Here is a 56,377-nt window from a genome sequence, read left to right as displayed (position 1 = left end):
CGCCGCCAGCGTTCGTCCTGAGCCAGGATCAAACTCTCCAAAAAGGTTTGACTTGCTCATTTAGAAACTGACGAGAATTTGTTCAATTCTCTATTATGCTCCATCACCCAACAAACCAAAGGCTTGTACATGATGATTTCGCAATGGATTTTACAAGTAAAATCCTTACTCACTCGTTGTTCAGTTTTCAAAGATCAATCGTTTTTTGTTTGTCATCCGCATCTCAGCGGCGACTTTTATAATATATCATACTAGCTTGCTGTTGGTCAAGAAGTTTTTTTGATTTTTTTCAATCAATCTTCTGCCTAACCGGTCAATCTTTTACACCCCAAATCAAACGGGCGAACATTAATGTATCATAGATTATAAGCATGCGTCAACTACCCTAATAAAGTTATTTTTAAACCGACCAAGAGAGCTACGCCAGGCAGACCCAATACCATTACAGTTCCAATGGTCATTGGATTCAGGGGAATGTAAGTCTCCGCCGCTAAACCAGTGAAATTCACAATATAAATCGCCACCGCAGAGAGAGCAAGATGAGCGCCAAATACAGTTAACCAACCCAGCCCGAGTTTCTTTCTGAAGATGATATAGATGAGCAATAATAGCGATATGCTTAGAACCCCTAGAACAACCAGTTTCATAGATACTCCTCCTTCATATGGTATAAGAACCGCAACAGCGGCCTCTTTTAGCCATTCTCTCTCTTCTGCTCGATATACTGCATCTGCGCCCCATCCAGGTTGAGCTGCTTGGCCTGTTTGAGATTCATCTGGTATTTACGTTCCGCTGCCTCCAGCATGTAGATGGCATAATCAATCTGATCCTGACCCGTAGCCTCTTGAAATAGCAGATGAGCACGTTCCCACTCCATCTGGGATCTCCGAACATCCATGAATACATGCCACATCCGCTCTTGATCCTCAATCGTGATGTAGGTTTCTTCCTCTCGCTTCTTCGACTGCTTCCACCATATCTTCATTCTGCTCACTCTCCTATGAATATGAATGTTTGGCACTGCCATTATGACCGTCTGTAACATTCATATCGAGAGGAGGACAAACTTAGAACCAAAACAAATCTTCCCTACTCTACTTTCTGCACAGCAAAAAGACAAAGAAAAAACGAGCCATCAGAATACCTTCTAATGCTCGTTCGTGTTCAGGGATTTAAGACCACCTATCCCTATACCATTATTCTTTTGAAAAAAACACTGCTGCAGCAACGCCTAATGTCCCTCCCTAATGTAAGCAAGGATTCATTTAAATTAAGCTGCGCAGGGATGGTGAGAACATATTAGTTCAATTCACGCCGTCCTTCGAGCGCCTTGGACAAGGTTACTTCATCCGCATACTCCAAGTCGCCGCCCACAGGAAGTCCATGAGCAATTCGGGTCACTTTAATATCAAATGGACGGACAAGCCGCGATATGTACATCGCCGTCGCCTCACCTTCAATATTCGCATTCGTGGCCAAAATCAATTCTTTCACTCTCTCGTCGCTAAGGCGCGTAAGCAGCTCCTTGAGACGAATTTCGTCCGGTCCAATACCCTCCATGGGAGATATCGCTCCATGAAGAACGTGATAGTAGCCGTCAAATTCCTTCGTACGCTCCATCGCCACGAGATCTTTTGCATCCTGTACTACGCAGATGGTGGAGGGATCCCGGGTCTTGTCCTGGCATACCCGGCACGGATCCGTATCGGTGATATTGCAGCAGACAGAGCAGTAATGCAGATTCCTTTTGACGCTGACTAACGCTTTGGCAAAATCAATAACATCATCTTCCTTCATGTTCAGAACATGAAAAGCCAGGCGGGCGGCCGTTTTCGGCCCCACACCCGGCAGTCGCGTAAAGGCGTCAATGAGCTTCGCGATCGGTTCAGGATAGTACAAATGTAACTACTCCTTCTAGGTTAGATTAGAACAAGCCCGGGATTTTCATGCCGCCTGTAAATTTGCCCATATCGGCATTTGCGATTTCTTCTGCCTTGGCAAGTGCGTCATTAACCGCTGTGAGCACCAAGTCCTGCAGCATTTCCACGTCATCCGGATCAACTGCCTCCGGCTTGATGTTGATGGACAGAATTTGCTTGTGCCCACTCACTTCTACGGTAACCACGCCTCCGCCGGAAGTGCCTTCAACGGTTTTGGTAGCCAGCTCTTCCTGAGCTTTCAGCATTTGCTCCTGCATCTTTTTCACTTGCTTCATCATTTGGTTCATATTATTCATGTTTCATCTCTCCTTATAATAGGGTGCACGCAGTCACGTGCTAGTCTTTTATGACAACGAGGTCTTCCCCAAATAACTGGATCGCCTCATCAATCCATGGTTTTTCTCCACCGGCTTCAGCATCAGCCACCTCGTGCTCCAGCTTAAGCTCTTCTGCCTGAGGCTTGCCTGCTCCTTCAACCGCGTCGCTCCAGTCACGAAGCATCATCGTCACCAGATGATACGGCTTGCCGAGCGTAGAATCAAGCACCCCTTCAATCACCTGCTTATTGGCAGGTTTCTCGGTCGTTTCGCGGTGGATGTTGTTTTTGAAAGCGACAAGCACCTTGTCCTCCCATACGGACACCGGCTCTCCATCCATCAGCCACGCGTGGACCGTAACCTTCTCCTCTTTTACATTCTGGAGTATTTGAGCCCACTGCCGCTGAACTGCGGTGTACTCTTCCCCGGTTCGGGAAGCTACATACTGATCCATATGCTGCGGAATCTTGGCTGATGATGCTGCTTTCGGCGCTGGTGTACGGGTAGACTTGGCAGCTTCCCGTTGGTTCGACGCTGGAACACCGTTCTGCATCAGGCGTTCCAGCTTCTTCTCGAGCGCGGCTACATGCTGCTTCAACTGAGCCAGCTCCCCGGCGTCGACTGTACCATGGGCACTTGTTGCCCCACCCGCGGATTGAGGAATACCGGAAAGCTTAAGCAGGGCTACCTCAAACAAGGTTTGCGGCTGCGAGGCGTACTTCATCTCACTCTGATAGCGGCTCAGCGTATCAATCATCTGAAATAATTCATCGCGGCTGAAGGCATTGGCCATTTCCTGAAATTCTGCCGGATTCAGAACCCGGTCGGTCAGTTTGTCGGCATCGGGCACCATCTTGATCATAAGCAAATCACGGAAATAATACAGGAGATTCTCCATGCACTTGTCGGCACTTTTTCCCTCCTGCATAAACTGCTCCACGATTTGCAGCACGAGCCCGGCATCCCCCTGTTTCACGGCGCTGGCAAGACGCCCAAACTGCTCCGAGGCAATACCACCCGTCATGTCCATGACCTGTTGATAAGACACCGTGCCACCGGTAAACGAAGCGATCTGATCCAGAATACTCAGTGCATCACGCATACCGCCATCCGATAGACGGGCAATATACTGCAGCGCTTCATGATCTGCCGTAATTCCCTCTTCCCCGCAAATCTGCTGCAATCGACCGGTTTGCTCATCAAGGGAGACCCTCCGAAAATCAAACCGCTGACAGCGTGAAATAATCGTTGCAGGAAGTCTATGGGGCTCTGTTGTCGCTAGTATAAACATCACGTGTGCCGGCGGCTCCTCCAGCGTTTTCAATAAGGCATTGAATGCTTCCGTCGTCAACATGTGCACTTCATCGATAATATAAACTTTACGCCGGACCTCGGTCGGTGCGTATTTGACCTTCTCCCGCAAATCACGGATCTCCTCGACACCGCGGTTGGATGCAGCGTCGATCTCCTGAACATCCATAACAGCTCCGGACGTTATCCGCCGGCAGGCTTCGCATTCGTTGCAGGGTTCCTCAGCCGGACCATGCTCGCAGTTCACGGCTTTGGCCAAAATTTTAGCGGCACTGGTCTTGCCCGTACCCCGTGGACCGCTGAACAGGTAGGCATGGGAAACCCGCTGCTCGCGAATGGCATTCTGCAGGGTCTGGATAATATGCTGCTGGCCCACCATGTCACCGAATGACTGCGGTCGCCAAGCACGATATAACGCGATATGTTCCACTGTGCTTTACCCTCTTTCAACTTCCACTTCACGAAGATTAATAACTAATCGGTATAGACTGCAGCCCCATCTCCGTGTGCGTTGCTCTTACTTTCATGGTCAATCTCAACCTGAAAAAGCGTGAGTTAACGGTTATATTATACTACATTCTATACTACTTTCCCCTGCCTTAGCAAAACGTTTACTTGGAAATCTTTATCCAAGTTAGCATGAAGGATTTCCCTCGATATCAGGCAGCCTCGACAAAAAACACCCTTGCCAATGGCAAAGGTGTTATGTGCAGTTATGTATACCGTGCACCTGTTATTGATAATTGCGATCCGAGCGGCAATCCTGAACAACAACTCGGGCTAGGCACCCCTCCGGCACAAAAGCGATCTTGCTTATGGCTGCTTCCTTCCGGACCTGACCAGGTTCACAAGTGCTCATTGCGGAGGACCCAACCGTCAACATTGAGTGCAGGGACCAGCCTCACATCGACAATACCTCTAACAGGAATTCAACCTCGCTACAGCGGATTGCGAGTTACAGGGCACCGCTACCTCCCCGTCTAGCACGGCGAACTTTAGTATATCGCATGGCTATCAAAAAAGCAACCGACGGAAGAAGTTACAAGGCATATCACGCCTATAGACAGACAAAAACCCTTCGGCCATAGGGGCGAAGGGTTTGTTTATTAGATACCGTATTTCTTTTTGAATCTATCAACACGACCGCCAGCATCCAGGAATTTCTGTTTACCTGTGAAGAACGGATGACAGTTCGAGCAAATCTCTACACGAAGATCTGGTTTTACAGAACCTGTTTCAAACGTATTACCGCAAGCACAAGTAACTGTAGTAACGTGATATTTCGGTTGAATATCTTGTTTCATTGTAGCTTTCACCTCTTTCCGCCCTGAGCCTCATGCGGACCCAGAGTTATATGGACACATAAACCGAGTATATCACGAGCATATTGATTGCGCAATAGCCCATACACAAAACATCAGACAAGTTCACAAATGGAATTTCACCCTGTTTTTAGCAGATAAACAACGGGCCATATACCGGTTAAATCAGAGACGTTCTCTTCTTCGGTCTTGCCTGTCCGGCAGGAGGTACATGAGTGTAGGATCCAATGACCACATCAGGTAATTCCTCTTGCATAATCTCAATGGCCTGCTTCATCCCGAGAATCTCGCCTTGTGCAGGCGGAATGAGCTGGAGATAGCTTTCAGGGTCGATATTAAGATTACGAAGCTGGATTAATTTAAGCCCAGTACGCCGGGCAAACTCAATCATGGCTTCCAGCTCTTCCTCGCGATCGGTTACGCCGGGGAAGATCAGATAGTTGATGGAAGTATACACGCCTTGGTCGGTTGCATAGCGAAGGGACTTCTCCACATTAGCGAGCGTATATCCTCTTGGTTTGTAGTATGCGTTATAATGGCCATCCAATGCACTGATGGTACTCACTCGCATCAAGTCAAGGCCCGCATCCACGATGCCGCGGATAAAATCGGTCAAACCCGCATTGGTATTAATATTGATATATCCCATATCCGTCTGTGACCGAACTTCTCTCATCGCTTCGATAATGATCTTCGCTTGTGTGGAAGGCTCACCCTCACAACCTTGGCCAAAGCTGATGATGGACTCCGGTGTTTTCAGATGTTCCAGCATCACCTGCACCAGCTCATCTACCCTCGGGCGGAAATTCATCCGGGTCTGAGGGGCGACAAAGCCGCTGTCATCCGGCTGTTCCGAGATACACCCGAAACAGCCTGCATTACAGGAATAGGATACGGGAACCGCACCCTCCCAGCGATTCAGGAACGTGTTCGATGCCGTGAGGCATTCGTATCCCAATGCACAGTTGGACAGATGCTCATAGAGCCGGTTCTCCGGATATTTCTCCTTCAGAGCCTTAACCCCAAGCTCAAGATCATTCAAATCGCAATTCATTGGATTCCACTTCTCAGGGTCATCGGACAAGCGCGCAGTTGTGTAGAATGCGCCATCCTTCCACACGACAGCCGAATAACCGAAGAGCGGCAGCTTGTATTCCTTGTCTGACTTCACATAGCCTGGCAAGCACAATCGGGTATAGCCTTGCGGCAAAAGCGCTCCGACAGCTGTATACCCGTCTTCAAGCGGCATCATTTCACCGGTCTCAGGATCCATCCCGATGGCTCGGGTACTCGGAAGGCCGACCAGCGTAGCCCCATCTGGCAGAGGTATCAATTCATCATCCAATATTTCAACGATCATATCCCCACTGCGGGCAAGCCCGTACAGCTCAGAATGGTCGTATACGTTCCCTTGTTCATCTGCATAAACCAAATACATGTTGATCTCCTATTCTCCGGTTGTTCAGGGCTTTACGTCTGAGGTGCCGTCGCTGCAGATGCACGCGATGGACGTCTGGCCGACTGGCCCTGAGTCCCGGTTCCGCTGCTGCTGTTGGCATTAACATCAAATGAAGCCAAGAATTCCGCATTGTTCTTGCTGTCGCGCATTTTTTTGAGGAACCCTTCCACAAAGTCAGCGGAATCGTTCATATTTTTACGGATTGCCCAAATGGTGTCCAGTTCATCCTTGTTCAGCAGCACCTCTTCACGCCGTGTACCCGAGCGACGAATGTCGATTGCCGGGAAAATACGACGTTCCGCGAAACGGCGGTCCAAATGCAGCTCCATATTGCCTGTTCCTTTAAATTCCTCATAAATGATATCATCCATCCGGGACCCGGTTTCAACCAAGGCAGTAGCGAGTATGGTCAGACTTCCGCCTTCTTCCACGTTACGCGCAGACCCGAAGAAACGCTTCGGACGATGGAATGCCGCAGGATCAATACCGCCGCTCAGCGTTCTGCCGGAAGGAGGAATGACCAGGTTGTATGCACGGGCAAGACGGGTAATGCTGTCCAGCAAAATAACAACGTCCTTCTTATGCTCCACCAGCCGCAATGCACGCGACAATACCAGTTCCGCAACCTTGATATGGTTCTCCGGAAGCTCGTCGAACGTTGAAGCAACCACCTCGCCCTTTACGGAACGCTGCATATCCGTTACTTCTTCTGGCCGTTCATCGATGAGTAAAACAAACAGTTCAATCTCTGGATTGTTGGTTGAGATGCTGTTGGCGATTTCTTTCAAGAGGAGCGTTTTCCCTGCTTTTGGCGGCGCCACGATCAAACCGCGTTGTCCTAAACCTACAGGTGCAAGCAAATCCATAATTCGGGTTGACAACTGATTAGGGGATGTTTCAAGAACAAGCTTTTCTTGCGGATAAAGAGGAGTCAAGGCTGGGAAGTGCAAGCGTTCCGCTGCAACGGCTGGATTCTCTCCATTTACGGCGTTAACCTGCAGCAGTCCGAAGTAACGTTCGTTCTCTTTAGGTGTTCGGCATTTGCCTGAGACCAAATCTCCGGTCCGTAAATCAAATTTGCGAATTTGGGATGCCGAGATGTATATGTCCTCCGTGCTTGGCAAATAGTTAATCGGTCTAAGGAAGCCGTATCCTTCCGGCAAAATCTCAAGTACGCCCTCCATAAACATCAAGCCGCTCTGTTCCGCCTGGGCTCGGAGAATCGCAAATATCAGTTCTTTTTTCTTCAACTGGCCATAATAAGGAATCTGATATTTCTTGGCCAGCTTATACAGATCCGTCAGCTTCATGCCTTCCAAATCGGATATTTGTAAATCCATTCAATAACCACCTATTCAATTATTTGTTTCTGTCGCAGCAGAACCTGCTGTCATGTAGTCTATTATTCTATGAGAGCTTTACTAGGAGCATTACCCAAATCAGAGGGAGATATGCAGTTCGGTCCACATATTTCCCTCATTTTGGAAAAAATCACTCTTCCTCGGTCTCACGCCATACGTCAGCACCCAGCATTCGCAGATTGGATACCAGATGATCATAACCGCGATCAATGAATTCCACGCCACTGACTTCGGTTACCCCTTCGGGTACGGTTAGACCCGCAATGACTAATGCGGCACCTGCGCGAAGGTCCGTCGCCTTGACTTTGGCTGCGTTCAGCGGCCCGCCTTCAATAATGGCTGAGCGTCCCTCCACACGGATTCTGGCCCCCATGCGAACTAACTCTGGTACATGTTTAAACCGGTTGCTATATACAAAATCACTGAGGACACTGACGCCTTCTGCTTGGGTGAGCAGGCTGGTCATCGGTGATTGCAAATCCGTTGCAAATCCAGGATATATAAGAGCCTTCACGTCGGCATGCTGATACCGGTCCTTACCGGTAACGCGAATGCTTTCGTCCAGTTCTTCGATGCCAACGCCCATCTCGATCAGCTTGGCCGTAAGGGCTTCAAGATGCTTCGGAATGACGTTGTCGATCAGAACATCACCGCGTGTAGCTGCAGCAGCAATCATATATGTACCGGCCTGAATCCGGTCTGGAATAATGGAATGACGGCAGCCATGCATCTCGGTTACGCCCTCAATCCGGATGGTCTCCGTCCCGGCGCCCTTGATGACAGCTCCCATGGAATTTAATAGTGTAGCAACATCTATAATTTCAGGCTCTTTCGCCGCATTTTCGATAATTGTGGAGCCTTTGGCCTTGGCAGCCGCCAGCATAATGTTAATGGTTGCACCAACACTGCTTACATCCAGATATATCTTAGCGCCCCGCAGCTCTTTGGCGTGCAGATGAATCGAACCGTGTTCATTGGTCACGGTCGCACCCAGGGCTTCAAAGCCCTTAATGTGCTGGTCAATGGGACGAGGTTCAAAATTACAGCCGCCCGGCAGTCCGATCACGGCTTCTTTAAATCTTCCAAGCATGGCGCCCATCATATAGTAGGACGCGCGCAGTTTCTTCACGGGTCCGTTAGGCATCGGAATAGATTTGATATCAGAAGGGTCAATTCTCATCTGATTGCCTTCCCATGAAACTTGACCGCCTAACTCTTCCAGTATCTCAGCATAAACAGCTACATCGCTGAGAAGCGGCAAATTATCAAGTACGACTTCCGATTCCGCCAGGATTGCGGCGGGAATTAACGCAATTGCACTGTTCTTGGCACCACTGATTGTTACAGTACCTCGCAGTGGGCGTCCACCGCTGATCATCAATTTTTCCATAAGCTTTCGGGTCCCCCTACATCACTTCGCAGCCGGAAATGGTTCTGATAGCCGTCATTATAGTAAATGAAATGGAAAAACACCGGCTATGCGGTGTGCTTTCCATTTCATTGTATGCAGCATAAGACAGCCTAAATATCTCAGGTGATTCCAATCGTCCTGTTATGGCCCCTAGGGCTACAAGCGACTCGAATAACTATGAATTAAGCTTGATTGTTGGAACCAAACTCACGGATTTTGCCAACAACGGTTTCTTTGATCGCTTCACGACCTGGTTTCAGGAATGTACGAGGATCGTAAGCTTCTGGTTTAGCAGCAAGCACTTCACGAACAACTTTGGAGAACGAGATTTGGTTCTCGGTGTTCACATTAATTTTGGAAGTACCCAGAGAGATGGCTTTCTTGATATCATGAGTCGGAATCCCCGTACCACCATGAAGCACCAATGGAAGCTTCACTGCATTACGGATTTCTTCCATCTCTTTGAAACCAAGGTTTGGCTCGCCTTTGTAAGGACCGTGAACAGAACCAAGCGCAGGTGCCAGTGTATCGATGCCTGTCTCATTCACGATGCGTACACAGTCGTCCAGCTTCGCGTACATTACGTCACCGATTACGTCATCTTCTTGTCCGCCGACCATGCCTACTTCAGCCTCAACGGAAACACCTTTGGAATGAGCGTATTCAACCACTTGCTTCGTTGTTTCGATATTCGTGTCAATCGGGCTGTGGGAATCATCGATCATAACCGAAGTGAATCCTGCGTCGATTGCTTCTTTACACTTCTCAACACTTGAACCGTGGTCAAGGTGAATGGCAACAGGAACTGTTACTTTCAGATCCTCCATCAGACCTTTTACCATGTGTACAACGGTGCTGAATCCACCCATATAACGAGCTGCGCCTTCAGAAACACCCAGAATGACTGGAGATTTCTCTTGCTCAGCTGCTTCAAGAATTGCATATGTCCACTCCAGGTTATTGATGTTGTATTGACCAACAGCATATTTACCTTCAAGTGCTTTGTTCAGCATGTCTGTCATTGATACTAATGGCATGGTTTCATCCTCCTAAAGATGCTTAGTTTGTCTATGGTTTTTAGCCGATATAACATACGGCCTTATTATACCACATCGCGTCATAAATACTAAACAAGCATTTCCTAAAATGCTGCGACGGACCTCACATTCTGGCAAAAAAAAGAATTCCGCCCTTTGAGCAGAATTCATAGTTCAACCGATATTGTTGGCGGTCCCTTTTAACTGCATATTGACGGCTTGCCGCATCTCATCAATATCAAAAGGTTTGGTGAAATGCATCAGTGCGCCAAGATCGGTTGCTTCCTTGATCATGTCGAGTTCCCCGTAAGCTGTCATCATGATCACCTTGATGTCCGGATTCATCTGTTTAATATGCTTCAAAATCTCAAGCCCGTCCATTCCAGGAATTTTCATATCCAGCAGCACCAGATCCGGCGTGTGCAGCTTTACAATTTCAAGCGCTGCCTTTCCGTTCGCCGCTTGAAACGTCTCGTACCCTTCACTGCTGAACACTTCCACAAGCAGGATGCGGATACCGTTCTGGTCATCCACAATCAACACTTTGTGTTTGCTTTGTTTGCTCATCCTTCCAACCTCCCAATACTTAAATCGTGCAATGAGTATATGCAAACTCGAAAGTTCCTAACTTTCCCATAAACCGACCATTATTTGTATTCGCCTGTAGATGTCGAATTCCTTCCTATCTCGAAAAAAGTACGAAAAAAAGATAAATGGATAGCTGTAAACAAAGTCGACAGCAAGGATGTTTACTTCGAACCCTGTCCAAAAACTTTACAAACGCGCCGAAAACATAAAATAAAGTCAAAAAAGAGCCTCTTCAAAAGAGGCTCTTCCCATATTATGCTTTGTGCTGAATCGAAGCTTTTACAAATTCACGGAACAGCGGCTGCGGACGGTTTGGACGGGAAGTGAACTCCGGATGGAATTGCACAGCAAGGAACCATGGATGTCCTGGCAGTTCCACAATTTCAACCAAGCGTCCATCCGGAGATGTACCGGAAATACGCAAGCCTGCTTTCTCGATATCTTCACGGTATTGGTTGTTGAATTCATACCGGTGGCGATGTCTTTCATAAACCAGCTCATCCTGATAGCAGGACTCCGCAAGTGATCCCGGAACCAGCTTGCATGGATACAATCCAAGACGCATCGTACCGCCGAGATCCTCAATGTCTTTCTGCTCCGGCAGAAGATCGATGACCGGATATTCAGTAGCCGGATCGATCTCAGAGCTGTTCGCACCACTCAGTCCCAGAATGGAGCGGGCATATTCGATAACCGACACCTGCATGCCAAGGCAGATACCGAAGAATGGAATATTGCGCTCGCGAGCATAACGAATTGCACTGATCTTACCCTCGATACCCCGGTCACCAAATCCGCCCGGTACGAGGATGCCGCCTATGCCATTCAGCATATCTTCGACGTTGTCTGCCGTAATTTCTTCGGCATTTACCCAGCGGACCTTCACTTCGGCATTCGCATCAAATCCGGCGTGGGATAATGACTCAACAACACTAAGGTACGCATCATGGAGCGCGACATATTTACCAACAATTGCGATCTCAACAGTCTTCTCCAGCTTGGATACGCGTTCTACGAGATCTTCCCACTCGCTCATATCCGGTGCCGGTGTCGTTAATTTCAAATGATTGACTACAATTTCATCAAGACCTTCATCACGCAAATTCAGCGGTACCTCATACAGTGAGGACGCATCGCGGCATTCTACGACCGCGTTAGGATCGATGTCGCAGAAGAGCGCGATTTTCGCTTTCATCTCGGTTGAAAGCTCATGTTCTGTACGGCAGACAATGACATTTGGCTGAATGCCGATACTGCGAAGTTCTTTTACACTGTGCTGGGTCGGCTTCGTTTTCACTTCACCAGCTGCCTTAATATATGGAATGAGGGTTACATGAATATACATGACGTTCTCACGGCCAACGTCGCTCTTGATTTGACGGATGGCCTCAAGGAAAGGAAGGCTTTCGATATCACCAACCGTGCCGCCGATTTCGGTAATGACTACATCCGAACCCGCTTCACGGCCTGCACGGAATACGCGCTCTTTAATTTCATTCGTAATATGAGGGATAACCTGCACGGTGCCGCCCAAATATTCTCCCCGACGCTCCTTGCTGATGACAGATGAGTATACTTTACCTGTTGTCACATTGCTGTTCTTCGATAGGTTAATATCGATGAAGCGCTCATAGTGTCCCAGGTCCAGGTCGGTTTCCGCACCATCGTCAGTAACGAACACTTCGCCATGCTGGTATGGACTCATGGTGCCCGGATCTATATTAATGTACGGATCGAATTTCTGAATCGTTACCTTGAGCCCTCTGTTCTTAAGCAATCTACCGAGCGAAGCGGCGGTAATTCCCTTACCAAGAGATGACACGACTCCGCCTGTTACAAAAATATACTTTGTCACTGTTAAAAACCCTCCTATATAATCTCCATAACTTCAGGCGACATATGATGTTTATCCTAACCCGTTTTCCCCTGATTCATCAGAGGGACCAACAAAAAGCATGGCTCGCTTCCAAAAATGGTGAGCGAGCTGACCTCCGACCTATTACAAACCGCATATACTTGACGCTTCAATGATCCTCGTATAGAGCTGCCTGCACGGCATCATACCGGCGCCGAGCGATTCCGAAATCTCATCACATCTCATCCAAGCACCTAAATCTTAATCGGCACGAAGCTTGGCAAGAGACATCCGCCAAGGCGGATTATTCACTGCAGAGATCAGTACTTCCCTACAAGCAGGATACTTTCTAGCCCACAAGAAAAACGCCTATCGACATACTCCATAGAAGACAGACCCAATTTTTTATGGTAAGTTTTCTTGCGATTTCAGGTCCAGAAGCTAGCGTCGTCTGCACTTTCTAATACCTTAAAAACAAAAAAAGTGACCCCGAATAAATAACGGGGCACTTTTATATTAAACATATTTAATCCACAATCATAAGCCCAAGCAATAGTTTACTCTGTGCCTTATCTGCTTGTCAAGAGAAGAACAAAGCTCAAAATTCCCCAATCACCTGACACCGTAAAACAAAGTCATAAACAAAGCAGACGGGCCCATAAGCCGCTGCTGAGAGACGGATTAATCCTTATCCTTTTCCTCAAATTCTTCCTCTTCCAGATCCTCTTCTTCCTCGGATTCTGAATCTTCATCCTCCAATTCGTCATCATCCAGAACAACGTCTTCATCTACTTCATCTTCGGCATCGTCATCATCCGAGAAGAGATCATCGTGATCATCATCGTCATCGTCGATGCTGTCAAAATCATCCTCGGTTTCGTCGGCACTGTAAGTTTCCTCTTCATCCGTGAAGTCGTCATCATCGTCGTCTTCATCATTAATGATCCGCGGACGCTTCGCGTTCGCAATCGGATCTTCGGACTTCTCAAGCGGGTACCAACGCTTCAGTCCCCACAGATTCGTTCCTACACATGCGAAACGTCCGTCTATATTGATCTCGGTATATAACTGGGCAATCGTTTCGTTAATTTCCTTTTCCGTAAAGCCGCGAAGCTTGGCCACCTCATTCATAAGGTCACGGTAATAATACGGCGTGTTCGCCGCCTTCAGAACCATAAAAGCCAGGTCAACCATTGGGATTTCCTGAATCTTCTCCGGATCGATCTTTAAATTGAGCGGATTACTCACTAACGCACACTTCCTCTCACACAAATCTTCACGTTATACCCTCAACATATCCATTATCAAAACTAAGTAAAACCTATTTGGAAATAAAAATCAAGTTTTTATGCGCCACGGCCCGTCCGATACCAAAAAGGAAAAAGACGGAGACTCTTCCTCTCCGTCTTCTGACTGTACCCGCCCCAAGGATCGACTCCTTACGGGATAGATAAGAGAACCTTGATATTCTCTCCATGTATCTTATGTTCGCCCTTCTGCTTTGACACGCGAATCAGGGCCTATTTCCCGGAAAAAGGGCAACATCCCATTCGGGCTCTCACCCCGACTCATACAATACTGAAGCAACGGTTCATCGAGAAGGGAGATTGCCACACATGGATTACACCCGGATCATGCAATCACTACTGACAGAGACGAACCCTATGCGGAACGTCCGGGACAAGAACCGGCGGCTCCTCACGTTTCATGACCCTCAGCTGTACCAGGAATGCATCAGCGAATGGAATCGGCTCGCGGGGAAAGCGCGTTTCCCGGAATCGATCAGCTACTCGCCGCTTACCCACACCATCATCGCTCCGGCTCCCCAGACAGCGAAGTTTGAAGCGGAGTTTCGACATGAGCTGATGGTCGAGGAGGATGAACAGGTTCATATCCAGGCCATACAGGGAACAATTGGAACGTTAACCGGGATCCCATGGGGTATCAAGCAAATCAAAGCACCTCATGCCTGGTCTATCTCGACAGGACACCGCATGAAGATTGCCGTTATTGACACAGGTGTGGATTTTTCTCATCCGGATCTGAAATACTCGCTGACCAGGGGGATCAATCTGGTTCATCGAAACATGCCGCCGTACGATGACAATGGGCACGGAACGCATATTTCGGGCACGATCGCTGCCGCGAACAGCACGCAAGGCATGATCGGCGTTGCCCCCCGATCTGTGGTATATCCTGTTAAGGCCTTTGATCATAACGGGTCCGCCTTCGTATCGGATATTATTCTGGCAATCGATTGGTGCGTACGCGCCGAGATCGATATCATCAATATGAGTTTCGGTATGCAGACCCGAAGCCGCGCACTGCTGGATATCGTAGGCAAGGCCAACCAAGCAGGCGTCATTATTGTTGCATCCTCCGGCAATGACGGCAAACGCCGTACAGCTGACTATCCCGCCCGCTATCCCCAAACCATATCTGTCGGAGCTACCGATCGCCACCGAAAAATTCCAGCCTTCAGCAATCGCGGGCAATTTGTAGATATTTATGCACCTGGAGACAAAATCGTGTCGGCCTGGCTGCAGGGAAAATACCACGAGATGAGCGGTACCTCCATGGCCACTTCTCATGTCAGCGGAACCATCGCCCTGCTGCTTGCGCAAAAGCCTGATCTGAAAACGGCAACCATCAAAGCCCTGCTGCGGCGTACCTCCTCTCCACTCAAGCTCAAAAAAGGATACAGCGTCTCCGACGGAGAGGTTAATGCTTTCAAATTTTTGCGCGAGGGCATGAAATTATAATCTTGCACTTAAGAATGGACCACAAAAATGAAATTCGCTTACAAAAAAACAGCCGCCTTCCCCCACGGAAAGACGGCTGTTGTCACCTATATCAAGGAAAGTTGAACCAAAACTCCATTACATACGTTCTGGCGCCGATACGCCCATCAGGCGAAGCACGTTAGCGATTACGGTACGAACAGCTCCAAGGAGAGCAAGACGTGCCTGTGTCTGATCCGCATCCTCTGTAATAACACGCTCGGCTCTATAGTAGCTGTGGAACGAAGAAGCCAGCTCATATACATAACGGATGAGTCTGTGCGGAGCATAGTTATCCGCAGCAAGCGACACTTCCTGCGGGAGTTCCCCGATTTTGCGCAAAATGTCGTATTCATGCTCGGCGGTGAGCACGCTCAGGTTCACTTCAGCTAGCGGCAGCAGGTTGATCCCTTGCTCCTCGGCTTGGCGGAATACGCTGCAAATACGTGCGTGTGCGTATTGTACATAGAACACCGGGTTTTCATTGGACGTAGAAACTGCCAAATCCATATCGAAATCCAGATGGGAATCCATGCTGCGCATCGTGAAGAAGTAACGAATCGCGTCCACACCTACTTCATCCATCAGGTCTTCCATCGTTACCGCTTTGCCGGTACGCTTGGACATCTTCACTTTCTCGCCATCCTGGAACAAGCTGACCATCTGGGCGATCAATACAATCAGTTTGTCCGGATCATTGCCAAGCGCCTCCATGGCAGCCTTCATACGCGGGACATAACCGTGGTGGTCCGCTCCCCAAATATTGAGGATCTTGTCGTATCCGCGCTCGTATTTGTTGCGGTGGTAGGCAATATCCGGTGTCAGGTAAGTATAGGTTCCGTCATTCTTAACGAGGACGCGGTCCTTATCATCCCCATAGTCGGTTGTACGAAGCCAGGTTGCTCCATCCTTCTCGTAGGCCTCGCCTTTTGATCTCAGCTCTTCCAGAGACTTCTCGACAAGACCGTCCTCGTACAGGGACGTTTCGCTAAACCATTCGTCAAAATGAACGCGGAATCGATTCAAATCGCGTTTGATTTTGCCCAGTTCCTTCTCGAGCCCGAACTCACGGAAAAAGGCTGTTCTCTCTCCAGGGCTCATGGACAACAAGGAATCGCCTTTCTCAGCCACAAGCTCTTTGGCAAAACCTTTGATATCTTCGCCATGGTAGCCGTCTTCCGGCATTTCGGCATCCTGACCCAGCTCTTGCAAATACCGAGCTTCCAGGGATTTAATCAGGTTCACGACCTGATTGCCTGCATCATTAATGTAATACTCGCGCGTTACTTCGTATCCTGCATAGTCGAGCACATTGCAGAGCGCATCGCCTACGGCTGCGCCGCGGGCATGGCCCAGGTGCAGGCTTCCTGTCGGATTGGCACTGACAAACTCCATCTGAACCTTCTGTCCCTCGCCGATGGTAATCCGTCCGTAGTTGTCACCCTGCTCTTGAACCAAAGCTACGATGGGATAGAGGTAACCCTTGTCCAGGGTAAAATTAATAAAACCCGGTCCGGCAATCTCCGCTTTCTCAATGGAAGCTTTCGTCGTGTCCAAATGCTCCAGAATAGCCTCGGCAATTTGCCGGGGATTCTTCTTGGCGATACGCGTCAGCTGCATCGCAGCATTCGTTGCCAAATCACCGTGCGATTTATCCTTCGGCACTTCCAGCGTAATGGCCGGCAGCTCCTCACGGGAAACCAGCCCTGCAGCCACGGCAGCGTCCGCTACCGCTTCGGAAACCAGCCCGTTAATGTGATCTAATGGATTCATAGTCATGATTCTTGTGCCTCCTGAATAGTCAAACTAATAGAAAAGTGTCCCGAAAACTCGCCCGACACATATAAATCATACGCCCAAGCCGCGCGTCCGGACATGCCCTCAAGCGCCAGCTCCAGACGCTGGGTATGCGTAGACAGATTAAATGAAGTGAACGGAGAGCGGTAGTAACCCGGTAACCGCTGACCCAGCTGAAACGACTGCTCGGATTCCACCTCGCCGTGCCGAATCAGCTTAAGCCCGTCCTCCGTCAGCTTGAGCATCGCCCGGGTTTCCCCTTGATGCGGCCCGAGTGCGGGTTCTGTATAACGAACATACAGAGCACTCCCTTTGATAAAAGCCTCTGCGGGCAGCTCCTGTACCGTATTCTCCCCTTCGTGAAGGCTGTGAAGACGGATGCTCACTTGTTTTCGGTCGTTCATGTACGTTCCTCTTTTCCTTACCTATTGTATTACTATATCCAGTATGGCCTTGCAATTCAAATGAGGATTTTAGCAAAAGTCAAATATATGAGCCTCTATCTCCAATTTCCCTGCCCATCACTCGGGCCATTCACTGGAATTCAACACGTCAATTCCACTAGTGCTTCGATAACAGAATAGGCCTGATTCATGAAGAATCAGGCACTCCCTATCGACTTGGTTTACAGCGGCAGCAGCGCTACCCTCTCCTGTGCTTCCAGCTTGGCAATCATGTCGTTCCATGCCTGTGGCTTCTCAGGCAGGACGGCATAATATCGCTTCAGGAAGTTCACAATCAGATCTGCAGGCAGTTCATCCACAGTGTCATCACCCGGCATAAAGCAGAAATCGAGCCCGCTCACCGCTTCGCCATCGTTGTTCCAGGATGGATGGACATACGTGAGATCCGTGCGTTTATAGCCAAGATGCGACAGCACCTCACGACGAACAAACGGATCCATCGGCTTCACCCCGCCAAATGCATAGTCCAGCACCTGGTAGGGATCGTAAATCTCGGCAAACATGCCGAACAGCTCTTTACCGTTCGCTGCTGCCAGTTGGTTCAGATCCTTCAGGCGATGCAGCGCCAGAAATCGGCCGATGCCAAGCCCTTCGCGTCCGATGATGGTGAAATCAGTCATCGCCACATTCCAGTCCTCGTAATAACGATACTCCGTCGTACCGACCACCTCTTCTTCATGCAGGGCAACAAATACCCGAATACCCGGATCTTCCAGCGGTTCCTTCCATAGACTGAACTCCAGCACTTCTTCCGGAGGAAAGACTTCCTTCATCAGATTGTGCATTTTGCGAAACAAGGGATCGTTAATACTCGTTATGCGAATATATTCCACTTCGTAAAACCTCCTTATATATGAAGTTGTTTATTTAACGTTCGGGAGAATGATGGTGCAATTGACACGTCATCATCCTCTAAACGGGTTCTTCCATTCCATCAGAGCACCGTAATTGCAGGACTCCGCATCCTCCAGATATTCGGCAGCCACTCCGATAGGCGTTCTGCCGCAGCGCAGCAGGAACGTAATCACCGGATCTTTCAGATCCCCCTGGACTACCGCGTCCAGATACTCCGCAGCTGACATCTCATCGGCATGACGATGATATCCCGGCATCCGTCCACCGCCAAGCAGCCGGTCCAGTCCCTGTTCGACCGTCACATGATACAGCGACTGGATCAGCCACTTGCCGAGGCCAAGCTTACGAAAGCGTGGCCTGACGCAAATATCGGCGATGTAAAGCGTATTTCCCTCCGGCTTATGCGTCCGAATATATCCGTTATCCGTTGTGTCCGCCCAAGAATGAGCGGGCTGCAGCGGATCGTAATCCACGATGAGCGAAGTGATCGACCCGGCGAGCACGCCGTCTACTTCAACACATAGTGCACCTTCTGGAAACAAAGTGACATGCTGCATTAGCTGTTCCTTGTTCCACCATTGCTCCGGCGGATACGGGGGCGGGAACGTCTCGGATTGGATGACGATCAGCTCGTCAAAGTCTGCTTCCGTGTAGCTTCGAACGACAACCGGCACCGGCCGGTTGTCGTCAAATACATAAAACCGTTGCTGAAACCGGGCCATTTCCTCTGCACCGCCTCTGTCCTATTTTTCAAGCTATGAGAAACCGGGCTTCACTCCCAATCCGGATACAGATCGGTTCGGCGGTCACGCCAAGTCGTTACAGAGCCTTTCTCCCGCACTTGATACAGTAAATCCAGATCGAGATCCGCGGTAATGAGCATATCATGGTTCAGCTCGCCCTCAGCCAGCAGACCTTGGGGCGGGAACGGAATGTCGTTCGGCGTAATGATAGCCGCCTGTCCGAAGTTCGCGCGCATCAGATCCACGGTGGGCAGCGAGCCTACCGTACCGGTCAGCACCACGTAGACTTGATTCTCAATGGCGCGAGCATGGCTCGTGTACCGCACACGATGGAACCCATGTCGGTCATCCGTGCAGGATGGACAGAAAATGACGTCAGCCCCTTTGGCCTTGGCCATCCGTACAATCTCAGGGAATTCAATGTCATAACAGGTCAGCATCGCAATGGTGCCTTTGTCTGTCTCAAACACTTCAAGCCCCTCGCCTGCCCCCATATTCCATCCGGAGATCTCCGAAGGCGTAATATGGATCTTGGCCTGCTCCGCGATGCGGCCGTCCGGATAAAACAGATGCGCCACATTGTACAGTTTCCCTTCACGACGAATGACGTGGGTTCCCCCAATGATATGAATGTTATATTGCTTCGCAAAGCCTTGGAACAGCTCACGGTATCGGTCTGTGAAATCCGGAAGATCATGGATCGTTAATGCTTTGCCCTGATCGTCCCCGATGGACATCAGCTGTGTTGTAAAAAATTCCGGAAACAGCACAAAATCGGCTTCAAATTCCTCCGCCGTCCGAATGTAATGCTCCGACTGATGGGCAAAATCGTCAAAGGATTGAATGGTGTGCAGATGATATTGCACGGCAGAAACGCGAAATTTCATGCTTTTCCTCCTTATAAATGGTTAGATGCCTTCATTATATCGGATTCCGGGCTCCGAGAACATGAGAACATCAAGTCGGCCCCTTCTGGAAACCCTAGTTATGACGGGAACGTCCGAAAACACGCCGAAACGGTTATCCAAGGCGTCACCTGTATCAAATAAAGTTTGATTTTATGAAAAAATACGCGTCATTCATACCCACACTTAACAATTGTCCTGTATACTGTCGTATGTAAGCCCTTGGTCACACTATGAATCTCAGCCCTTACAAGCATACACGGCAGTCATGACTGGCCCTATGGCAAGCTGCCAGCTTACAAAATTATAATGTGAGGTGTTCTGTTCACAATGATTACTCGTTCGATGGATTGGCTTCAGCAACATGACCACCTTATCTTCCGCTGGTTAAACCGCAAGATCAGCAACAAAACGGTGGATTCGATGCTCGCGCTGGTCACCCATATGGGGGGTGCTATCTTTACCATTGTGCTAACACTTTCGATAGCGTTTTTTGCACCGGAGCCGTGGAATACGATGGGATGGCAGAGCTTTATTGCACTGTCCCTCAGCTTTCTGGTTACGGCCCTCATCAAAAGAAAGATGCGGCGCATCAGGCCTTACCTGGCTTTAGAGCAAGTACGGTTTGAGAAAAAACCGATGAAGGATCATTCGTTTCCTTCGGGACACTCCACGGCCATATTTTCTATTGTTACCCCTTTTCTATTCATAACACCGTGGCTGTCATTACTCTTGATCCTGCTGGCGCTTACGGTCAGCCTGTCACGCATTTATCTCGGCTTTCATTATCCTTCGGATTGCCTTGCCGGCTGTTTTGTCGGAACCACTTCGGCTCTGCTCATCGTACTCAGTTAAAAGAAACCATGCATTCCCAACTGGCCACTGCGGCGGCCCATGATGGGAGGCGTGGTTTTTTTATGTTGTCCATAGGCAGTACCCGTTATCAAGTAAGCATTCCTCGTCCCCATCATTCTAAGACTCCAAGGCAGAACTTATCGCTCGCTTCCCATGCGCTTTCACTACAAATCCTTAGAAACTCTAAAATAAATTGAACCATTCCAGCTGGTAAATCGTACTAACTAATACATCATAATAAGGAGGTATTTATTCATTGAAGAAAAGACTATCACGGATGCTCGTTACCCTATTCGCCGTCACACTGGTTCTTCCAGCCGGGGTCATGGCAGCAGATAACAGCCAGGTTACCGCCGCTGTCCAGGGCCTGGAGAAAACCGCCGCAGAAAAAGCCAAGCTGCTCACAGAGACTTATGGAACCACAAGCGTCCAATATGCCCTTATCGATAACGGCAATATTACCGTGTCCGGGCAAGCAGGCGTGAACGATATCGAAGGAAAGATTCCGCTGACCCAGGATACGATGTATGGCATCGGCTCCACGAGTAAAATGTTTACCGCCGCTTCGGTGATGAAATTGGTGGATGACGGGAAAATCAATCTGGATACGCCTCTCGTTCAGTACATACCCGAATTCACAATGAAAGACGAGCGCTACAAAAAAATTACGCCGCGCATGCTGCTTAACCATTCCTCCGGACTGCAGGGCTCGAGCCTGAACAATGCATTTCTGTTCGAGGATAACGATGCTCATGCGCATGACACATTATTGAAGCAATTGTCCACCCAAAACCTGAAAGCAGATCCGGGCGCATACTCCGTTTATTGTAATGACGGTTTTACGCTGGCTGAAATTCTGGTGGAAAAAATCAGCGGCAAAAGCTTTACCTCATTCATTCACGAAAATTTCACCGAGCCTTTGGATTTGGATCATACCAAGACATCCCAGGATGAATTGAATTTGAAGCAAATGGCTGGACTTTATTATCCTACTCATCAGGGACAGCTTCCTAACGAAACAATTAACGTCATCGGTACCGGCGGCATCTATTCCACGGCTGAGGATCTCGTTCAATTCGCACAGATCTTCACGGGCGAAGCGGAAGGCATTCTCACCGACAAGTCCATCAAGGCCATGGAACAAGAAGAGTATAGAAAAGGCCTGTGGCCGGCCGACGCCGACAATTCGTTTGATTACGGACTGGGCTGGGACAGCGTCAGACTGTTCCCGTTCAACCAATATGATATGAAAGCCGTGACCAAAGGTGGAGACACCATTCTCTATCACGCCTCTCTCGTTGTCCTTCCAGAGCAAAACATGGCTGCTGCTGTGTTATCCTCGGGTGGTTCCAGCTCCACAAACCAACTGATGGCGAGCGAAATGTTGCTGCACGCACTGAAGGAGAAGGGCACCATTAAGGAATTCAAGCCGGAAAAATCATTCGGCAAACCCGTCAAGGCGGATATGCCTGACGACATCACCAAATACGCCGGGTACTATGGCGTGACTAATCAACAGATGAAAGCCGACATCAAGGATGGCGAACTGTCGATCTCCGTACCTATGGTTCCGGATTATCCGGCAGAGAAATATGTGTACACTGCGGATGGAACATTTGTCAGCGCGGATGGCAGTACGAAGGTCAGCTTCGTAACCGAGAAAAATGACGGGATCTACTTATGGGTAAGGCAATATGTATCCATTCCTGGACTCGGACAGCTTGCCATCTCGCAGTATTCCGCCGAGAAGATGGAAGCGAACCCGCTGTCCAAGGAAACCGCTGCCGCTTGGGCTAAGCGGGAAGGTCAAACCTTCTATCCGTTAAATGAGAAATTCACGTCGCTGATGTACTTCATTATGAAGCCGTCCGTAGAGATCAGCAGCAAGAGTGGTTTGGAAGGTTATATGATCGATAAGAAAATCATCGACCCGGATACCGCAGTAAGCGAGCATCGAGTTCCGGCTATTGGAAGCCGGGATACGTCTGAATTCCGTTTCTATAAGGAAAAAGGCGTGGAGTATCTCGAAGCTGCCGGATCGCTCTTTGTGAGCGAGAAAGACGTTAAGCCCCTTTACAAAGGAAAAAAATCAACCGTTACCCTGCAAGCCGATGGATATGCCAAATGGTACACCGTCTCTGATGCCGTTGCAGGCAAAACGATGACAGTGACGCTGCAGGCACAAGGCGCATTCGCCGTATATGACGAGCAAGGTGCCGTTGTGAACTACACCGTTGCCAGCGGTTCTAACGAAGTGAAGCTCCCTGCCAATGGAACCGTCGTATTTGCCGGTGCCCCGGGCTCGGCGTTCGGTATCACCCTGAAATAAACACAAAAGCAAGCAACCCGATCAGCCGATAGGCTTACATAGGGTTGCTTGCTTTTTTACTGCCATGGGGCGCAGTGAACCTCACAGCCTGTCCATTATCTTTCAGTAAAGACAGCGAGATTGTGAAGCGAAGAATTTAGGCCCTCTTCGTGATCCTCCTGCCGTATGCCCTCAGGAACGTTCTCGCAAACAATCGTCACATCCGTGCCTTCCGCGAGTGCGGTCAACGTCCATGTCATAGTCATCGATCCCCCGTAAGCGGGGTCATCCGACTCGAATTCAAAACACTGCACGATTTTCTGGTTTGGCACCAGCGCCAGGAAGGTACCTTGGACGATATCCGCGCCTTCCGATGATTTGCCAAGGTTCACGCGGTCCGATCCGATATAGTTGAGTATCATTCGATAACTCCCGCCTTCACGTGCATCAAAGCTGTCGATCTGACCTGACATCCCCTCCGGCGGAAGCCACGTTACCCAAGCCCTGGGGTCTGTGAATGCCTGATAAATGGCTTCGGACGATGCCTTAATCAACCTTGAAGCAGAATCCGTTCTCTTCTTGATAGACGAATCGGTCATGAGGTTAACCTCCTTATTAGCGTCTTCACATCTCATCTCCATTAAGTTTATAACATCTGACCCCGGTCCATTTCTTCTCATTTGCTTAATGTGCGGCATACTCCCACACGAAAAAGCAAGCCGAACCCCGATAGCCGCAGGCTTAGATAGGGAGGCTTGCTTTTTCTCCAGCCGAGGGGCGAAGCCTCGGCTGCTCACACACAGGGCTGGCCCACCAGGCGTCCCCGCAGGGGTGCCTTCCGAGGGGGCCACGCCCATACGAAAAAGCAAGCCGAACCCGATAGCCATAGGCTTAGATAGGGGAGGCTTGCTTTTTCTCTTCCAGCCGAGGGGCGAAGCCTCGGCTGCTCACACACAGGGCTGGCCCACCAGGCGTCCCCGCAGGGGTGCCTTCCGAGGGGGCCACGCCCGTACGAAAAAGCAAGCCGAACCCCGATAGCCGTAGGCTTAGATAGGGGAGGCTTGCTTTTTCTTCTCCAGCCGAGGGGCGAAGCCTCGGCCACCAACGGGCGCTGTTAAGGCCACGAGGGCGTCCCCGCTAGGGGAGCCCGAGATTGGCCGGGCCCAAGCTCGAGCCCCTCTCAGATCCTCACATCAGCACCGAACACCAAAGTTCCGGGTGTCCAGAGGGCAGCGCCCTTGGGGCCCTCCCTGGCAGGGAGGGTTTGGGTGGGTGGAATCCCCCCCTACTTAACAAACCCCAGCAGCATCTCACGGATCAGCTTCGCAGCTACGATCTGGGTCTGCTCGGACGGATCATAGATGGGTGCCACTTCCACGAGATCGCAGCCGACAACGTTCACGCCGGAGTTTGCAATCAGATGCACGGCTTCCAGCAGCTCTTTCGATGTGATGCCGCCCGCCTCTGCCGTTCCGGTGCCCGGTGCGGCCGATGGATCCAGCACATCGATATCGATGGTCACGTAGACCGGACGGTTGCCCATGGAAGGCAAAGCTTCCTTAAGGGGCGCAGCCACCTCGAACGGGTAGAAGTTGATGTTCTCGCGTCCGTATTGGAACTCCTCACGGGAGCCGGAACGGATGCCGAACTGATAGATGTTCTTGCCGCCCATGATGCCTGCCGCCTTGCGGACCGGTGTGGAGTGGGACAACGGCTCTCCCTCATAATGCTCACGAAGGTCGGCATGCGCATCGATATGAATCAGAATGAGATCAGGGTACTTCTCGTACACCTTCTGAATGATCGGCCAAGATACGAGATGCTCCCCGCCGAGTCCGATCGGGAACTTCCCGTCATCCAGCAGTTTGCCTACATAGTCGCCAATCACTTCAAGGCTGCGGCCTGCGTTGCCGAAAGGCAGCATCAGGTCGCCTGCATCGAAATAGGTCATATCTTCAATGCTTTTATCCAAGTAAGGGCTGTATTCCTCCAGACCAACGGACGCCTGGCGAATACGGGCAGGACCAAAACGGGAGCCGGGACGGTAGCTAACCGTAAAATCCATCGGCATACCGTAAATAACGGCCTTGGACCCTTCATAATCCTCGGAGCTCAGAATAAACACGTTGCCGGAGTAACCTTGATCCAGTTTCATCAGTTTATACGGCCTCCTTATTTCACCAAGTCTTCAACGAATTTCGGCAGCACGAATGCGGCTTTGTGCAGACGAGGGGAATAGTATTTCGTATCCATCTCATCAATGGTGGACTCGTCCACTTCAAGCGGATCGTACGTTTTGCTGCCCATCGTAAAGGTCCACAGACCGCTCGGATAGGTTGGAATGTTCGCTCCATACACGCGCACGATCGGGAAGATTTCCTTCACGTCTCGGTTAACCTGCTGAATCAGGTCCGCCTTGAACCAAGGGTTGTCCGTTTGCGCTACGAAAATACCGTCTTCCTTCAGCGCCTCGTAGATTCCTTGATAGAATCCGCGCTCAAACAACGGAGCAGCCGGGCCCACAGGCTCTGTGGAATCTACCATAATAACGTCATATTCGTTCTTATGCTCAATAATGTGCATATATCCATCGTTAACCAGCACTTCAACCTTCGGATCGTCCAGCTTGCCGGCAATCTCGGGGAGGTACTGCTTCGAGTATTCAATGACTTTTCCATCGATTTCAACAAGTACAGCTTTCTCTACGCCCGGGTGCTTGATCACTTCGCGAATGACACCGCCGTCTCCGCCGCCGACAACAAGAACCTTCTTCGGATTTGGATGCGTGTTCAGTGCGGGGTGAGCGACCATCTCATGATAGACGAATTCGTCCTTGATCGTAGTCATGACCATGCCGTCCAGGACGAGCATGCGTCCAAATTCCTCGGTATCGATCATATCCAGTTGTTGAAACTCCGTCTTCTCATGTACAAACGTTTCCCGTATTTTCGCCGTAATGCCGAAAGTCGGCGTTTGTTTCTCCGTGTACCATAATTCCATCGTCTCTACCTTCTTTCCGCTAGAATAATGTTCAGCCGTCCAGATCCAAGCCGTAAAACTTTATTCGGGGCAGATGCCTTTTGCTTACAGTTTCACACTCTTTCTATTGTACCAAACAAATTAGATTATATTAAATCAAGCCCAAATTGCAACCAAAAGTTCCTGCGCATTAAAATCAAGACCATATCCTGGTCGTGTCATATGAATATCCTGCCCTTTCCAGCCCCATACTGTATAGAAAAGGAAGACGGCCAAGGAGAATGTAAACTCATCTTTTCAACCTTGGCATCCTCTGCTCTCAAACCTTACAAAAAGGACTGGAAGGAGACCCCCCATGCCGGGACAAAAAAAATCACCCAAGCGCAAACGTCGTTTCGTCCGGCTTGCTACATTTCTGTTTGTGCTCCTTGGCCTATCCATCATCGCCGGCGGCATTCTGCTCGCCTATTTATTTATAACGCCGCTGCCCGTCGCGGAAACATCCCGCTACTCGCGTCTGCTCGACAGTCAGGGAGATTTGATCGCCACCTTCTCTACTACGGGACACACATCCGAGCAGGTAAACCTGGCTGATATATCTCCCCTTCTGGTCCAGGCAACTTTGGCGGTAGAGGACCGGAAGTTCTACGATCATCCGGGGTTTGATGTAAAAGGCATGGCCAGGGCCGTCCTGGTGAACCTGCAGCATATGGATCGCAAACAGGGAGCAAGCACATTAACCCAACAGCTCGCACGAAACTTATACCTATCTCATGAGAAAACGTGGACACGCAAACTCAAGGAGGCCAAATTCACCGCCCAGCTTGAGATGAAATATACCAAAGATCAGATACTCGAAATGTACCTGAACGAGATTTATTACGGCCACGGTGCTTATGGGATCGAGTCGGCGTCACAGCTGTACTTTGGCAAATCTGCAAAAAAACTGACCTTGGCCGAAAGCGCCCTGCTTGCCGGTATTCCAAAAGGGCCAACGTATTACTCACCCTACAATCATATGGACAATGCAGTCAAAAGACAGCATATCGTCCTGAACGCCATGGCGGAGACCGGATTTATTACGGAGACCGAAGCCGATAAAGCAGCCACAGCCAAGCTCGCCTTGCTGCCCCAGGACCGACAGGAGAACAAGGTGATTGCTTCCTACTTTCGCGACTACGTCCACGGTCTTGTCACCAAGCAGCTCAACATGACGGAGAAGCAGCTCGAACAAGGCGGTCTTAACATTTATACGACCCTGGATCCTCAGGCACAAAAGGCTGCGGAAGAGGCCGTAGCGGAGGGCATGGACAGCAAGAGCGAGCTGGAGACGGCACTCGTATCCATCGACCCGCGGACCGGCCATATCAAAGCCATGGTTGGCGGCAAGAACTATCGCGAGAATCAATACAACCATGCGCTGGCTAAAACAAGGCAGCCTGGATCGGCTTTTAAGCCCATCATGTATTTAACCGCCATTGCATCCAAAGAGATGACAAGCACCAGCGTGTTTAACAGCCAGCCGACCCTATTTCATTATGATAACAATCGAAAAACCTACCAGCCCAGCAACTTTGGCGATAAGTATCTAGGGGAAATTCCGATGCGGGAAGCCATCGCCGCTTCGGACAATATATATGCTGTGAACACCATCATGCAGATTGGACCGGACAAAGTCGCTGACATGGCGAAAAAAATGGGCATCACAAGCCCGCTGGAGCCTGTCCCTTCCCTTGCTCTGGGCACCTCGCCTGTCAGCCCTTTGGAGATGGCCTCCGCCTACGCTGTCATGGCTAATAACGGTACTCGGGTCTCACCGGTCGCCGTACTGAGCATTACCGATGCGGCTGGCCGCAGCTTATATACAGCTCCGGAAGCTGCGGGGGAACAAATTGTTGAGCCCTCGGCAGCTTATGTGATGACACGCATGATGGAGGGCGTATTCGAGACCGGAGGAACGGGTAACCGCGTCTCTACTCTAATGAAGCGACCGGTCGCCGGGAAGACGGGTACAACCGACTCCGATGCCTGGCTTGTCGGGTATACCCCGGAGCTGTCTACCGCGGTATGGGTTGGATATGACAAGGGACGGGAAATCAGCAAAATTGACGGACGGCGGGCAGCCCCTATTTTTGCGCAGTATACGGAGACCGCACTGGAGAACGTGCCGCCCAAGATTTTTCCGATCCCGGATGACGTCATCAGCGCGTATATCGATCCGACGACAGGCAAGCTTGCAGGCTCTGATTGTCCCGATAAAATTCTGGAGGTATTCGTGAAGGGTACGGAGCCTACCGAATATTGTGGCGAGCACGGCAGTGGAGAGGCCCCGAAGAAAGCCAACCCTGCAGATGCTGCCGAGAAACAGGAGGAACGTTCCTGGTGGCAGGATTTTAAACGATGGTGGGTTGAGTAACACCAGAAACAACGCCATGCCCCAAAAAAACAGCAGGCTCTATCCCGGTAATCCCGAGAGAAAAGCCTGCTGTTTTTCATTTATTGCATATGTAAATACAACCCGTTAAAAGCCCGTGATATATCCGATCATGGAGTTGCCCAGTATGACGATCACGAGCATCACTGCGACATAAACCAGCAGAATCGCGTACAGTGGATCCAAACCGCCAACCATTCTTCTCTTATAGCTAGTCATGACCAATAGCGGTACGGTCATCAGGGTGCTAATGAAGGAAAGAAGGATGATCACTTTCGATATATCTCCATTCAGGAACAGGAACAGTAGGCTGACAACATAGAGCATAAGGAATAGTGTCAGCAAAGTGCCGAACCTGGCCATCACTTCCTTGAGCTTCACGGCCGGGTTAAACGACAGCTTGACCGCAGCGTAAGTAAAAACATTCAACAGGAACATAAATAATGCGATCCAAATGACAGGCTTAACGACAAGCTCGGCAAAGGCCCCCGCAGGCAAACCCTGCAGTTCATGGTGAAGCGTTGCATATATCGTGAGCGGAAGCAGCAGAACATACAGCAGCATGGATACCATCGCGTTTAAGAACTGACTGCTGTCTGTGGCGACAGCCGCGCTGAACGGATGTTTGATCCCCTTAAGAAAGTATTCCCCATAGAGCTGTCCATACAACTTCAAGCTGGTCCAATAAGGATTCGGTTCCTCTTCTGCCTCTTCCCCATGCTGCCGACCTGCCGTTTGAAATGGAATGTCGGGCGGGGTATACACCGGCAGTGCGGGCTCTCCTTGGTTCGTCTGAGGTCTATCCCCTTTGCTGCTTACGCTTGTTCTATTGATGCTGTATACTTCCGATGCCGCCGCTTGCTCTTTCATGGCAGCAAAAACGGGTGACTCCTCGATAATCAGCCTTGCCCCACACTTCTTGCAATACTTCCCCTCTCCCGTTTCATATCGACATATTGGACAAGTCATACTCCTGCCTCCCCTGTTTATACACATCCGCAAATAGAAGGATAGGTATTCGATTATGTACACATTCGAGTCGAAACGATGGCCTAGCCCGCTTAAGATGTGATGAGTTTATGTAGCGCTGGGCCGCAGGTTAACTTCTTGTGTGAATTTACATCTTTTTGCTAATAGTATAAGTTGGCCTGTAATGAAATGGAAGGATTTTCTGAAAAGAGACGATGCACCTAACTGCTGCAGTTGTTCATACTATAGAGCTTGCAGATTTATTCTTAGACTGTGAAGCACTCGTGAACAATCAAACATTCGTTTGAATATAGTGTGGAAATCGGGTATATTATGATTAACAATCAAATAAACGTTTGAATATATAAAGTAAAGAGCACTTATTGCTCCTCATTCAAGGAGGTTGTTTTTTATGAATGCCCGAACCATGAACGAAGAAGTCTCTCTTGAGCTGTGCGAAATAGAATGTCCTTCCACTGAAAGGGTTGCCTTGTTAAAAGACACGATCTCTGACGATGACATGAGCGGCATGGCGGAGATCTTCAAGGCCTTGGCAGACCCCACACGAGTTAAAGTGGCCTATATGCTGGATCGAGGTGGCGAGCTATGTGTCTGCGATGTGGCTGAGGTGCTTGGAAGCTCTACGGCAACAGCCTCCCATCATCTGCGCACGCTGAAGAACAAAGATATCGCCAAGTCCCGCAAAGCCGGGAAAAATGTATACTATTCCCTTAAAGACGATCATATCCGGACATTGCTTCATATGACGCTGGAGCATCAGAAGGAGAAGATGTAGATGAGCGCGAACCATCCTCAGCTTTCCAAATCATCTCCTGGCGCAAGTAACAGCCCACTTATTGAATATCGGGTTCAAGGCCTCTCTTGTCCCAACTGCACACGTGAGATGCAGGAAGAGATCCAGAAGCTGGACCACGGGGACAACGCCCGCCTGAGTTTCAACAGCGGGAAGCTGATCCTCTCCCCCCATGTGGATCTATACCAGGTAGAGACCATTCTGAAAAGTGACGGCGCCCGTATCGTTCATGCCCCCCTGTCAGCCTCTTCGGATGCTGATGCGGACACTCATGACCCTTCATCCCATCAGCATCAACCGTCACATGAGCATGACCACGGTCATGCTCATGTGCAAAGTCATGGCGGCGATGGAAAAATGAAGTGGCTGCTAACCATCTCGGCTGTTTTTTATCTGCTGACCTTTATATTGGAAGGTAACGTTGCCGAGCCGGTTGTAATCGCATTGTATGCAGGTGCCATGATTCTGAGCGGATATACAACGTTCTTGCGCGGGCTGCGCAACCTGACCCGCTTCAAATTCAATATGGACACCCTGATGACCGTTGCACTCATTGGTGCTGTCATTATTGGGGAATGGCGGGAAGCCACGCTGGTTGCCATTCTGTTCGGCCTCAACGAGCTACTGGAAGGCTACGGCATGAATCGGGCCCGGCAATCGATGGAGGCGCTGCTGGCCGCGGCACCGAAGGAAGCCGAGCTGTGGAAAGACGGTCAGGCCAAGCTGGTACCGATCACAAGCCTCTCTCCCGGTGATGTGGTCCGGGTAAGACCAGGCGAGAAAATTCCTTCCGACGGTGCCATATCCCAAGGAACCGGCGCTGTCAACGAGGCTGCCATTACGGGAGAATCCGTGCCTGTAACGAAACGGGAAGGCGATGCTGTCTACGGTGGCAGTGTAAGCACCGATGGTTTGCTTTACATCGCGATTTCGAAGGCCTACGAGGATTCTTCCCTTGCCAAGATCATGCATCTGGTACAGGAAGCGCAGGACAGCAAGACACCAACGGAGCTTTTTATTGATAAATTCGCTAAATATTATACGCCCGCCATCATGTTGATTGCGTTGGCCGTGACGCTGATTCCACCCTTATTGCTGAATCAGCCCTGGATGACCTGGATCTACCAGGGTCTGTCCATTCTGATCGTGGGATGTCCTTGTTCACTCGTGCTTTCCTCACCCATTGCACTTGTCAGCGGTATGACCCGTGCAGCACGCAACGGTATCCTGATCAAAGGCGGGGTCCATCTTGAGCAGCTTGGCCGGCTGGAAGCCATCGCTTTTGACAAGACAGGAACGCTGACCAAGGGTGAGCCGGCGGTCTATGCGGAAACGGTATACGATGAGAATAAATTCTATGGTGTTATCGGCGCACTGGAGCAGTCCTCTCTCCATCCGCTAGCCAAGGCCGTCATGAAACATCTGGAGATCAAGCAGCCGCAGTGCATGTTTAATGAACCTCAGCAGATTACAATTTTGCCGGGCGAAGGGATTCGGGCTGAAATCGGCGGCAACTTATTCTGGGTTGGCAGCGAGGACGTGCTGAGACATGTTCAGGGACAGCAAGAACATATCCGCGCCGTGGAGGAAGACATCCGCCGATTGAAGAGCCAAGGCTACACCATCGTTGCAGCCGTAAGCGAGGAGCGCGTATTAGGTCAATTCGGACTCGCCGATGAGATCAGGCCGGAGACTGCGACTGTCGTTCGCAAGCTTCACGAGGCCGGTATCACCGATACGGTCATGCTGACAGGCGACCATGAGCAGTCCGCACAAACCATTGCGAAGCAGTCCGGGGTTACCCGTGTATTCGCAAGCCTGCTGCCGGAACAAAAGGTTGCCAAGGTCAGGGAGCTTTCTTCCCGTAAAAAAACCGGCATGGTCGGTGATGGCATTAACGATGCCCCTGCGCTGGCGGCGGCCGATCTTGGCATCGCGATGGGCAAAGGAACCGACAGTGCCATTGAAACCGCCGACGTGGTGCTGATGCAGGATCACCTTGGGAAGCTGCCCGGGGCCATCAAAACGGCTAGACGGGTTAATCAGATTATTAAGTGGAATATCGGGCTCTCCCTGTCGCTGAAAGCCATCGCACTGCTGCTCACGATCCCGGGATGGCTGACACTTTGGATTGCGATTATCTCGGACATGGGAGCAACCATTATCGTTACCTTGCTGGGTCTCACCATCCTGCTGGGCAAGGATAAGGAGTTAAAGTCAGGATATTAATAATACCGGAGCTGTATCCCTTGTGGAGCAGCTCCGGTTTTTGTTTTTTCTATCTCTCATTTTTTACATGAACTCGTGATTTAGAGAAACATTTTCCATTAGCCAGACGTTTAAATAGATGGGAGTGATAACCACCAAGGAGGAATTTCATGAAAACCGTTCAATTCATTAAATTAGCAGGCACCGCATCCTTAGCACTTTCATTAATGTTCACGTCTTCATCCCTCATAACCGTACCTGCCCATGCAGCAGAAGCCTCAACATCACAGAGCAAAGCCTGGGGCGCTCTGGATGTGAAGCATAAACCATATACAAATAAGGGCGTATTGTTTATACCGCTGAAGGAAGTTTCTGAACAGTTGCATCTGCAGCTTACGATTCCAGGGAAAAACGAGCTGTATATCAACAGTCCGAAACAATCTGTTCGCATTACAGTTGGACAGTCACGCGCAGTCAATGCCAAGGGCACCGTTCTGAAGCTTGAAGCTGCACCAGTGGTAAAAAAAGGTGTGACCTACGTTCCAGCCAGTCTCATTACCAAGGGTTTCAGCATTCCCCTCAAGTATGACAGTAAATCCGGGCTAACGACGACCTTTGGCTCACAGGGAGGCTATGCCTATACTGCTGTTGGCAATGTCCTGTTCTGGGTCAACCGCGATTATGGGACACTGTTGATGGGTAAAGCCGGAACCACGCCTGTCCAAGTCGGCCGTTTACCGGCTGAGAATCTTGAACTTCTGAGCATAAGCGCACATCGAATCAACAGCAGCACCTACGTTGCCGATATTATGAACGATTACGGCGAGCCGCACATTCATCAAGAGAGATACCGTGTGCTTATTCAAGACAACAAAATTCTCAAGCATTCCAAAACCAGCCACTCCAATTTTGCCGGGATCAATTACAGCAGAGACCAACTCAGCTACAAAGGCAACATCGCGATGATGAATGGCAGTACGCTGGAGCTGGTACATCCAACGGGTAAAACGGTCAAGACCTACAATCTCGCTGAGCTTACAGGCGTGGATGACCAATTTATAATCGAGGCCATTGAGGGAGACTTCCTGCTCGTCCGTCCGTATAAACAAGCTACACTGTACGTCGTACATCCTGCCGGCAGCACAGCGAAGCTGATCTATCCTGAACTTCTGGATGCCGATAGCAAGGACATGATTGAAGAGTATCCATCCAATGAAGTCGGCTATTTCGGTGACGGGCTGACTTATAAAGGATATGCCAATGGTAAGCTGAGTTTCGATTTCAAAAACCCTTTCTTGGGGAAAACCGCGAAGCACACCTACACACTGCCTTTTTAAAAAAACAGAAAACCGGCAGGATTCGTTATGAATCCTGCCGGTTCTTTATTATGTCAGGCTTATCATATAACTTGCCGACTTCATGATTCCGTTGTCTGAAGAGCATCCTTGAACTCGTCCGGTGAAGCATTCCACCATTCTTCGTTGCGTGAGATCAACAGTTCACGCAGCGCCTTCTTCTCTACATCACCCAGGCCATCCAGATTGATTTTGCGTTTCATGGCCGCATCCATTTTATTGACATGATCCGCGAGGATCTTCCAGCCTCGGCGGGCCTCATGGTCTATCCACATCTCGCAGGTAGTCATGCCTGCATAATGCTGACCTTCCACAGTACGGTCTACAGCCACCCACACGATCCACACCTGGCGTCCATTGGGAACGTCATCGCGATTCATGCTGAAACGAATTCCCTTCTCCACCTTGCTCTTGGCATGCATCGCTCCAATATCCACTCGAGCCTCACCGTTGTCGATGATGACAGGAGACAAACTATTCAGATCGATGGAGCCTGATCCAAACCCCTTATGCTTACTCTTGCTATTAATAATATTCAAAGCAATCTGCTTCTTGGCACCCTGCTTCTGATCTTCATTCTCCACTGCTGCCGACCTCCTATATTCAGAGCCGATCCTTACGTGACGGCTGCCAAATTTGATAACCATGTCCCAATAATTTTATTTTAACTAATAATCCCCCAAAAGCAAACATATACATGCACTAGATGCTTGTCAACGGGAGGTTGTTCGATATGGTCCCACCACGTGCCAAAGTCTTTCTATCATCCTTGCTCGCCCTTGGATTGCTTGCAGGATCGATGCCGATATTTCTGAATCCAGGGTCCTCAGCGTCCGCCCTTGCCCCAAATGCGGGCAAGCCCTCGGTCTCCGCCGTGGAGAAGTCCCCTCTCTCGCCGCCTAAGGTGCAGCCTGATGTTCCCGCTCCGGCGCTGAGCGACCGTTTAGTGGAATATCACATGGATGTTCGGTACGAGCCTGAAGAGAACAAGCTTAAGGGCAAACAGACACTCACTTGGACCCATCCAGGCAAAAAAAGCGTAAACGAGCTGTACTTTCATTTGTATCCCAATGCATTTTCATCCAACGAAACAACGTTCATGAAGGAATCTGGCGGCAGATTGCGTTCTGATCCTATGCCTGATGACGGATACGGCTCCATGACCATTACCAGCGTGAAAACAACCGAAGGCCTGGCCTTGACGCATCGCCTTCAATTCGTTCAACCGGATGACGGCAACATCAAGGATCACAGCCTTGTCAAACTAAGATTGCCAAAACCCATAAAAAGCGGGGAAAGCATCACCATCCATATGGAGTTTGAAGTCGAGCTTCCCAAAATATTTGCGCGCATGGGCACCACCGAGAATTTTATTATGGCTGGCCAATGGTTCCCTAAAATTTCAGTCTATGAGCCGGCAGGTCTTCGTGGAAGAACGGATGAGGGATGGAACCTCCATCAATATCACGGCAACTCCGAGTTCTATTCCAACTTCGGCATCTACAGCGTTCGAATCCGGGTTCCCGAAAATTATATTGTTGCCGCTACCGGATTCCCGACGAAGCCCGCACAGAAGACCAATGGCGAGAAGGTTTATCAATTCTATGCGGACGATGTCCATGATTTTGCCTGGTCAGCATCACCGAACTTTGTCACGGCAGAAGAAGCCTTCTCTGCGCCAGGTGTACCGGGTGTCCGCATCAAGCTGTACCTTGATCCTGTGCATAAAGACTTAAAGGACCGATACTTCGATGCTGCCAAATCCGCACTTGCTTCGTTTGGTAAATGGTATGGATCCTATCCATACTCCACGTTGTCCATCGTGGTGCCGCCTGAATCGGGCAACGGTGCCGGCGGCATGGAGTATCCGACGCTGGTAACTGCCTTCGGTGCCAGAAATGATTCACCGGGGTATGAGCTGGAACGAACCGTCATCCATGAGATCGCCCATCAATATTTTTACGGGATTATTGCGAATAACGAGTTTGAGGAAGCCTGGCTGGACGAGGCCTTTGCGACCTATGCTGAAGAGAGAGTGATGGAGAAGGAATACGGTATTACCTCCAACACCGCAGCTCAAGGAGCGTCGATTACCTCACCTGCACCGCTGAAAATGGATTCCTGGAAATACAGCTCCCACGAAAACTATGCACTGAACGTTTACACGAGAGGCAAACTTGTACTGCAAGGCATAGAACGGCAGGTCGGTCCGCGGATGATGGAGAAGATTCTGAACACCTATGCCCAGAAATACCGTTTCAAGCACCCCACCACGTCCGACTTCCAGAAGGTCGTTGAACAAGTAAGCAAAACCTCCTGGCAGTCTTATTTTGACCAGTATGTATATGGAAACCAAATGGCGGACGTCGCAATCGATCTGATCAAAACCAAAAATAAAGGGACGCAGGACAATCCAGAGTATGAATCTACGGTCAAGATTACAAGCAAAGACGGAGATGTAACCGATGTCCCGATCATATTTGCGTTCGAGGACGGCAAGACCGTGGAGCGATCCTGGAGTGGCAAGGACGGTAAAGTCACTTACACTCTGGACTACACCTCGCCGCTATCCTGGGCGATGGTTGACCCGAAATACTCCATGGTTCTTGAGAACAAACACATCAATAATTATATGAAGGCAGGAATGGATCCGAAAGTGGTGACACGCTGGAATCTCAGCATTACCAAACTCGTGGAGACGCTGTTCGGCAGCCTGTCATGGTGAGGGGGGAGCACATGAAAACTTATGCAGGCCAAGGGTGGACCAGTGTTAAAGACCAATTATACGTCTCTATTCTGCTCTTCTTATACCGTTTGCTGTGGGGATATTGCCTGTACCGACTTGTAAAATCAGCCGTCGTTCCCCTTCTGATGCGGTATCCAGACTCTGCACCTAACGAACTGAGCCGGCTATTGTTCTTCTACGAGGGAGAGATGAGCCTGACGTTAAGCAATACGGTCCATACCTACGGATGGCTTCTGGCTGGATTGCTGCTCATCCGGATGGTGCTCACCCCGCTCATACGGGCAGGCATCTTCTATAACCTCCACCAGGAAGCCCAAGGTGAACGCGGCTTGTTCTTCTTCACGGGGATGCAGAAGCTGTGGAAACCCGTGACGATATTCTATCTGATCGAGTTGATCCTCACCTTTGCTCCCGGCTACTGGATTGTGCCCAAAATTCTCCCGATCCTGCTCAACGGCATCCAGGAGCCCGCTCTGCTGCTCCACGCGCTGCCCTATGCGGCAGGCTGGTTCCTGTACGCCTATCTGATTCGGATATCCCTGCTCTATATGCAGTTTGGCCGTATCGGTGATTCAGGTATGATCAGCTCTATTCTAACTCTCTTCAACAATATGGGCACGGCAGTCCTCCTGTCCATAACCGTGGGCGGTGCCGCCGTTGTTATACTTCTGCTCCTTAGCTCTGCCTCACTCATCTGGGCAGGACTAATCGGTTTAATTATTCAGCAGGCCTCTTATTTTCTAAATGGACTTTTCCAAATTTGGGTAATTTCCTCCCAGTATCATCTGTGGAAATCATCATCCTCACAGCACTCCTAGAAGTTACATTTCGTTACAATAGTATGATCGACAGGCTCGCGAATAAACTGTAACCGGAAGCGACATGGATCTTAATCCCTGCCATTTTTACAGAAAATAGGATTTCATTTATCCTCCATATTACAAATTTCAGAGCGCGAAATTACAAAAAAACCCGTTCCAGCATGACTGGGACAGGTTTTTTTGTTTAAATATACACTTTCCTCGTTTGCCAAAATGTTAATACTCTGCTAAAATAACGAATATGTTAGTAACAACTTTGTCATCTTTACTGTAACTTTTGCTGGAACTATGTTATTTCGTTAATCATGTTGGAACGTCAGACGTCAATGAATGGGTTCATCAACATTTTAAGGAGCCGAATTCCCATATCGATTGGGAAGCGGGGGATCCGTTTTGGGTGAATTGATCTCGCAAGAGAGGGATCATAGGGGACCTTCAACCGAACCCTTAAGCTAACCTCGCAGGCATTGGAAGGAGCATTTCGTTTTGAAAAAGAAGTTAACGGCCGTTTCTCTCGGCCTGGCCCTCGCGCTCACATTAGGGACCGGAAGCGCTTTCGCCGATTCCAAATTAAATACCGCAATCAAACCAGCCATTGGTGTATCTTATAAAACAGGTGGAACCACAACAAATGGTTTTGACTGCTCCGGCTTCACCACCTATGTTTACAAGAAGCTTGGTCTCAGCCTGCCACGAACATCTACCGCTCAATACAAGGTAGGTACGGCAGTATCCAAGAGCAATTTGAAAGCTGGCGATCTCGTGTTCTTTAACACATCCGGTAAAGGTGTATCTCATGTGGGTATTTATGTTGGGGGTGGAAAGTTCGCTCATTCCTCATCTTCTCGCGGTGTCATTGTCAGTCCGCTAAGCCAAAGCTATTACGCACAGCGCTATGTGGGCGCTAAGCGAGTGATGAGTCAAAGCACGTACAAATCTGTAGCTGTAAACTACAACTAATTGGAACTTTATTGATTTATCCTTATAAGAGAGCCCTGGAGTTTTGAGATTGTGCCGATCTCACCCAGCGGCTTTTTTCTTTTGTTCACTGTGTATACCTCTATAACGTTTGGGACAACGAAAAAGTTCCCGCTTTTCAAAAAAAATATAAATTTTATTAATCCAGAAACAACTTCATCAGCATTATTGGCAGCCCTTCATAAAGATCCTTACCTTTTATATACCCTTCCCGGCCTTCATTAAACGCATATTGGAAAATAATTGATTATACCTGACACTTCGACAGCTGATGCTATTGAAAAATAGCGAAAGTCATCAAGAAATAATTGCCAAGCTTGTTTGCTGTCTGATAGAATGGGTACAGTAACAACTTTGTCATTAATGTAAGTGCTTTAATACATAGATTACGATTGCCGAATTCCCATGGATATGGGAAGCGGGGGAACCATTTACGGGTGAATTGATCTTGCTGTAAAGGGATCATAGGGGACCTTCAACCGAACCCTCAAGCTAACTCGCAGGCAGCGGAAGGAGCTCTTCATGCTGAAGAAGACGTTATCAGCGGCAGCCCTGAGTATTACGTTACTGTTCACTTCAGGCATTGGCAGCGTGTTTGCCGATAGTGCGCTGGACCAGGAAATTGATAAGGTATTGGGTACAAGATATAGTTATGGAGGTACAACCACGAGCGGATTTGACTGCTCCGGTTTTACCATGTATGTGTATGCCAAACTCGGCCTGAAGCTCCCGCATCAATCCGGCTCTCAATTCGATATGGGGACAAACATAACCCGCAAAGATCTGCGGGCTGGCGATTTGGTGTTCTTCAACACAACGGGGAGCGGTATATCCCATGTTGGCATTTATGTAGGCGATGGCAAGTTCGCCCATGCCTCGTCGAATCGCGGTGTCGTCATCAACCGACTTGCTGAGGATTACTATGATCAGCGTTACGTCGGTGCCAAACGAATCATGAGTGATGATAAGTATGAACAATCGGCCGATACATCATCCTAGATGATAGAGGCTGACGATCCAGTGCACAGACCTACTGCCCGTTAAAGGAGAGCTCGTCTCTCTTTGACGGGCTTTTTCATGCAGCTCGCTCCCTTATATAAAGGGTACATGGATAATATACGAATGGAGGAAACTACCAATGGATGTTACCCCTATTTCATTTCGCGCCGTCATCATGCGTGAGGAACACGCTGAAGAAATATGCACCTGGTCCTATCCCCATCCTTACGATATCTATGGCTTCCTTCCTTGGGAGCAGATGAAAGGGCTCGAGGTGGAATTTGGCGATCCGATCATACGCCAGCAGCAATATATCTCGATTCTGGATGACCAGGATTCTCTGTGGGGGTTTGCCCAGCTGTTTCCCATGCACGAAGTGACACGGATCGGGCTTGGCATGCGGCCTGATTGGTGCGGGCGTGGAATGGGTAAACGATTTATGCAGACCATAACGCAGGAGGCCAGGCGCAGGAGGCCTACGGATGAGATTGATCTGGAAGTAATGACCTGGAATGAGCGTGCGATCCGTGCTTATGAAGGGGCGGGATTTCGCATCACCGATACGTATGAGCGGCTTACTCCGCAGGGAAAAGGCATTTTCCACTGTATGGTGTATGAGCCTCCAGCAAATGAGGAATAGTAATCTTGTCTATATGAAAAAGCACAAATTTGTGTATTTTTTATGAAGCCTCTTTGGATCGTTGCTTTTTTTGTCACAACTGGCTATGCTGTCTAGGGATGTTGGTTTATAATGGAGACAAGTGCAAAAGTGCAGTATACATAGAAGGGACGAAATGACGATGCAAAAATGGATCATGAGCGGATTGTTCTTCGTCGCATGTGCGTTGGCTATCGCGCTGATGTTTACGCTCCCGGGTAAGGAACAGGTAGCCCAGGAAGAGAAGCCGACCATGCCGGAAGTGACTCTCGATGCTGCCGCAGCGGAAGCAACACTGAAAGCAAGCTGCATTAGCTGTCACGGTGACCAGCTTCAAGGCGGCGCTGGACCAGCTCTGAATCAGGTAGGCGGACATATGGATGCAGATGCCATCTTCAACGTTGTAACCAAAGGTCGTAAAGGAATGCCTTCCTTTAAAGATCAGCTGAAGCCTGAAGAAATCGCAAACATCGCGCTGTACCTTGCTGAGAAAAAATAAAATCAGCTTACACGCAAAACACGCTTGATATCCGGAGAACCTACCGGTGCAAGCGTGTTTTTACATTAATTGGGGCCTATGGCGATTCTAACATCCTCATTGTCTCCCGCTTCTATTACTCCGCCTTGCTGTCCTTGGAACGACTCTTCTCGTAGGCCTCGTTAAATTGCTGCGCTTCCTTAATATCCACAGCCGTAATGCCGCCGTCATCCCATGAAGTAAGACGCAGTGTAACAACTTTATAATCTATGGTGATGTAGGGGTGATGTCCGAAAGCTTCCGAAATAGCTGCCACTTCATCAACAAAAGCGATTCCCTTCATGAAGGAGGAAAAGGTATACTTTCGTACAATCCATCTCCCTTGCTCAAACTCCCAACCCTCAAGCTTTTCCAGATGAGCTTCTACTTCTTGCTGCGTATAAAGCATCTTTTATCTTCCTCCCCGAAAAAAACCTATCGTAAAGCCGACTGACACATTGTATTGGCATTCTGTCATCTATTCTATTCTGCCCTGTATCTGTTCATAACTGACGTGATTATACAAGAGCTACAAAGGCCAGTTCTTCTTCACCAATCAAAATATGTATTCGATGGTTGGTCTGGTCATGCATGACAACGCCGCTGCCCACGCTAATAACCGGTTCGGTACCCAAAGCGTAGAACAAATCCTCTGCCAGCGCCTCATGAACCTCCGTTTTCTCGGCCTCGCCCAGATTGTTCCATTCCTCCGCTTCCATTTCAAAGAAGACATAGCTGTCGGAAATTCTCCCAACCGCTTCCGTTAATTCTGCCAGAATTTCGCCGTAATCTCTTCCGTGCTTAACGCCCATCTCGATCACTCCTTTCCTTGCCGTACTTAGCCTCGTTTCCCTTCCTTCCATTATACCGGAAATTACAACTAAAAAAAAAAGCCCGACCTGACGATAAATAGGATAACGCCCCACAAAAGGCGCCCGGTTCTCCATGAGAGCCGCTCTGACGAATGGATTCGTTATTTTATTTCTCACGGATGAGGTGTGGTATGGAAATTTCAACAATTATAGGCTTAATCATCGGTATCGTCGCGGTAGTGGTGGGCATGCTTCTGAAAGGCGCCTCCCTTCTCGCTCTGTATAATCCGGCAGCCTATCTAATCATTCTTGGCGGCACGGCAGCAACCTTATTCATCGGGTTTCCACTAGTCGAGCTGAAAAAGATTCCAAAGCTGGTCAAGATGACCTTTCTCAAACAGAATCTGATGGACAAAACGGACATGATCAAGCTGTTTATGGAATGGGCTTCGATCACACGCCGTGAAGGACTGCTCGCGCTGGAGACCAAGGTCGATGAGATTGATGACACCTTCCTGCGTAACGGTATGCGTATGATCATCGATGGAAATGATCAGGAATTCGTACGCGATGTATTAATGGAAGATATTAATGCCACCGAGGAACGCCATCGCTCTGGCGCCTTGATCTTCTCCCAGGCGGGTATGTATGCACCATCCCTTGGGGTACTTGGAGCCGTTATCGGCCTGATCGCTGCACTTTCCCATATGGAAGATATGGGAGAACTTGCCCATGCGATTGGAGCTGCATTTATTGCTACCCTGCTTGGTATCTTCACCGGTTATGTCATCTGTCATCCCATTGCGAACAAGCTGAAGCGTCTATCCAAACGCGAAGTTGAAATCCGCTTGATGATGGTAGAAGGCCTGCTGTCCATTCAATCCGGTGTGTCCACCATCGCAATTAATCAGAAGCTCTCCGTGTTCCTGACACCGTCCGAACGGGCTGAGCTCAGTGAGAGGGAGGCTGGTGCTAGTGAGCAAAAAGACTAGGCACGAGCCGCATGAGGAGCATGCCGATGAATCCTGGCTCCTTCCTTATGCAGACCTTTTGACATTGCTTCTGGCCTTGTTCCTGGTGCTTTACGCCATGAGCGCGACCGATGCACGCAAATTTCAAGAGATGAGCGAAGCCTTCAGCGTTGCTCTCACCGGGGGTACCGGCGTGCTGGATTACAGCAAAACGCTGCCCAGCGAAGATCCGCCGAACGTTAATGATCATAAGGCATCGTCCCCTAACGTTCCCGCTACAACCCCTGACCAAAGACGGGCTGAGTTAATGCGCCAAGAACAAGAGGACCTGGAGAAACTGAAGAAGCAGCTTGATAACTATATTAAAAATAACGGTTTAACTTCGGAGCTCAGCACGAAGCTGAATCACTCCCAGCTCGTCATTACGATACGGGACAACGCCTTGTTCCCTTCCGGCGAAGCCGTTGTGAAGCCTGAGGCCCGTAAGCTGGCCAAAGCCATCTCACAAATGCTGCACAAGTTCCCGGATTATGAAATCATCGTATCCGGCCATACGGATAATGTCCCGATCGCCAACAGCAGGTATCCTTCCAACTGGGATCTGAGCTCGGATCGAGCTTTGCAGTTTATGAAAATACTGCTGACCAACTCTGCGCTTGATCCGAAACGGTTCATGCCGATTGGCTACGGCGAATACCATCCGATCGCCGATAACAAAACCGAAGCCGGACGAGCCAAGAACCGCAGGGTTGAGGTATCCATTATACGTAAATACCAAGATAGTGCAACTTTTACCAACGTTGAAGATGTAAGCGACGGAAATTAGTCACTACAGACTATAACACACAATAAACAACCGATGCACCTGGTCACCAGGGGCATCGGTTGTTCTGTGTAGATGCGGCATACCGCCAAACGGCTTCCGTCACACTACTCCAGCTTGTAGTTCAACAGCCGGCCGAGCTCCTCCCTCTCCTTCTCGTTGAGATCGCGCCACGAGCCGACGCGCTGGCTTCCAAGACGGATATTCATAATCCGGATTCGCTGCAGCTTTCGAACCTCATAACCAAAGGCGCTGCACATTCTGCGGATTTGGCGATTTTTCCCCTCTGTCAGAATAATTCGGAATACACGCTCGGACATTCTCGTGACCTCGCAAGGAAGTGTCATCTCACCTAAAATTTTTACGCCACTGGACATCCCTCTCAAGAATGTATCTGTAAGAGGGCGGTCTACCGTGACAATATATTCTTTCTCATGTTTCCCTTCGGAGCGAAGGATTTTATTGACGATATCCCCATCGTTCGTTAACAGAATCAATCCCTCGGAGTCCTTGTCCAAGCGTCCAATCGGAAAAATCCGTTCTTTGTGCCCCACAAAATCCACAATATTGCCCTTGATATGCAGTTCGGTTGTACTCGTTATCCCTACCGGCTTATAAAGTGCAATATATACATGCTTCTTCTTATCTTGAAGCGGCCGCCCCTGGATACGGACATCATCGCCTTCCTCAGCCTGGCTTCCCAAGACAGCAACCACACCATTAATGGTTACCTTCCCGCTCTCCACCAGCTTATCCGCTTCACGACGCGAGCAATATCCTGTTTCACTGATAAATTTATTAATTCTCAAGATGCCATCCCCTTATCTGTAACTGCTTCCCGCTCAGCCCTCAATTGCAGTCCGCTGCACTGCAGGCAGGACAATACTCACCTTTGTGCCTATGCCCACTTCACTCTCAATCTCCATCGTGCCACGATGACCCTGAATGATACGCTGGCTGACCATCAACCCAAGCCCGGTACCGGTCTCCTTATTGGTAATAAACGGTTCACCCAGATGTGGCATAAGTTCTTCCGGGATGCCTTGACCCTCATCCCGAATGTCGATCTGCACGAGCTCTGCGTTAGGTCGTTTAAGATCGATCCAGACATTGCCGCCTTCCGGCATCGCTTCAATCGCATTCTTGAGCAAATTGATAAATACCTGCTTAAGCTGGTTCTCCTCACAGTGGACAAAGGTCGGTTCTACAGCAAATGTCAATTTGAACTCGATCCCGTACAGATGGGCCTGGCTATCGAGAAAAGATATGACATCGCCCATGATAATTCTAACGTCTCTCTCCTGAAAATGAATTGCCTGCGGCTTGGCTAATATCAGGAATTCACTGACAATCAGGTTGATTCGATCCAGCTCCGACAGCATCAGATCAATATGATCCGGATTGGTTTTATGGGTCTGCTGCTGGAGCTGCAGAAATCCGCGAAGGGTCGTCAGAGGGTTCCGTATTTCATGTGCAACCCCTGCCGCCAGCTGTCCAACCGTATTCAACTTCTCCGAACGCCGCAGCAGCTCCTCAATCCGATTGCGTTCTGTTACATCCCGGGACACACTAATCATCGAGGTAACCTCACCATTCTCATCCCGCACCAGCGAGGTGCTGATGCTGACCTCAATCGTACTGCCATCCTTACGCAGACGAACGGTCTCAACCGGGGAGAGCCGTTCCCCGGCCCGCAGCCGCCGGATGCGTTCCTTTTCTTCTTCCTCTTTGGCCGGAGGCACTAACGCAAGCTTCCGCCCGACCACCTCATGCGCCTTCCAACCATATAATTGTTCAAACGCCTTGTTCACGCTAATCACTCGTTCATAGGTATCTGTGGTATGAATCGCATCCGCCGTTTGATTAATGACGGATTCCAAATATTCCTTAACGGACTGATTCTCATCAACCATCTGCTTCAATTGACTCGTGTAGTTACCCAAATTGCGGGTCATCGCATTGATTCGGCCTGCAAGCTGGCCCAGTTCATCCCGACTGCTTACCTCCAGCCTTCTATCAAAGTGACCGTCGGATACGTCGTTGACCGTCCCCAATATGGCTTGAATCGGCTTTGTAAAATAACCCGCTACAATATAACTTCCAAAAATCACGATTTCCAGTAAAACCAGCGAGATGGCCACAAGACTGATCATCTGCTCCCTCATGACAGAGGAGATGGCCTCATAATCCATGACCACACTGATGATACTTGTCGGTTTATCCTCAGATACGATGGGGATAAAGCTTTTCAATACCTTTTTACCATGAATAGTGCTGACAAATACGACATTATCACGGGTAGCAACAGCCTGCTGTACGGCCTCCATATCCTGATCCAGGCTGCCGTAATCATAGGTACCGAACGTTATCGGTCGATTGCGAAGCTTATAATGTACGTCGTCCGTTCCATCCTCCCTCATATATTCATTGCCAAACGTTTCAGGGTTGATGCCTGTCACTTCCAATATTCGCGGATTGGATTTCAGTGTCTCTTCCACGACCGTATCCGGACTCGTAATTTTCACAAAATCCTTGATGTTCGAATTCCGTATGTAGGGATCAATGATATAATTGCGTCCGCCGTCGTAATAGTACCCCCATTTATCAATAAATTCCGGATTGGATGTGGAGAACTCAAACGGTCCCGACCAGAAATGTTCGGCGTGCTGCCCCTCCGTAACCGATACGACTTTACCATACTGAAACAGCTCCTGAAACGCGGTATACCAATAGCCCCATTTCTTAGTCGAAAGACCGATTTCCTCTTCCGCAGAGGAACGGGCAACCACGATATCATCTTGAGTGCGGACCAGCAATGAAATATGCGTGACGCCGATCTCCTTGCTGAGCTCTTCCAGCTGCCGATTGGTTATATTTTTAATATCCGGATCCAATGCTCTGGCCGCATTGACCGAGGCCACCTTCAGCATATCGCCGAATATGTCATCCACATATCCAGAACTAAACCCGGTTTGCTGGACCGTTATGGCAATCTGAGTAGCTGCCATTACCATCTTGGTTTCACTATCCTGCTGCAAATTTTCCTGGGTTGTGTAATAGTTCAGCGTAATGTTGAGCAGAAGAATAAATAATACCGATATGGACATGATCATCGATAATTTCGTCTTGATCGACAAGTGGCATCTTCACCTTTCTGCTATCACATAGACGACTTGCGAATCTATATCCTCATGATACCTTGATCACGAACGTTTGAAAAGACAGGCATAACAACGCTTTTTTACACAATCACATTGCTATTGAAATAGGGAATCCTTACAATAAAGAGGTCATTCCAGGCGAAAAAAATAACGTATCCACAGATTGCGCACAAATACACAACTCATCTGTGGATAATGTGCATAACTTTGTGCATAAAATTTAACTTATCCACAATTCTGTCCACATCATGTTAACAAACGAATAAATGTTCGTTGAACAATGGGTATAAATACAGGGTTTTGACTGGATGTGAAAGGAGACTTTCGTTTGATACCGAATTCAATAGACCCACTGACTGTGGATAATCATAATCATGAACACTGGATGAGAGAAGCCATTGCAGAAGCACGTAAAGCCGAGGAGCTCGGTGAAGTTCCTATTGGCGCCGTCATCGTTCGTGGTGATGAGATTATTGGTCGCGGATACAATTTGCGTGAAACAACTTATGATGGAACGGCTCATGCAGAGATGGTGGCCATCCGTGAGGCAAGTCAACATCTTGGAGCGTGGAGACTGCTGGACTGTCGTCTGTACGTCACGCTGGAGCCCTGTCCCATGTGCGCAGGTGCCATCGTGCAATCCCGGGTTCCGCAGCTCATCTATGGCACAGGTGACCCCAAAGCTGGTTGTGCAGGCACTCTGATGAATTTGCTCCAGGAGCCGCGCTTCAATCACCGCACAACTGTCATAGACGGTGTACTCCAGGAAGAGTGCGCTTCGCTGCTCACTCAGTTTTTCCGGCGTTTGCGTGGAAAATGACCATATGTAAAGAAACAGAAAACCCGGCCATGACGGCCGGGTTCTGTTGTCTATGATGAACGATATTAATAAGTGCCCATTTGGCTCATCGATTCCTCAAATTGCTCCATCGTGATGACATCAGCGTCTTTTGGAATACCGATTTTGAACTCTTGTTTTCCGTTGATGTTGTTGTATTGGGTACTACCCTTCACAGCCAACTTCACGTTCTCATTGGTTTCTGGATCATTGAAATCTACGTTCAACACAACATCTTGATAAGCAGGGAAATCTTTTTTATCGATCGCTGTATTGATGTTAAAAGTATTGATCTTCAGGTATTTCTGGATTTCGTCCAAGCCCGCTTTGAATTCGTCTTGGTTCACAGCAGATACTTCCGCTTTAGCTGCGTCAATATCTTCTTGCGTCAGACCCAGCAATTCACGGTACTCGTCTTTAGCTGCAATATCAACTACCTTCGGAGCAACCTTGTTTACCAGGATGTCTAATGCTTCATTAAGCGTATCATTGGTTACAAAGAATTGAACGACTTGTTTCGCATCCACGCCCTCTGGAAGCGCAGCATCTTTTACATTGATATCTTTGAAGTATTTGGCTTGATCATATTCGCTAAGCAACGCTTCAAGGATTTCATTCACGAATTTCTGAGACTTTTCGGTATCCAGGCTCTCCGGACTAAATGTTTCGCCGGATTGCTCAGCAAGCTCTTTCATATCCATCACGAGGTACTTACCTACAACATCCTCTGGGAACGGAAGCATCGGAATGCTTGGAACCTTGACGTAGATCTTCTCATTGGTCATTACCATATCAATGTTGATGGACATGGCCATGTCGCCCTTCAGATTGATCCCCATGTTCATTTCGGTTTGCATAGGCTCCGCTTGATAGATGCCATCCAGCGTAACTTCAGCATTTTTCAACATTGTCATCGCCTGGGTTACACTTGGGTCGCCTTCAACTGCAGGTATGTTAACTTGAAGGTCTTCAATGACAAATTTACTCTTCATTTCGTACGACGTCATCTTCATGGCATTCGTAGCAGCATTGGTCATCGCCGCTTTAGGCTCTTCTTTTTTGGCGCAGCCGGATAGCACAACCGTCACTGTGAGCAGCAGTGTCAGCATGATAGCTGCAAACTTCTTGTTCATTAAAATTTTCTCTCCCCTCTAACATCAAAAAAAATAACAGACCTTCTAATCATAAACCATTTACCTAAAATGAGAAACACTTTCTGGAATATTTGCTGAAATTTATATTTCCTTTCTTTTTCCAGGAGTCTTAAATTTGAACTTCTTAACATGCGAATAAGGTGGGGCCCCAGAATATTACACTTGCACACTAATACGGAAGATTTATGAAAAGGTTTCATAACGAAAAAAAGAACCTCCTGTCGAATTACAGGAAGTTCTCACGATTCTTGCTTCTAGCGCTTCTATATTAGCGCCTGGGGCCGTTTAGCCTTCCGGGTTGAAATGCCCGTCCTGCTTACGGATCTTCGCTCTGTGTGAGCCTGACAGCGGCTCCTGACCGCCACGGTCATGATCCTTGCGCTTTTTCGGCTGCTCTTGTGCTTCAGGTACTGGAATCGACTTTGGCTTGCTCATCTGGTAGCCCTCCATTTCGTGGATAACAACGATGGTTTCGGCAATCCTGTCCTGATTTCGTAAAGTGAAGGGACTGGGATATGTCATTCATATAATCAGTGATGCGTGATTTGCTGCAGCGCTTGAGCACATTCATGAATATGGCGCGTATAGTCGCCTACCATACCCTGAATATTCTCGTTACGCTCATCTGTCGTTGCGCCATCTCGCTCCACATCGACCAGTTCTACCTTTACTTCCCTTGAATCTACATACGTGCATTGAAAATCAAACGAATACTCCTGGCGCCCTGCCGCACCGATGTGAATACGGATGGCATTCGCATCCCCTTCGTCCGCAGCCACTTCGGCGCGATCGCCCGGCTTTAGAATCGTTGATAGCCTTTCCTGCCAGGCATTGACCAGCATGGCCTGATCTACATTCAGTTCTGAGTTCATGTTCACACCTCCCCTTCTCTATAAATTGCGATAATGGGCCTTGTTTTATACAGCGTCCATCCACATAGCCGAACTTTACGGACAAGCCAAGTAACGGTGTGCCCTTGCTAAAAAAAGCATACAAAAAAACCGTTTCCCTAAGGAAACGGTTTGTATTTGTTATGTATGGCGGAGAGGATGGGATTCGAACCCATGTGGAGTTGCCCCCTAACGGTTTTCAAGACCGCCCCGTTATGACCGCTTCGGTACCTCTCCATGTGGCAGTGATTACACGTAAATTAATCACGTGCAAAAATCATTATACCACAAGACAAAATAATTTATCAACTATTTTTTCTGCTCAATGATACTGACGTTGCCCATATAAGGACGAAGCACTTCTGGAATGATCACCGAACCGTCTGCCTGTTGATAATTCTCCAGAATGGCAGCAACTGTACGGCCCACAGCGAGCCCGGAACCGTTCAAGGTGTGGACAAACTCCGGCTTGCTCTTCGGCTCCGGACGGAAGCGGATATTGGCACGACGAGCCTGGAAGTCCCCTATATTCGAACAGGAGGAAATTTCCCGGTATACGCCGCTCTCTGGGAGCCATACTTCCAAATCATATGTCTTCATGGAGCCAAAACCCATGTCCCCTGTACAAAGGGCCATCACGCGATATGGAAGATTTAGCAGCTGAAGCACACGCTCTGCATCCGTTGTCATCTTCTCAAGCTCATCAAAGGATGTTTCCGGATTTACGATCTTCACCATCTCCACCTTATTGAACTGATGCTGACGAATGAGACCGCGTGTGTCGCGCCCTGCCGCACCGGCTTCGGAACGGAAACAGGAACTGTACGCCACATAGTATTTTGGCAGATCCTCGATGTTCAGGATTTCTTCACGATGGTAGTTCGTTACGGGAACCTCCGCCGTTGGGATCAAATAGTAATCCGTATCGCTGATCTTGAATAAATCCTCTTCAAATTTAGGAAGCTGTCCGGTTCCGTACAGGCTGTCCCGGTTGACGATATATGGAGGCAGCATTTCTTCATAGCCGTGTTTGTCGCTGTGCAGATCCATCATGAAACTGATTAAGGCACGCTCCAGGCGAGCACCCAGACCTTTGTAGAACGTAAATCGGGAACCTGTCACCTTCGCACCTGCTTCAAAATCCAGTATGCCCAGATTCTGAGCAAGCTCCCAGTGAGCCTTAGGCTCGAAATCGAAGGCATTAGGCTCCGCCCACCGGCGGATCTCCACGTTCTCCTCCTCCGAGGCGCCTACCGGCACACTCTCGTGAGGAATATTCGGAATCGCCAAAGTAAGCTCGGAAATACTCGCTTCCAGCTCACGCACTTCCTCATCCATCGCTTTAATCCGGTCTGACACTTCTCGCATCTCCAGAATCAGCTCATCTGCATTCTCACGATTCTTCTTCAGCCTGGCTACTTCAGCCGACACGGTGTTGCGGCGGTTCTTCAAACTTTCGCTTTCCTGCAGCAACTCCCGGCGCCGGGCGTCAAGCTTAGGAAAATCCGCAATTAAATCGAGCGATTTGCCACGATTCTTCAGCGCTTCTTCTACACGACTGTACTCGCTGCGCAATATTTTTACGTCTAACACGGGAAACCCTCCTAAAGTAAAACATCCATCAGTATATCGAAGCAGCTGCCCTCTATGTCTACAAAAAGCCTTGGGACAAGGCTGCATGACCTCTATTACATACGATACATCTTATTGCATTTCAGCGAAAAAGACAACTTGACTCCTGTATACTGCCTAAGAGTCAAGATGTCTTCTGCTGTAGCTATTACTTCTGTGCGGCTGCGGACTGCGAGCGGACCATCTCCACAAAATATTGATGGAGACGATAATCGTCCGTCAGCTCTGGATGATACGAGGCCGCAAGCAGATGCCTCTGTCTGGCTGTAACAATCTCATCCTTATACGTGGACAGAACCTCAACGCCTGCGCCCACTTCCAGAATCAGCGGTGCTCGAATAAAAACAGCGCGAACCTTCTCATCGATTCCTTTGACATCCAGATCGGTCTCAAAGCTCTCGCGCTGACGTCCAAATGCGTTACGGGCTACCGTGATGTCCATGAGCTTCAAATGCGCCTCTTCATCCCCTTGAATTCGCTCAGCAAGCACAATCAGTCCGGCACAAGTACCGAATATCGGTTTGCCTTGGGTTGAGAATTGAGTAATTGCATCCATAAAGCCGTATTTACGCATAAGCTTGCCAATGGTGGTGCTCTCTCCGCCAGGAATGATTAAACCGTCAACGTCCTGAAGCTGCTCTCTCCGCTTGATCGGAACGCCCTCTGCACCGGCAAGGGATATGCTTCGAATATGCTCTGCAACGGCACCCTGAAGTGCCAGTACTCCGACCTTCATGTTACCCCTTCTCTCTTACCAGCCGCGATCCTGCATACGCTCGGCTGGACTAAGCTTGGATATCTCGATGCCTTTCATCGGAGTACCCAGATTCTTGGATACTTCGGCAATCAATTTATAATCATCATAATGTGTAGTCGCTTCTACGATCGCCCGTGCAAATTTCTCAGGGCTGTCCGATTTGAAAATACCGGATCCCACGAAGACCCCGTCAGCGCCCAAATGCATCATCAATGCGGCATCTGCAGGTGTTGCTATACCACCAGCTGCAAAGTTAACCACGGGAAGCTTGCCTGTCTCATGGATGCCTTTCAGGAGGTCATAGGAAACACCCAGGTTTTTCGCTTCTGCATACAGCTCGTCCTTCGACATGTTACGAACTTTACGGATTTGACTGTTGATCAAACGCATATGGCGAACAGCTTCCACGATATTGCCTGTTCCCGGCTCACCCTTCGTACGAAGCATCGACGCGCCTTCACCAATACGACGCAGCGCTTCACCAAGATCCTACGCTCCGCATACGAATGGTACCGTGAAATCCCATTTATCGATATGGAACACTTCATCTGCCGGTGTCAGAACTTCACTCTCATCAAGGTAATCCACACCAAGAGATTCCAGCACTTTCGCTTCGACATAATGACCGATACGAGCTTTGGCCATAACCGGAATGGATACAACCTTCATGACTTCCTCAACGATCGTTGGGTCAGCCATCCGTGCCACTCCCCCAGCAGCGCGAATATCGGAAGGAACGCGCTCCAGCGCCATAACTGCCGTTGCACCGGCAGCTTCAGCGATTTTCGCTTGTTCCGCATTCATGACGTCCATAATGACGCCGCCTTTTTGCATTTCCGCCATACCTCTTTTTACCGTTGATGTTCCTGTTTCCATGCCCCTAGCCTCCCGATTATATGTTGTATCTCATCGCCATAACGCAATCCTGGCGATATGGTCTGTGCCTATATAGGTACATACTTGCAATGAATCTAACTCGATATTTTACCGCATCAAAATCAAATATACAACCCATTCACTCGGAATTTATAGCTGTTAAAAAAGATTTTTGATGGAATCAAACAAATCCGCAAAAAAATCGCCGATTGCCCGCAGGAACAAACTGAACCAGCCTGCCTTCTCAACCTCATCCGCCGTGATTAAGTTCACCGTTTCGGTTTGGGCATCCTTCATGCCTTCAATTTTATAGGTGTAGGTCACCGTACCCACCTTCGTACCTTTAGCCACAGGAGCTGTCATGCTGGAGGAGTCCAGCTTGGCTTCGAACGTAATATTCTTGCCAGTCGATCCTTTGGGTACAACAAAAGTGACTGCTTTATCGGTTACGACTGCTGTTTGCTTGCCTTTACCCTTCTTCACCTCAATGCTATCAAAGCCTTCAACGGTTGCCCCAGCAGCTTGAACTTCCTTCACTTCGAAATTGTCAAAGCCGTAATCCAGGACTTTTTTGGATTCTACAAAACGAGCTCCTTCGGATTTTGTGCCCATAACCACGCTAATCAGACGCATGCCATCACGCTCAGCGGTACCCGCGAAGCAATACTTAGCTGCATTGGTATGGCCTGTCTTTAATCCGTCCAGACCTTCGTAAGCATATTTCTTGAAGTTGGTGATATCTTTATTGGCTTCAAGCATCCAGTTATAGTTGATAATTGGATGCGTGTCGCGCGGTCGAAATTTGTGGGATTGAATGGCCGTGAATCTTGCAAAATCAGGATGATCCTCAACGATGAATTTGGCCAGTAACGCTGTATCCATTGCTGACATTACCGTTTCCTTGTCCTCTGCAGGACGATATTTATCGGGCATATCCGCACGGCTGAGACCTGTAGAGTTAATGAAGAATGCCGTCTTCAGCCCCATCTTTTTTGCCGTGTCGTTCATCAGGGTAACAAACTCTTCCTCGGAACCAGCCACATGCTCAGCCAGTGCTACCGTAGCATCGTTAGCTGAACCTACAGCCATAGCTATGTAGAGCTCTTCGACTGTATGTTGGTCGCCCTCAGCCAAAAATATCCGTGAGCCCACCGTTTTTTCTGCATTCTCTTTTACCGAGACCATGTCATCCCAAGCTAGCTCACCTTGCTTAACTTTCTCCGCAACGATGTACTCCGTCATCATCTTGGTCATGCTGGCCGGCGGCAATGCTTCATCAGCATTAACCGATAACAGGACCTGCCCTGTAGAAGGCTCGATCAATACGGCAGAGCTGACGTCCAATCCAAGCTGATCTATGGATGGAACTTTATCCGGCTTGGCATTATCCGTTGCAGCCTTGTCGGTTGCTGCTTTATCATCTGTAGCATTGGTCGTATCCGCTGTTGCCAGCATATGAGGTGCTGCCAATGAAACCGCCGGTGCAGCGGAGAAACACAGTATATTAAACAGCATCAAGGATGCCAGCGTTCTTTGAATTCGTTGTCGTTTATTCTTCTTTACAGACTTGTCTATCAATGGAATAACTCCCCTCTAATTCTCAATAAGTCATTAACTTGTTCTATTCTATCATAGGGGGGGTATCAAAAAAAGACAAGCTAGATGAATTTCATCCAGCTTGTCCAGGAAATATATGACATATATTGTCTATCCTTGTTTCACTTCAGTGTATTACAAGGAATAGTTAGGTGCTTCTTTGGTGATTTGGATATCATGCGGATGACTCTCGCGAAGCCCTGCGCCTGAAATACGGATAAACTGAGTGTCATTACGCAGCTCATCCAGGTTTTGCGTGCCGCAATAGCCCATGCCGGAACGCAATCCACCAATCAACTGATGAATGGTATCGGCCAAAGGCCCTTTGTAAGCAACACGACCCTCGATGCCTTCCGGCACCAATTTCTTGTCGTCATCCTGGAAGTAACGGTCTTTACTGCCTTGTTTCATAGCAGCAAGGGAACCCATCCCGCGATACGCCTTGAAACGACGTCCTTGGTAGATCTCAGCTTCGCCCGGGCTTTCCTCCGTACCGGCAAACATGCTGCCCAGCATGACGGCACTTGCCCCGGCTGCGATGGCTTTCGTGATTTCTCCGGAGTATTTAATACCGCCATCGGCAATAATTGGCACGCCGTACTCCTTAGCAACGGTCGCACAGTCATAAATTGCTGTGATTTGCGGTACGCCAATACCAGCAATGACGCGGGTCGTACAAATGGATCCCGGTCCGATACCGACTTTAACAACAGATGCTCCGGCTTCGATAAGATCTCTTGTAGCTTCACCTGTAGCTACATTACCCGCAATGATGGTTAGATCCGGATAAATTTCACGCAGCTTGCGAACGGAATCAATGATGTTGATGTGATGTCCGTGAGCGGAGTCAACAGTAATGACGTCTACACCGGCTTTTACAAGCGCTTCTGCTCTTTCGAATGTATCTTTGGAGATCCCGATTGCCGCACCCACCAGGAGACGTCCTTGTGCATCCTTCGCCGCTCTAGGGAACTGGATTGCTTTCTCAATGTCTTTAATTGTAATAAGCCCTTTAAGAACATTATCTTCATCTACTAGAGGCAGCTTCTCGATCTTATGCTTTTGCAGGATCATTTCGGCATCCTGAAGCGTCGTTCCTACCGGAGCCGTTACCAGGTTCTCACTGGTCATCACTTCACTGATTACCGTACTGTAGTCATGCACAAACCGCAAATCACGGTTGGTCAAAATCCCGATCAGTTTATTGCTCTCATCCACGATCGGCACTCCGGAAATCCGGAATTTGCCCATGAGTTTCTCTGCATCGGATACAAGATGATCAGCATGAAGCGAGAACGGATTCGTGATAACACCGCTTTCCGAACGTTTAACCCGATCTACCTCTTCTGCCTGTTGTTCAACGGTCATATTTTTATGAATAATGCCGATTCCGCCTTCTCTAGCAATGGCAATTGCCAAAGGAGCTTCCGTTACGGTATCCATTCCAGCACTGATGAGGGGAATGTTCAATCTCACATGCTCGCTCAATTTTGTGCTAACATCCACTTCTTTTGGAAGCACCTCGGATTTTCTAGGAACCAACAATACATCGTCAAAAGTGAAGCCTTCCTTGCTAAACTTATCTTCCCACACCTGGGTTATTCCTCCTTTTTGTCGTCTTCCTGCGGACTACAACTACTGTCAGAGCGGGACCGGACGGCATTTTCAATGTATTTTCAGAAATATATTATTGCCATCTTAGCAAAGGGCCCATAGGCTGTCAAGGATTGAATTGGCCCTTTTTATGGAGGTCACAAGTATCCATCCAGCGCGTTACCTTGTCTCTTCATAGTGGACAAAACCAATGAGTTTCTTCTATAAAATGGAGACTTATCCACGTTTACACCTTCTCTCCCATTCCCTGATCACTTCGGATCATCCATGGGATTACAGCAGCCTGTCGCATAGTATCACCCAAGCCAGCACGGGATAGTCTGTTATTTACAAATGTAAGAGCTGAACTATAGGAAAAGACCGTTATCGATTACTCGATAACGGTCTTTATGGTTGTTCGCTTGGCGACGTCCTACTCTCCCGGGACCCTGCGGTCCAAGTACCATCGGCGCTGGAAGGCTTAACGG

The 56,377-nt window shown here is 49.1% G+C and carries 50 protein-coding genes, 1 tRNA gene, 1 other RNA gene, 1 pseudogene and 2 riboswitches; of the genes and pseudogenes, 16 read left to right on the top strand and 37 right to left on the bottom strand.

Features of this window, described 5'->3' with window-relative positions:
• Positions 1-380: 380 nt before the first annotated feature.
• The 14 genes from M2277_RS30150 to rpoE all read right to left on the bottom strand — a co-directional run bounded on the left by M2277_RS30150 (position 381) and on the right by rpoE (position 13,849).
• Entirely contained in the window at positions 381-647 is a 267-nt protein-coding gene (locus M2277_RS30150) for a pro-sigmaK processing inhibitor BofA family protein (RefSeq protein ID WP_006207511.1), read from the bottom strand.
• Between the two features lie 47 nt (positions 648-694).
• A complete protein-coding gene (locus tag M2277_RS30145; RefSeq protein ID WP_006207510.1) occupies positions 695-985 on the bottom strand; it encodes a hypothetical protein in 291 nt (96 codons plus the stop codon).
• A gap of 314 nt (positions 986-1,299) precedes the next feature.
• Positions 1,300-1,899 (bottom strand): recombination mediator RecR, encoded by a 600-nt coding sequence (gene recR / locus M2277_RS30140; protein ID WP_006207509.1) that lies wholly within the window; start codon positions 1,897-1,899, stop codon positions 1,300-1,302.
• Between the two features lie 25 nt (positions 1,900-1,924).
• Entirely contained in the window at positions 1,925-2,236 is a 312-nt protein-coding gene (locus M2277_RS30135) for a YbaB/EbfC family nucleoid-associated protein (RefSeq protein WP_006207508.1), read from the bottom strand.
• A 40-nt stretch (positions 2,237-2,276) separates the two neighbouring features.
• Entirely contained in the window at positions 2,277-3,998 is a 1,722-nt protein-coding gene (dnaX, locus tag M2277_RS30130; RefSeq protein WP_036642929.1) for a DNA polymerase III subunit gamma/tau, read from the bottom strand.
• 292 nt (positions 3,999-4,290) lie between these two features.
• An RNA gene (gene ffs, locus M2277_RS30125) (signal recognition particle sRNA large type) lies at positions 4,291-4,557 on the bottom strand.
• Between the two features lie 117 nt (positions 4,558-4,674).
• Positions 4,675-4,872 carry a 50S ribosomal protein L31 gene (rpmE, locus tag M2277_RS30120; protein WP_006207505.1) on the bottom strand — a complete coding sequence of 66 codons (198 nt, stop codon included), beginning with the start codon at positions 4,870-4,872 and terminating at the stop codon, positions 4,675-4,677.
• A 178-nt stretch (positions 4,873-5,050) separates the two neighbouring features.
• A complete protein-coding gene (locus M2277_RS30115; RefSeq protein ID WP_036642927.1) occupies positions 5,051-6,328 on the bottom strand; it encodes a radical SAM family protein in 1,278 nt (425 codons plus the stop codon).
• 32 nt (positions 6,329-6,360) lie between these two features.
• The gene (gene rho, locus M2277_RS30110) at positions 6,361-7,689 is read right to left on the bottom strand and encodes a transcription termination factor Rho (protein WP_036642926.1); all 1,329 of its coding nucleotides are present in this window, start codon (positions 7,687-7,689) and stop codon (positions 6,361-6,363) included.
• A 151-nt stretch (positions 7,690-7,840) separates the two neighbouring features.
• Entirely contained in the window at positions 7,841-9,100 is a 1,260-nt protein-coding gene (locus M2277_RS30105) for a UDP-N-acetylglucosamine 1-carboxyvinyltransferase (protein ID WP_006207502.1), read from the bottom strand.
• A gap of 203 nt (positions 9,101-9,303) precedes the next feature.
• Positions 9,304-10,158, bottom strand: a complete 855-nt coding sequence (gene fba / locus M2277_RS30100; RefSeq protein WP_006207501.1) for a class II fructose-1,6-bisphosphate aldolase — start codon at positions 10,156-10,158, stop codon at positions 9,304-9,306.
• Positions 10,159-10,332: 174 nt separating this feature from the next.
• A complete protein-coding gene (locus tag M2277_RS30095) occupies positions 10,333-10,725 on the bottom strand; it encodes a response regulator (RefSeq protein WP_006207500.1) in 393 nt (130 codons plus the stop codon).
• A 274-nt stretch (positions 10,726-10,999) separates the two neighbouring features.
• Positions 11,000-12,601, bottom strand: a complete 1,602-nt coding sequence (locus M2277_RS30090) for a CTP synthase (RefSeq protein WP_036642924.1) — start codon at positions 12,599-12,601, stop codon at positions 11,000-11,002.
• A 681-nt stretch (positions 12,602-13,282) separates the two neighbouring features.
• On the bottom strand, positions 13,283-13,849 hold the full coding sequence (gene rpoE, locus M2277_RS30085; protein ID WP_036642922.1) for a DNA-directed RNA polymerase subunit delta: 567 nt from the start codon (positions 13,847-13,849) through the stop codon (positions 13,283-13,285).
• Between the two features lie 368 nt (positions 13,850-14,217).
• On the opposite strand from rpoE, the gene M2277_RS30080 reads away from it, so the two are divergent.
• Positions 14,218-15,363 carry a S8 family peptidase gene (locus M2277_RS30080; RefSeq protein ID WP_036642920.1) on the top strand — a complete coding sequence of 382 codons (1,146 nt, stop codon included), beginning with the start codon at positions 14,218-14,220 and terminating at the stop codon, positions 15,361-15,363.
• Positions 15,364-15,480: 117 nt separating this feature from the next.
• On the opposite strand, the gene argS is transcribed toward M2277_RS30080, so the two are convergent.
• From argS to M2277_RS30055, 5 genes are all read right to left on the bottom strand, one after another.
• Positions 15,481-17,160 carry an arginine--tRNA ligase gene (argS, locus tag M2277_RS30075; protein ID WP_280756300.1) on the bottom strand — a complete coding sequence of 560 codons (1,680 nt, stop codon included), beginning with the start codon at positions 17,158-17,160 and terminating at the stop codon, positions 15,481-15,483.
• Positions 17,157-17,582 (bottom strand): YwiB family protein, encoded by a 426-nt coding sequence (locus tag M2277_RS30070; protein WP_006207495.1) that lies wholly within the window; start codon positions 17,580-17,582, stop codon positions 17,157-17,159. Before M2277_RS30070 ends, argS begins: the two co-directional genes overlap by 4 nt.
• A 221-nt stretch (positions 17,583-17,803) precedes the next feature.
• Complete coding sequence (locus tag M2277_RS30065; RefSeq protein ID WP_006207494.1) at positions 17,804-18,475, bottom strand: hypothetical protein; 672 nt, start codon at positions 18,473-18,475, stop codon at positions 17,804-17,806.
• 72 nt (positions 18,476-18,547) lie between these two features.
• Complete coding sequence (locus tag M2277_RS30060; RefSeq protein WP_280756299.1) at positions 18,548-19,219, bottom strand: GNAT family N-acetyltransferase; 672 nt, start codon at positions 19,217-19,219, stop codon at positions 18,548-18,550.
• Between the two features lie 50 nt (positions 19,220-19,269).
• The gene (locus M2277_RS30055; protein WP_036642917.1) at positions 19,270-20,127 is read right to left on the bottom strand and encodes a carbon-nitrogen hydrolase family protein; all 858 of its coding nucleotides are present in this window, start codon (positions 20,125-20,127) and stop codon (positions 19,270-19,272) included.
• A gap of 348 nt (positions 20,128-20,475) precedes the next feature.
• Here M2277_RS30055 and M2277_RS30050 point away from each other — a divergent pair, with 348 nt between their 5' ends.
• Positions 20,476-21,000, top strand: a complete 525-nt coding sequence (locus M2277_RS30050; RefSeq protein WP_006207491.1) for a phosphatase PAP2 family protein — start codon at positions 20,476-20,478, stop codon at positions 20,998-21,000.
• Between the two features lie 256 nt (positions 21,001-21,256).
• The gene (locus tag M2277_RS30045; RefSeq protein WP_280756298.1) at positions 21,257-23,329 is read left to right on the top strand and encodes a serine hydrolase domain-containing protein; all 2,073 of its coding nucleotides are present in this window, start codon (positions 21,257-21,259) and stop codon (positions 23,327-23,329) included.
• 95 nt (positions 23,330-23,424) lie between these two features.
• Here the strand turns inward: M2277_RS30045 and M2277_RS30040 are convergent, their stop codons facing one another.
• The 3 genes from M2277_RS30040 to speE all read right to left on the bottom strand — a co-directional run bounded on the left by M2277_RS30040 (position 23,425) and on the right by speE (position 26,308).
• Positions 23,425-23,907, bottom strand: a complete 483-nt coding sequence (locus tag M2277_RS30040; RefSeq protein WP_280756297.1) for an SRPBCC family protein — start codon at positions 23,905-23,907, stop codon at positions 23,425-23,427.
• 686 nt (positions 23,908-24,593) lie between these two features.
• A complete protein-coding gene (gene speB, locus M2277_RS30035; protein ID WP_006207488.1) occupies positions 24,594-25,463 on the bottom strand; it encodes an agmatinase in 870 nt (289 codons plus the stop codon).
• A gap of 17 nt (positions 25,464-25,480) precedes the next feature.
• Positions 25,481-26,308, bottom strand: a complete 828-nt coding sequence (gene speE, locus M2277_RS30030) for a polyamine aminopropyltransferase (protein ID WP_036642913.1) — start codon at positions 26,306-26,308, stop codon at positions 25,481-25,483.
• Positions 26,309-26,642: 334 nt separating this feature from the next.
• Here speE and M2277_RS30025 point away from each other — a divergent pair, with 334 nt between their 5' ends.
• Entirely contained in the window at positions 26,643-28,703 is a 2,061-nt protein-coding gene (locus tag M2277_RS30025; protein ID WP_280756296.1) for a transglycosylase domain-containing protein, read from the top strand.
• A gap of 105 nt (positions 28,704-28,808) precedes the next feature.
• Here M2277_RS30025 and M2277_RS30020 read toward each other — a convergent pair whose 3' ends face one another.
• A complete protein-coding gene (locus M2277_RS30020; RefSeq protein ID WP_036642910.1) occupies positions 28,809-29,690 on the bottom strand; it encodes a hypothetical protein in 882 nt (293 codons plus the stop codon).
• Positions 29,691-30,102: 412 nt separating this feature from the next.
• Between M2277_RS30020 and M2277_RS30015 the strand changes: the two genes are divergently transcribed.
• From M2277_RS30015 to M2277_RS30005, 3 genes are all read left to right on the top strand, one after another.
• A complete protein-coding gene (locus M2277_RS30015) occupies positions 30,103-30,486 on the top strand; it encodes an ArsR/SmtB family transcription factor (protein WP_006207484.1) in 384 nt (127 codons plus the stop codon).
• Positions 30,487-32,733 (top strand): heavy metal translocating P-type ATPase, encoded by a 2,247-nt coding sequence (locus tag M2277_RS30010; RefSeq protein WP_280756295.1) that lies wholly within the window; start codon positions 30,487-30,489, stop codon positions 32,731-32,733.
• A 149-nt stretch (positions 32,734-32,882) separates the two neighbouring features.
• Positions 32,883-34,049 (top strand): stalk domain-containing protein, encoded by a 1,167-nt coding sequence (locus M2277_RS30005; RefSeq protein WP_280756294.1) that lies wholly within the window; start codon positions 32,883-32,885, stop codon positions 34,047-34,049.
• Between the two features lie 80 nt (positions 34,050-34,129).
• Here the strand turns inward: M2277_RS30005 and M2277_RS30000 are convergent, their stop codons facing one another.
• Positions 34,130-34,651: a YwhD family protein gene (locus M2277_RS30000; RefSeq protein WP_280756293.1), complete on the bottom strand. Its 522-nt coding sequence runs from the start codon at positions 34,649-34,651 to the stop codon at positions 34,130-34,132.
• A gap of 149 nt (positions 34,652-34,800) precedes the next feature.
• Between M2277_RS30000 and M2277_RS29995 the strand changes: the two genes are divergently transcribed.
• The 6 genes from M2277_RS29995 to M2277_RS29970 all read left to right on the top strand — a co-directional run bounded on the left by M2277_RS29995 (position 34,801) and on the right by M2277_RS29970 (position 40,768).
• Complete coding sequence (locus M2277_RS29995; protein WP_280756292.1) at positions 34,801-36,792, top strand: M1 family metallopeptidase; 1,992 nt, start codon at positions 34,801-34,803, stop codon at positions 36,790-36,792.
• Positions 36,793-36,803: 11 nt separating this feature from the next.
• Positions 36,804-37,631: a hypothetical protein gene (locus M2277_RS29990; protein ID WP_280756291.1), complete on the top strand. Its 828-nt coding sequence runs from the start codon at positions 36,804-36,806 to the stop codon at positions 37,629-37,631.
• Positions 37,632-37,977: 346 nt separating this feature from the next.
• A riboswitch (cyclic di-AMP (ydaO/yuaA leader) is annotated at positions 37,978-38,116 on the top strand.
• Between the two features lie 4 nt (positions 38,117-38,120).
• The gene (locus tag M2277_RS29985) at positions 38,121-38,594 is read left to right on the top strand and encodes a C40 family peptidase (RefSeq protein WP_006207479.1); all 474 of its coding nucleotides are present in this window, start codon (positions 38,121-38,123) and stop codon (positions 38,592-38,594) included.
• A 401-nt stretch (positions 38,595-38,995) separates the two neighbouring features.
• A riboswitch (cyclic di-AMP (ydaO/yuaA leader) is annotated at positions 38,996-39,133 on the top strand.
• Between the two features lie 4 nt (positions 39,134-39,137).
• On the top strand, positions 39,138-39,611 hold the full coding sequence (locus tag M2277_RS29980; RefSeq protein WP_280756301.1) for a C40 family peptidase: 474 nt from the start codon (positions 39,138-39,140) through the stop codon (positions 39,609-39,611).
• 139 nt (positions 39,612-39,750) lie between these two features.
• Complete coding sequence (locus M2277_RS29975) at positions 39,751-40,251, top strand: GNAT family N-acetyltransferase (protein WP_148248504.1); 501 nt, start codon at positions 39,751-39,753, stop codon at positions 40,249-40,251.
• A gap of 160 nt (positions 40,252-40,411) precedes the next feature.
• A complete protein-coding gene (locus M2277_RS29970) occupies positions 40,412-40,768 on the top strand; it encodes a c-type cytochrome (RefSeq protein ID WP_006207476.1) in 357 nt (118 codons plus the stop codon).
• 115 nt (positions 40,769-40,883) lie between these two features.
• Here the strand turns inward: M2277_RS29970 and M2277_RS29965 are convergent, their stop codons facing one another.
• Positions 40,884-41,195, bottom strand: coding sequence for a 4a-hydroxytetrahydrobiopterin dehydratase (locus M2277_RS29965; protein ID WP_006207475.1), 312 nt, complete (start codon positions 41,193-41,195; stop codon positions 40,884-40,886).
• 109 nt (positions 41,196-41,304) lie between these two features.
• Positions 41,305-41,598 carry a hypothetical protein gene (locus M2277_RS29960; protein WP_006207474.1) on the bottom strand — a complete coding sequence of 98 codons (294 nt, stop codon included), beginning with the start codon at positions 41,596-41,598 and terminating at the stop codon, positions 41,305-41,307.
• Between the two features lie 191 nt (positions 41,599-41,789).
• On the opposite strand from M2277_RS29960, the gene motA reads away from it, so the two are divergent.
• Together motA and motB are read left to right on the top strand one after the other, a co-directional pair.
• Positions 41,790-42,590, top strand: a complete 801-nt coding sequence (motA, locus tag M2277_RS29955) for a flagellar motor stator protein MotA (RefSeq protein ID WP_006207473.1) — start codon at positions 41,790-41,792, stop codon at positions 42,588-42,590.
• Positions 42,574-43,395, top strand: a complete 822-nt coding sequence (gene motB / locus M2277_RS29950; protein WP_280756290.1) for a flagellar motor protein MotB — start codon at positions 42,574-42,576, stop codon at positions 43,393-43,395. Before motA ends, motB begins: the two co-directional genes overlap by 17 nt.
• 104 nt (positions 43,396-43,499) lie before the next feature.
• On the opposite strand, the gene rluF is transcribed toward motB, so the two are convergent.
• Entirely contained in the window at positions 43,500-44,201 is a 702-nt protein-coding gene (rluF, locus tag M2277_RS29945) for a 23S rRNA pseudouridine(2604) synthase RluF (protein ID WP_006207471.1), read from the bottom strand.
• Positions 44,202-44,234: 33 nt separating this feature from the next.
• Positions 44,235-46,529 (bottom strand): ATP-binding protein, encoded by a 2,295-nt coding sequence (locus M2277_RS29940; protein ID WP_280756289.1) that lies wholly within the window; start codon positions 46,527-46,529, stop codon positions 44,235-44,237.
• A 352-nt stretch (positions 46,530-46,881) separates the two neighbouring features.
• Here M2277_RS29940 and tadA point away from each other — a divergent pair, with 352 nt between their 5' ends.
• Positions 46,882-47,373 carry a tRNA adenosine(34) deaminase TadA gene (gene tadA, locus M2277_RS29935; RefSeq protein WP_006207470.1) on the top strand — a complete coding sequence of 164 codons (492 nt, stop codon included), beginning with the start codon at positions 46,882-46,884 and terminating at the stop codon, positions 47,371-47,373.
• A 65-nt stretch (positions 47,374-47,438) separates the two neighbouring features.
• Here tadA and M2277_RS29930 read toward each other — a convergent pair whose 3' ends face one another.
• The 9 genes and pseudogenes from M2277_RS29930 to guaB all read right to left on the bottom strand — a co-directional run bounded on the left by M2277_RS29930 (position 47,439) and on the right by guaB (position 55,889).
• Positions 47,439-48,524: a hypothetical protein gene (locus tag M2277_RS29930; RefSeq protein WP_006207469.1), complete on the bottom strand. Its 1,086-nt coding sequence runs from the start codon at positions 48,522-48,524 to the stop codon at positions 47,439-47,441.
• Between the two features lie 306 nt (positions 48,525-48,830).
• Positions 48,831-48,980, bottom strand: a complete 150-nt coding sequence (locus M2277_RS29925) for a hypothetical protein (protein WP_006207467.1) — start codon at positions 48,978-48,980, stop codon at positions 48,831-48,833.
• A gap of 95 nt (positions 48,981-49,075) precedes the next feature.
• Entirely contained in the window at positions 49,076-49,417 is a 342-nt protein-coding gene (locus M2277_RS29920; protein ID WP_006207466.1) for a hypothetical protein, read from the bottom strand.
• A gap of 166 nt (positions 49,418-49,583) precedes the next feature.
• Positions 49,584-49,672 (bottom strand) — tRNA-Ser (locus M2277_RS29915).
• A gap of 72 nt (positions 49,673-49,744) precedes the next feature.
• On the bottom strand, positions 49,745-51,028 hold the full coding sequence (gene serS, locus M2277_RS29910) for a serine--tRNA ligase (RefSeq protein ID WP_006207465.1): 1,284 nt from the start codon (positions 51,026-51,028) through the stop codon (positions 49,745-49,747).
• Between the two features lie 187 nt (positions 51,029-51,215).
• Positions 51,216-51,803: a pyridoxal 5'-phosphate synthase glutaminase subunit PdxT gene (gene pdxT / locus M2277_RS29905; RefSeq protein ID WP_006207464.1), complete on the bottom strand. Its 588-nt coding sequence runs from the start codon at positions 51,801-51,803 to the stop codon at positions 51,216-51,218.
• A gap of 15 nt (positions 51,804-51,818) precedes the next feature.
• Positions 51,819-52,700 (bottom strand): annotated as a pseudogene (gene pdxS / locus M2277_RS29900) (pyridoxal 5'-phosphate synthase lyase subunit PdxS).
• 159 nt (positions 52,701-52,859) lie between these two features.
• Positions 52,860-54,278, bottom strand: a complete 1,419-nt coding sequence (locus M2277_RS29895) for a D-alanyl-D-alanine carboxypeptidase family protein (RefSeq protein ID WP_280756288.1) — start codon at positions 54,276-54,278, stop codon at positions 52,860-52,862.
• Positions 54,279-54,431: 153 nt separating this feature from the next.
• Positions 54,432-55,889 carry an IMP dehydrogenase gene (gene guaB / locus M2277_RS29890; protein WP_006207461.1) on the bottom strand — a complete coding sequence of 486 codons (1,458 nt, stop codon included), beginning with the start codon at positions 55,887-55,889 and terminating at the stop codon, positions 54,432-54,434.
• Positions 55,890-56,377 lie beyond the last annotated feature (488 nt).

Origin of the sequence: Paenibacillus sp. LBL (genome assembly GCF_029893715.1) — a bacterium.
GTDB lineage: Bacteria > Bacillota > Bacilli > Paenibacillales > Paenibacillaceae > Paenibacillus_AQ > Paenibacillus_AQ glucanolyticus.
The sequence above is the reverse complement of the archived record's forward strand: the minus strand, read 5'-3'. Positions and strand labels throughout refer to the sequence as shown.

Bases quoted from the DNA above. Each gene is read 5' to 3' on its own strand.
- M2277_RS30150 (WP_006207511.1), bottom strand. From the start codon at position 647: ATGAAACTGGTTGTTCTAGGGGTTCTAAGCATATCGCTATTATTGCTC.
- M2277_RS30145 (WP_006207510.1), bottom strand. From the start codon at position 985: ATGAAGATATGGTGGAAGCAGTCGAAGAAGCGAGAGGAAGAAACCTAC.
- M2277_RS30135 (WP_006207508.1), bottom strand. From the start codon at position 2,236: ATGAATAATATGAACCAAATGATGAAGCAAGTGAAAAAGATGCAGGAG.
- rpmE (WP_006207505.1), bottom strand. From the start codon at position 4,872: ATGAAACAAGATATTCAACCGAAATATCACGTTACTACAGTTACTTGT.
- M2277_RS30115 (WP_036642927.1), bottom strand. From the start codon at position 6,328: ATGTATTTGGTTTATGCAGATGAACAAGGGAACGTATACGACCATTCT.
- rho (WP_036642926.1), bottom strand. From the start codon at position 7,689: ATGGATTTACAAATATCCGATTTGGAAGGCATGAAGCTGACGGATCTG.
- M2277_RS30105 (WP_006207502.1), bottom strand. From the start codon at position 9,100: ATGGAAAAATTGATGATCAGCGGTGGACGCCCACTGCGAGGTACTGTA.
- fba (WP_006207501.1), bottom strand. From the start codon at position 10,158: ATGCCATTAGTATCAATGACAGACATGCTGAACAAAGCACTTGAAGGT.
- M2277_RS30095 (WP_006207500.1), bottom strand. From the start codon at position 10,725: ATGAGCAAACAAAGCAAACACAAAGTGTTGATTGTGGATGACCAGAAC.
- M2277_RS30080 (WP_036642920.1), top strand. From the start codon at position 14,218: ATGGATTACACCCGGATCATGCAATCACTACTGACAGAGACGAACCCT.
- argS (WP_280756300.1), bottom strand. From the start codon at position 17,160: ATGACTATGAATCCATTAGATCACATTAACGGGCTGGTTTCCGAAGCG.
- M2277_RS30070 (WP_006207495.1), bottom strand. From the start codon at position 17,582: ATGAACGACCGAAAACAAGTGAGCATCCGTCTTCACAGCCTTCACGAA.
- M2277_RS30060 (WP_280756299.1), bottom strand. From the start codon at position 19,219: ATGGCCCGGTTTCAGCAACGGTTTTATGTATTTGACGACAACCGGCCG.
- M2277_RS30055 (WP_036642917.1), bottom strand. From the start codon at position 20,127: ATGAAATTTCGCGTTTCTGCCGTGCAATATCATCTGCACACCATTCAA.
- M2277_RS30050 (WP_006207491.1), top strand. From the start codon at position 20,476: ATGATTACTCGTTCGATGGATTGGCTTCAGCAACATGACCACCTTATC.
- M2277_RS30040 (WP_280756297.1), bottom strand. From the start codon at position 23,907: ATGACCGATTCGTCTATCAAGAAGAGAACGGATTCTGCTTCAAGGTTG.
- speB (WP_006207488.1), bottom strand. From the start codon at position 25,463: ATGAAACTGGATCAAGGTTACTCCGGCAACGTGTTTATTCTGAGCTCC.
- speE (WP_036642913.1), bottom strand. From the start codon at position 26,308: ATGGAATTATGGTACACGGAGAAACAAACGCCGACTTTCGGCATTACG.
- M2277_RS30025 (WP_280756296.1), top strand. From the start codon at position 26,643: ATGCCGGGACAAAAAAAATCACCCAAGCGCAAACGTCGTTTCGTCCGG.
- M2277_RS30020 (WP_036642910.1), bottom strand. From the start codon at position 29,690: ATGACTTGTCCAATATGTCGATATGAAACGGGAGAGGGGAAGTATTGC.
- M2277_RS30015 (WP_006207484.1), top strand. From the start codon at position 30,103: ATGAATGCCCGAACCATGAACGAAGAAGTCTCTCTTGAGCTGTGCGAA.
- M2277_RS30010 (WP_280756295.1), top strand. From the start codon at position 30,487: ATGAGCGCGAACCATCCTCAGCTTTCCAAATCATCTCCTGGCGCAAGT.
- M2277_RS30005 (WP_280756294.1), top strand. From the start codon at position 32,883: ATGAAAACCGTTCAATTCATTAAATTAGCAGGCACCGCATCCTTAGCA.
- M2277_RS29995 (WP_280756292.1), top strand. From the start codon at position 34,801: ATGGTCCCACCACGTGCCAAAGTCTTTCTATCATCCTTGCTCGCCCTT.
- M2277_RS29990 (WP_280756291.1), top strand. From the start codon at position 36,804: ATGAAAACTTATGCAGGCCAAGGGTGGACCAGTGTTAAAGACCAATTA.
- M2277_RS29975 (WP_148248504.1), top strand. From the start codon at position 39,751: ATGGATGTTACCCCTATTTCATTTCGCGCCGTCATCATGCGTGAGGAA.
- M2277_RS29970 (WP_006207476.1), top strand. From the start codon at position 40,412: ATGCAAAAATGGATCATGAGCGGATTGTTCTTCGTCGCATGTGCGTTG.
- M2277_RS29965 (WP_006207475.1), bottom strand. From the start codon at position 41,195: ATGCTTTATACGCAGCAAGAAGTAGAAGCTCATCTGGAAAAGCTTGAG.
- M2277_RS29960 (WP_006207474.1), bottom strand. From the start codon at position 41,598: ATGGGCGTTAAGCACGGAAGAGATTACGGCGAAATTCTGGCAGAATTA.
- motA (WP_006207473.1), top strand. From the start codon at position 41,790: ATGGAAATTTCAACAATTATAGGCTTAATCATCGGTATCGTCGCGGTA.
- M2277_RS29930 (WP_006207469.1), bottom strand. From the start codon at position 48,524: ATGAACAAGAAGTTTGCAGCTATCATGCTGACACTGCTGCTCACAGTG.
- M2277_RS29925 (WP_006207467.1), bottom strand. From the start codon at position 48,980: ATGAGCAAGCCAAAGTCGATTCCAGTACCTGAAGCACAAGAGCAGCCG.
- M2277_RS29920 (WP_006207466.1), bottom strand. From the start codon at position 49,417: ATGAACTCAGAACTGAATGTAGATCAGGCCATGCTGGTCAATGCCTGG.
- pdxT (WP_006207464.1), bottom strand. From the start codon at position 51,803: ATGAAGGTCGGAGTACTGGCACTTCAGGGTGCCGTTGCAGAGCATATT.